We start from the raw sequence: 57,185 nt of genomic DNA, 5'->3' as shown, positions 1-57,185 counted from the left end.
AAAATTTGAGAGTTGGAGATACATATCCTATTAACTTTTTTACGAATTATATGCAATTAAGAGAATTGATTGAGAACTACAATGAGTTGCCTAGCACTAACTTGCCAATAAGCGATGAACCTATAAAATTAAGAGATGCGCTTGCACATGGTCGTGTATCATCACAACTTCCCGATATGAAACTTGAAATAGTGAAATTCAGACCAGAACGTAATGGTCAAGTCAGGGTTGTTTTTTACGAAAAAATAACTGAAGAGTGGTTAAAAAAACAAGTTTCAATGTTAAATGGAGAAATCAAAAAAATCAGTAAAGATTACTCATCTATTCTTTCACTAATTACAAACTAATTGTTTTTCCAATTATTGTGAGATTGTATACGAGGCATTTGAGAAGTATTTCCACATCTTGAGCGAGTGGATTTCGACTTCTTACGTAATTGAGATGTTTGCGTTTGATTACTGAGAAAATATGCTCAACAAGCACTCTTGATGCGTAAATCATGCACTGGTTGCGGAAATTGTACAGTCTGCGCGCCAGGTGCTATCTCGTTAGTGGATTACTTAGAAGCGTGAAAACGCGTTTTCATTTTTCTCTTATTTTTTTTTGACAATTCTTGCTATGCTCACTTTTGCAAGTACTGCTTGAAAAATGAGTACTGGTCAACAAGCTGTTCTATTGAATCTGAGACACGCCACGCTCCCCCATGTCCTTGACCTTGTTTTACGCGTAAAAGAATAGGATTATCCCCCTGATTATGATAACTAACGCGTGCTGCCATTTTCATTGCGCGCATAGGGTCAACACCACGGTCATCGCCAAGACTGGTTTCAAAAAGCGTTGGCGGATACACTGCCTTTTTTACATTGTGGTAGGGGGAGTATGCGCGCAGGAATGACACATGTTCAGGATTATCCGGATTGCCATATTCTTTAGTCCAATATTTTCCGCCTTCAGTAAGGTGAAAACGCAACATGTCAAGAAGCGGCACGCCTGAGTACACTGCACCCCACAAGTCAGGTCGCTGTACGAGTGCCGCTCCGGTGAGCAATCCACCATTGCTTGCACCACTAATACCTAACTGAGACGGGTTAGTATACGCGCGTTTTTTCCACTTAGGATTGGTACTGGTGCACGTTTCCTGTTCACCAATGAGTGCGCGTCCTGCTGAAATGAAGTCATCAAATACGTTTTGTTTTTTCTCAAACAGTGCTTGCTCATGCCATGAATGGTTTGAGAAAAATCGGTTTGTCTCGTCTTTAGTGGCTTTTGTATCATATTGTTTTTCCCCCTGCGTTTTGCTCTTTTATGTTTTCTTGTGTTAAGAGCGCCTTTATTGTTGATTAAGAAACGCACTTGCACGCTTGAGAATCTCATCTTTTTTCTCATAAAACAGGAAGTGATCACAGTCCTTGAGAAATACCGTGCGACTGTTTGCGAGCTGTTTGTGGATGCGCAATACCTCTTCTTTTGGATTCATGTGGTCTGTTTCTGCGCCAATAAGAATGGTGGGAACTCCAAGACCAGTCACGTCATAATAACAGCCCTTTGCTAGAAAAAGCAGCCACACCACGTGCCAGAGGGGTGTTTTAAGTGTTTCTTTGACTTTATCTTCAATCCATTGCTGAGGTGTATTTTTTGAAGAGAATGTTTTTACCCTAAAATACTGCAAGCCCGTGTACGAGATGCGGGGAAAGCTTGTTTTCATGTAGGTGATGAGAATTTTGAAGAATTGCTTTCGAACAAGCGGTGTTCCTGCCATGCCTGGACCTATAAGCACCATTTTTGAGACGCCCCTGTACTTTTTAGCGTAGCCAAGCGCAACTGATGTGCCAAGACTGTACGCGTACAAAACAATATCACTAACGCCAAGCTTGAGCACTACATTTCTTACTGCGCGAACAAGCGCTCTGCTAAAAAGAGCATTCTTTTTTGATTTACCCATCACCGGAAAATCAATAAGGATAGTGCGATAACCCTTTTTGCGGTAGTATGCTGCGTGTGTTTCCATATTTTTATGATTACCGCCAAGACCTGAAAGAAAAATCATAGGTCTTCCCTTTCCCGTGTCTTTATAATACACACCATTCACGTAAGGCATTGTACTACGTGCAATGTGCTCATAATTTTAAAACGTTTTTCCCACGCGCTTAAAACGTACAAATTTATTATAACACGCGTATGAAAGATAATTCCGAGTTGTTCTATGCGATACTTGCGGTTTTGCCTCTTATACTAAGCAGCATTATTGTTTCAGGAGTAATTCTTTTACTCCCCCTTCTCGCATTTTACCCGTTTGATTCTTTTTTTGATGTTGTTTTTCTTGCAGGCGCGTTTATAGCTTACCCAGTGACTTGGGCGTTTTTCGCGCTTGTTATGAGTTGTTTTGTTAAACGCTGTTTGTCAAAACTGGTGGGACCTATTAAACAGGGAAAAAACGTTGCACAAGAACTCTCATTTGGGTTAAAAATGAATATTGTTTTTTCACACTGGATTCTTATGCTTATTGCGTTTTCACCCTTTCTTTCAACATCAAAATCATGGGTGTACCGGCTTGCTGGTATGAACCTGGGAAAAAATGTTCGAATTCACGGTATGATTAGTGATATTGATTTTATTACAATTGGGGATAACTGCGTATTAGGATACGAGTCGCTTGTTGTTGGTCACGCTTTTGATGTGGCACAGCGCGTTTACTCACCAGTTACAATTGGCAATAACTGCTTAATTGGTGCGCGTGCAGTGGTGTTTCCAGGCGCAGTTCTTGACGATGACGTGAAAATCGGCGCAAACGCAGTTGTACCAAAATTTGCACACCTTAAAGCGCGAACAATACAGGTGAACCAACAACGAATAATTGAGAAATAAGTGCAGGAGGCAGGATTACAACGTTAAGTTAAACTCCTATCTTTTTTTATTCTTTTTATTTATGTAAATAATTACCATGTTGGTTAATTACGTTTTTGAATAATAACAGTATAAACTCTTTGTTATTGCCACTATCAGATTGTTCAAGAGTGTTATAATAGGCTCTTCGTTCTGCGTTTTTAATTACAAACATAGGATAACCTGATTTATGAAGAGTAAAATTCATTATCAGTCTTGCAGTCCTGCCATTTCCATCAGAAAAAGGATGAATGCGCACAAATTTTGCGTGAACCAGCCCGGCAAGCTCTAAAGGATGATAATTATTCTTATTATTATTGTACCAAATAAAAAATTTTTTCATGAGGTTGGGAACTTCTTTAACGTTTGGAGGCCTATGTTCAGAACCCTGAATTATGACATTTGTTTGTCTATAATTTCCTGCTGTTTCTAAAATGTTTTTAGTAACTAACTTGTGAATTTTTAATACGAATGTTTTGTTTACTTCCCCCCGGTACTCTTTAATGAATTCCATCGCCCTTTTTCCATTTAGTACTTCCTTATACTCTCGTTCTGTTATATCTGAGGGGATGATATTTTCCTGTAAAATTAGGTTTGTGTCCCTTAAAGAGAGGGAGTTTCCTTCTATTGCATTAGAGTTGTAAGTGAATCTTACTAGGAAATCTGATTCATATTTCTCTTTTGTTTCTTTTGGTAATTTTTTCCACCATTTAGAATAAGCTGTTTTTAAATCTTCAAGGACTTCAGCTTGCTCTTCAGATAAAAAGGCATATCTTGATTCCGGTATTATGATGCCTTTTTCTTTTGCTTTTGTTTCTATCTCTTCTGCCAGTTTCTTAATCTCGTCTTTTGAAGGTTTTTTCTTTCCAGCATATTTTTTAATTCGTTTCCACTTGTTTTTACCTATTCGGAAATTTTTGGAGACGTAAAAGTACTGTTTCCCGTTTTGTTTGATAGTTTCTACGAAAACCATAATAATTATAGTACCACAAATTAATTTAAATCTTTCTAAAATAAAATTAAAACGTGGTACTTAAATGCAGGAGGCAGGATTCGAACCTGCGTAAGCACTAAGCACAGGGGCCTAAACCCTGCTCCTTTGACCACTCGGACACTCCTGCTTGGGTAACGTTCTAAACAGGATTATGCCTTTTAAAACCTTTTCTTACTCTCTGCGGTCAAGGGAGATGATAAGTTCTATTTGACCGGTTTCAAGCATGCGTGTGAGATTTGTGAGATTGAATTGTTTTTCAAGCTCTTTGGTAATAACGTTTACTGTTTCATTACTAACTGAATCCAGTTGCTCAACAAACTCGTCACCAATGCGCAACCTTGCAGTAATCGTGTTTGCTCTGTCATCAAAACGAGGGCCAATATCAAAATTAGCGTAGAACACCAAGGTTAAAAATAAGCCGCTAACAAAAAGCACTTTGAGCGCACGTTTTGCAATCAAGCGATTCATTTTCAAATTATAAACCGCGAGCACGATAATTATGCTCATAATCACCATCACACTAAACAGTTTGTAGGGAAAATAAGCAATAAGCAGGTAACTCATAGCTAGAAATACAAGCAGAGAAACAAGCACTTCTTTTGGGTCCCGGATAATAATACGATTGTCCAAGCCAAAGCGCTTTCCTTTTTGAACAAAGAAATTTACGCGCCCTTTTCCAATAATGTAATACGCGCTTGCGTAGGCTGCAGAAATAAACGCAATTCCTGAAAGCGGCAACCCTTCAAATGAAGGTGTTTGAGAAAACCAACCAAGCAAGACTTTTGACGCTTGCATGATAAGCACTGTACTGGTTGCAAGAAAAACGCCCTTATCACGCCAACGCAGGTACACGCTGCTGTGCACAAAGTTTGCAAGAAATGCAAGAACAAAAAAGAAGCGCGCCCAAAAATTAAGCATGTTTAGTATCATAAAGCCCGCAACGAGCAACAAAAACATGATACTCACTGCTTGCTTTGTTGAAATCGCACCTGTTGCAAGGGGTTTTCTTTTCAATTGTATGGGGTCTTTCTCGTGCTTGTCTTTTTCAGCATCCATAAAATCATTTAACACATACACTGCAGGATAGCCAATTACAAAGGCGACAATGGCAACAAGTAAGTTAAGCGGGTTTAGCGTGTTGGTGTAAATTGCGTAAAATGACGCACCAAACAGGATAAGAATCGCATTACGAAACAACGCTGCGTACACGTAATCAAATTTGAGCGCGTCACGAATCAGGTTCATGAACGATTAAGAAATTCTCATGCCTACAAATAGTTTTTCATTTAGCGCAGGAGTTTAGTACACACCATCTTAACAGAAAACGCGTTTTCCGGCACGCGCGTTACGCTTTGTGCGTTGTGAAGCGCGATTTTTGGAATCAGCGATTTTGGTATGAACCTCATAACCCACGCAAGCACGTAAACCCAATAACTTGAGGGCATGATGCGCGGAAGCAGGTTTCGCAAAAAAGTGGCGCCCCGCACGCTTTGTGCCTGATTAAACCCGATTTTTTCTATTTCAAAACCAGCATTCTCAACTTTTTGCTTAATGTCAGCAAATGAGTAGCGAAAAGTGTGGCCAACTTCTTTATCAAGCACACTCCAAAAACGCATGTTAATTGGAACTGATATGATAAACCTGCCACCTTTTTTGAGAACACGAAACACCTCGCTCAATGCTAAAACATCATCTGAGACGTGTTCAATCACTTCAAATGCGAGCGCAGTGTCAAATGATTCTGGCAAGAAGGGCATGTCAAGCACACTTGCCTGAACCGCGTGCCGTCCTGAGGATTCAAGCATCTCCTTGCCACTTTTAGTTACTTCTAAAAACGTGGTGTCTGCAACATCTGATTTTGGAAACACACCTGGCCCGATTTCAAGCACGCGACCATGAAGAAAAGGTTTGATAGCATAGTGTAAGGGCCATGTTGTTGGTTTGAAAATGCGACCAGCCCGCTTCCAATGTCCTTCATAAAACCTGCGATTATAATATCGTGAGCCGTGTTTGTTTGGCATCAAAAGCACAATGCAGTCATTGCATATAAGTGTTCTCTGAACCCTGCGTTAATGACTTGCAAGATACTACAAAACGAAGTATGCCTCTTGTATTTTTCAGCTGCTATTGCTCAGGCAAACAACTGAGTTGTGTAGAATTATTTTAAAAATAAATTCGGGCTACGCATCCAAAAAGTGTCTACTACTTGCCACGGCGCTGTTTTGCCTTACGCTTTCTTTCTTTCATTCTGCGTCTGCGCGTTTTCCAGCGACAGCGATGACTGCCACGGCGTCCAACGGTTTTTTTCCAGTTTCGTGAGCCTCGCTTCATTACTTCTCACTCAACAATAATACCTTTTATAAAGCTTATGATGTCAGGCGCGTTACTCAAGAACCTTGTTGTGTACCGGCACTACTTTGCGATATGCCTGGTCAAAACTCTTGTTACTGAGCAAATCATCAATGGTAATATCAAACAGGTCCTCATTCTTTTTGAGATAGGGGTAGACAATCTCCCAGTCTTTGCGCGTGACATTAGTAAGTATTCCGCCGTTAAGCTGATCGTCTGAGACTTTTCTGTGCGGGTCTCGCACGTAAATTGCACCGCCTGATGCAAGCGACAACAGGTTCCCGCCGGGATAGGGTGTTTCAAGCTCGCTTAGTCCTTCACACGTTTTTTTGACGCCGTTTAAAATGACAAAACCCCCTCCGTTAAGCGGGTCTCCTGCCATAAATGATTCTGCTAAGTAATCAAGACATGTACCGTTAATCACCACGCGAGGGCTGCCAACTGCATTGATGAGCGGTCTTCCTGCAGCGTTTCCAAGCACATATGCTTCTCCTGCTTTTGCACTGTACATGAATGTTTGGCCAACATCGCCATGAATCACAAGCAAACCTCCATTCATTATTTGGCCTGCCATGTCTTGGGCTGCGCCGTGTACTGTTACACGCGTGTTTTGCACTCCTGAACCGAGATAATTGCCAGAATCGCCAAATATGTCAATACTTACTTTTTCTTTTGGCATACCAAAACCTGTTCCAATGAATTTTTGGCCACGCGCATTAAATACCATAAAATTATCCCAGCCCCGCTCGTGTGCCTGCACAAGATAGGCTGCAAGCGTCTCTTCTCCAAGCATTTCATCACCAGTGGGGAAGTCTTTTGCATCAATTACAAGTAACGCGTCCTGTGTTTCTGGTTTGCTCAGTTTGCCGCGATAATCCCAACCAACACGCACAATATCCCCTGCCTGCTCATTGATGCGCGGGATTTGATACAAGAGGTCAATGAGCGCATTATCAACTTGCGTGAGCACGCTTGCTCTCCTGTGGCGCGTGTTAGTAAGTGCAGCATCATAGATAAAACTGAGAGTGTTGATTTTTTTTCTAAGACTCGTTCCATTGTTTTGTGTTTCTCTAATAAGATAGCCTATCTCACTATCTTTTTCTAACATTCTCTGACATGAATATTCCATTATTCATCCACCCTAACTTTTTCTCCAAACTTGTTTCTGCACTCTAATTCTCGCGTGTCCTTGTTAACAGCAAATGTGAACGCGCCACCATCAGTATAACTTCCTCCCCGCGCATTCCAGTACTTATCAGCAAATTTCACGCTAATTTTTTTGTGTTTATATAACCCGCGCAAAAACGCGTTGATAACTTGGCGTTCTGAAGCAACAAGACCTATTTTCTGGTCTGGCTCGTCAAGCAATGCAAACACTTGCGGGCGCAGCATGGAGGTGTCAGTAATCCCTGTTAACTGATACTCATTTTTTTTATGATTGTTTCCTGCAGTGATAAAAAACCAGGGACCATCAGGAGAGCCCATAATGTGGGCTTTTTGTAATGCTTTGTACTCCTTTTTTTTAGTCTTGTCAAGCATTTCAAAATCCCGTTCTGTTGTTGGTGCCATTGCTTCAATCACGTGTTCTAGGGAGTAATCGTACACGCGATCGTACAAGTCAAACAATAATGCACCAACTTCAGTATCTGTTAAGAAGAGCGGGTGCATGTTTTGCTGTGCAAGATAATTCTTAACTCCCTGATAGTTTGAAAAATCGCCATTATGCACGAGTGCGTGTTGCATACCTACAAATGGATGCGCGCCACCCGGGTGCCATACGGTTCCCTTTGTAGGGTAACGATGATGGCCAATCCACAGGTGGGCTGCTAAATCCTCTAAACAGTAATGGGTGATAACATCTTCAGCATATCCTACTAGCTTTAAGACCATCATGTCTTTGCCGTGCGAGAGCACAAACGCCTTTTTCTCTCCAAGAGAACTATACCACGCATTATTAAGCTGAAACGAGTTTTGGTACACAAGCTCATCTTCAACAGCAGTGCGCAAAAGACCGGGCAACTGTTTTGAAAAATCCTTGACGCGCTCTTCTTTTACGCGCGCAAAATATGACTTAACATGAGGAGGGCGTATGCTAAGACCTTGTGAGGCGTGTTCTTTAGTGTTGTACAAAAATGTGTGGTCAATATCAAAAAGTGGTTTGATGTGTTCTTCTTCCACTTGTTTGTCAACATCATCCAAATACGCGATTTGAAGCAAATAATCCTGTTTCATCACGTTTTCGCTTACACCAAACCAGGTATTATCAAGACCAACAGAAGCAATACCACCTCCTTTGCCATTGCCGCGATTTCTCATTTGTGCTAATGCTTCAAGTAAATACCGCCCGTGGATTGGCGCACTTGAAGCAACGCCAAGCACGCCGCACCCTCCTTCAGCAGGAGACTGCGTATTCGTAGTATAGTGTGGCACTAATTTTTTTCGTGAAGAAATAATTGTATCAGCAGTCATGCAGGCACACCCCGTTTTTTAAGCAGGTCTTTTCTCCCGCGAAGTTCAGTAATGCGTTTCATGCCAAGCTGTGCAAGAATCTCCTTCCACTGAATCTTCCAAGAATCATACATATTGACAATGCGCTTAGCTCCCCACTCATTGTCAATTAATCGGGATAAGTCGGGGTCTGTTGTTGCAATACCTACTTGACACCCCCTTCCACTCTCGCAGTTTCCACACTGCGTGCACGCAAGCGGGATGAGTTCAGCTGAGCCAATCACGCACCCATCCGCACCAAGCGCAATCGCTTTTGCAACATCATACGCAGTTCTTATGCCACCACTTGCCATAAGCACGACTTCATCTCGCACACCTTCTTTTACAAGATATGTATGCGTTTTATTAATCGCGTACTCTAAGGGCATGGCAATGTTTTTCTTTGCGATTTCAGGTGCAGCGCCAGTTGCGCCATACGCGCCATCCAGATTGATGATGTTTGCGCCTGCATAATAGCTTCCTACTGCAACCATATCAATATCCGAGGGCGTGGAAACTTTTACGCTCACCGGCGCGGACGGATTAATTGTTTTAATCCATTCAAGATGAGACTTATGATCCTCAACAGAGTACACACTGTGGAAGGGAAATGGTGAGTATAAACTCACTCCCTTTACTGAGCCGCGCATTTTTGCAACGCTCTCTGTTACTTTTGGTGAAAGCAAGTGACCACCAAGACCTGGCTTTGCGCCCTGGGCATATTTTAACTCAACAATGCGTGAATGCTTAATCGTGTTTTCAGTCACGCCAAACATGCCTGTTGCAACTTGTGTTATAACATGTTCTTTATACGGTAATAACTCCTCAGGATATCCTCCTTCACCCGTGCTTGAAAACGTGCCAAGCTGTTTTGCTGCTTTAACGCGCGAAAGCATTGTGGCAAGACTTACTGAACCATATGACATTCCTGCACCATAGGTTGGAAGAGGGATGCTAATCTTTTGTCCTGTACTTCGTTTGTTCAAATCAATAGACAAATCAATAGAATCCTGTGAAACAACTTCATCTTCAAGTGTGTAGGGAAAAGCAAATTCAATTGCGTCAAAACCTCCGCGAGACAGTCCTGTTTTGTACTCCCAATCTCGAGGGGGTTTACCTTGGCTTGCCTGATACCACGTGCTTACTATAAGTTCAAGACTCCACCTCTTGTTGCCTAAGCCTGCAAAACTTTTTTTTAAACGCTCAAAATCTGAGTCATCACTAAGGTACACGCCAGACTGAATGTTGTTTCTATGTTTTTTTGTGTACGCGTCAAGGTTCATACTATTGTCTCACCTAACCAGTCTTCTGAAATGTACGTATTCTCAATCAAGCGCCCTGTCTCGCCAGACAGTCTTCGCACATCACGCACGCCCATCGCGCTCATTACTTCAATAAGCTGAGAATGCCAGGATGCCATGAGGTTAACTAAGCGTTTTTGCCCCCACATAACATCAAGACTGCGCTGCTGTATGCTGCTTTTTTCTGGCAGCACACAATTTCCTTTAAGTTTGTACTCTAATGCAATAGGAATCGTGGTGTCAAGCCCAACAGCGTCAGCTCCTGATAAAATCGCTTTTGGTACGTGTTCTGCAAGGGTAATCCCCCCGCTTGCAATAATGGAAACCTGACTGCGCAAGCCATTTTTAACAAGCGCGTAATGCAAATCTTTGAGCCCGTCTTTGAAAAACGTGTTAGAATCAAAACTCATGCCATGATAATTTGCATACACGTGTAACCCGTCAACACCATCCTCAACGAGCCGTGTTCCATGTCTAACAACATCTTTGTTAAAGGGGATGCGCGCAAACACCGGCGTGCCAAATGTTTGAGCTGATTCGTACACATCACGGTTTCCAACATACTCTACGGCAGGTGCTGACTCCAAACAGTCAATGAGATTCATATTATGTTTGTCAAGTAAGGGCACAAGAACGTGAGGCGTTGCGAGCAAAAGCACGTTCTCAAGGCGTTCAATAAAAAACGTGCCAATCTCGCTTGCCGCGCGTTTAGTCGCGTTCATAATATCCTGATTTGTCATGTTTTTTGGAAGAGAATCAAACAAAATAGGAAGCGGCGCGTCAAGCGTGTTTACTGGCGCTTTGAAATCAACGTGTGCTGGTTTTCTTCCTAGATTAACTTCAGTTGAAATGTATTCGCGCCCATGCACGCCATCACGCGTTGGGCGCACAATCTCAGACATGTCAGTCCATAATGAATCCCACCCCTGTCCTGCAAAATAACCCGTGTATCCCATGCCCCGCACGAGAATTTTTCCGGTTCGCGCTTCAAAATGAACGCGCGACACAGGCGTTTCACGCACATCACGTTCAGGCATCCAATATGAATCCTCAAGAAAATAGAATTTGGGATTGTGCTCAACAGTAATCATGTCAGGATGCTCTTGCACGCACCGCATGCAGCCAGTACACTTCTCTTTTACCGGCCAAAAACCGCCAACAGGGCGCGAAAACACCCCATAAATGCAGGGACGACTGAGCATGTAATCTCTACCTTCCTTTGTAAGTAATTCTTTGTTCAAATGAAGTGCTTCTTTTGCAAGCATTTTAGCAAGACCTATCTTGCTGACACGAGGATTGAAAGGATGCGTCTCAGATTTTTTCAAGTACGTGGGTTCTGCATCATCATACGTGTTGATGTGAAAGCGTTTGTACATGTAAGTAACAAAGCACGGCTCAATCTCATTTAATACTTGTGTTAACTATTCGGAAAAAAAACGCAAACACTATATATACCGTCTGTAAAAATTAAAGAAGTGAAATTCTCTGCACAGTAGTTCACAATAAGAAGAGAAAAAGTGAGAACTAAGTGCCCTCGTCTGAATTTCACAACACCTTTTCTTTTAGCAAAAGAAAAGCTGTACCAAAAGAAAAAGAAAGTGCCCTCGCCGGGATTTGAACCCGGGTCTTCGGATTGAGAGTCCGAAATCCTTGACCGGACTAGACGACAAGGGCATCTATTTCTGTTTGAGTATTACTATTATAATTAGTTTTTAAAGGTTTACACCATATGTTTGAGCATCTTATTCTTGTACTCATACACAACCGGCTTTGCAAGCGGAACTTCAAGAAACGGAATTTTTTCATCAGGAATGGCGTCAAGATATTTAATAATAGCACGTAAACTATTCCCGTGTGCAGATACCAACACGTTTTTACTCTTTTGTACCTGTGGCATGATTGTTTTCTTAAAGTAGGGAACTGCGCGTTTGTACGTGTCTTTTAGTGACTCCCCGCCAGGAGGTTTGGTATCCCAACTTCTCCGCCATGTGAACACTTGGTTTGCACCCCATCTTTTTCGAGCAGCATCTTTATTCAAACCTTGCAGTTTGCCATAGTAGCGTTCATTTAATGCAGAATGCATGTGCACAGGAATCTCATCTTTTTTTGCGCGAACAGGATGACGCGCCCGTGCGTCTTGTTTTCCTTGATGCAAAAACACGCTCTCACGTTTTTGATAGGCAAGAATAAGCGTAAGCGTTTCATGCGCGCGCTCAAGTGTTGATGTAAACGCTATATCCATATTTAATGGGGAAAGTTCTTTTCCGCACCGCACTGATTGGCGGACGCCTTTTTCACTGAGTGGAACATCAACCCAGCCCGTAAATTGGTTTGTCAAATTCCAGCGAGACTCGCCGTGGCGAACAAGTACTAATTTTCCCATACCATAACAGTATACCTAGCAGATATAAAAAAATTGAGTGGGCCCAGAGGGATTCCACTGCACCTTTTTAGAAAAAAGCTGCACCAAAAAAAATTGAGTGGGCCCAGAGGGATTCCACTGCACCTTTTTAGAAAAAAGCTGCACCAAAAAAAATTGAGTGGGCCCAGTGAGATTTGAACTCACGACCTTTGGTTTTCCTAAACACTCTGTTGTCCCAAAGGATGTCATATAAGACCAACGCGCTTCCAGGCTGCGCCATGGGCCCGATAGTGTAAAACAAGCACACGCCAAACTCTCTTAAAAACGTTACTACAACATAACGGCACGTTTTAATAGCGTGGTGCGCGTGGATACGGTTGTGTTTGAAAAAGAAATCCAGCAACGCTACACCCAATTGTATGGTGCTGATGTGGTGCGCTCATGTTTTATCCCGCTCAAGCGAACCTTGCGCGTGAACACGCTGCGCATCACTGCTCATCAGCTTAGAGAACGTCTTGAAAAACAGCGTTTTGAACTTTCAGCAGGCATGCTCAAAGACAGCTTTGTAATTGAGCGCGAGAGAAAACATCTTGGCGCAACTCTCGAACACTTGCTTGGCTATTTTTACATTCAGGAACTCACATCAATGATTCCGCCTCGCTGGCTTAATCCTCTGCCAACAGATGTGGTGCTTGACATGAGCGCTGCTCCTGGCGGAAAGACAACGTACCTCTCTGAGATTATGAAAAATCAGGGAACTATTGTTGCCATTGATACTGACAAACGAAAAAATGAGGCAATGCTTGCAAACCTTGAGCGCATGGGAACCAGAAATGTAACATTCTTTAATTTTGACGCGCTCCAAATTAAAGATCTTAACATGACTTTTTCTAAAATCCTTCTTGACGCGCCGTGTTCTGCTTCAGGTATTGTGATGAAAGACAAAAACGTTGCACGAAAACTTACACTCTCATACATCAAAAAATATGCTGAAAAACAAAAAAGTCTCCTTTCGCGCGCTGCTGATGTGCTTGGAGAAGGTGGTGTGATAACGTATTCCACTTGCAGTATTGACCCCCTTGAAAATGAAGGCGTTACTGACTATGCACAAAGCGTGCTTGGTCTTACCCTTAAGCGAAAAAAACAATTCCTTCCGAATCCTAATGGACTGGTGGGATTTTATGTAGGTGAGTTGAAAAAATGAACCCTGCACTCACCTATTTCAAAAATAAAGGAACCCTTGCTAACCATGACGGTAACTATTTTCTTACAAACACCACACGCCGAAACTTCCTTTATTCAGAACTCTTTTTGGGAACAAAAGACACACCAAGCATGAATGCATGCTTTGAGCTTGCAAAAACCCCATTCCCCCGAGTCATTATTTCAAATAAAGCAGTAGAAAAGTTCACGCACGGAAATGACATCCACGAGCGCGCTGTTGTCTCAGGAGAGCTGAGCGGAAGCGTTCTCGTCTTCAACCGTGAAGGAGACTGTCTTGGCATGGGAATATGGCAGGGGGATCGCGTTAAAAACGTGGCTGATGTAGGTAAATTCCTGCGCTAACCTACTTTCTTTAGTACTGCTTTTTCAAGTATAACATCATATCCCTGTTTGTTTTGCATCCAACCCTTGCACGAAACGCTCTCAAAGAGAAAACGGCTTGGCAGAACTATCTTACCATCCTCAATAAGAGGCGCGCTTAATTGACCCAAACATTCTGAAAGTTCAGAATGAAGATAGGTTGCAAATTGGGTTTTGTACGCTTCAAATAGTAACTGCGCGTTATCAAACCCATGTGCTTTAATGTCATGGCGCATCATGACAAGTTTGTTTGCTTCAGGTTGGGGGATAAAATCATAGGTCATGCCAGCATCAAGCAACGCTTGGCGTTTTTTATCAAGCACGCCGCCAAGACGCGTAATATGATTTTGCACGCACTCAGACTCGTAGCGTTCAACCAAATTTTTTGCGCTTGTTGCCTTTGAAACAAGGGGTTTAATGTCGCTAAGAAAATAATTCTTAGCAAAAAGACTTACAACCAACTTCCGGTCCTTTTCTTCGTAATCAAATGTGTAGGTGTAATCCCACGTCTTGTCTGCATGGATTAATGCGCTCATCTCTTCAAGACTAGTAATTGGTCTAAAGAGTGCAGAGCCTATGATTCCGCTTATTACCCTTCTGTCAGTGTCAGTTAATACGCTCATTTTGAGTCTATCTCCTTTTGTTTGGGCTTAAAAAGGTTATGAACACAACTTACACATTCATAGGGTTATTTTCTTTGAGAAACGCTTCAAGCTCGGAATTATGGTATATCACGCGCTTGTCTGAACTCCGATATACCTGCGTGATTGCATCAACACGCGTTTTCCCACTAGTTCCAATGTCCCAGTACCAATGAGCGCGTAGTTGCCCGCCACTTTGCTTTGTTAAATACACACCCTCAACATGAGCCTGCACTATCTGATATGTTTCGTTTTTCGGACTATTTTTTAGATTGAACCACACAACACAATACTCAGAAGGGTTTTGATTTATTTGTTCAACAAGCTCTTTGATGGTTTGCAGGTCAATAAGAGGTGTGCCATAATCCCACTGTTTTGGTGCACTAGTTTGTTTTGGCTTCAAAAAAGAAAGCAATCCCATACCACTCAAACAAACAAGAGTCATTAAAAAGAGTTACTAGACGTGTATGAGAAGCGCCTTGGGCAGGACTCGAACCTGCGACCTCACGGTTAACAGCCGTGTGCTCTACCTGCTAAGCTACCAAGGCAAAGTACTCATTGACAAAACCTTCACACTTTTTAAACGTTTATGTTAGCAACAAAAATGCAGAAATTCGCTTAAACACGGTTGCCCACTAAGGTGAACAAACAACAGTATGTTCAAACAGTGTCTTACCGGTTATGAGTGCTGTTTTATTGGCACAAAACGTGTGCCGCGCATCACGGCACAAACAGGCATGAGAAGCGAGCAATTCTCGTGCTTGCCCACGTTTTTGAAAAAACCATTCACTGCTTGAGCACTTAAAAGAAAGCGACTGGGAATGGCACCAATTATTTATGTTTTATAAAAAACTTGCAAAAATCTTACGTTAGGTAATCCTCGTTTTTGATTTTTTGCGGCAAGTAGGTCTCACTTGCAAATGAAATACCCTTATTGCTCAATGCTTCAAGCTCGAGCTTCACGCCTTTTTTGAGCATGTGCTTGATTTCGTCTTGCCAGTCCTTTTTTTGGAACCACTGGTAGGCGAGCATTTCCTTGCTGCGCTTTATATCAATATTGGTTAATTTAATAGACACATTATTTGGCAGTTTGAACTTTTCCTGATCATAACTGCTTAAACCAACAAAACGCGCTTTTGGCACTGCCATGCGCTTGCTCTCATAGGCGAGATTGATACTTCCCTGTTTGATAACTGAATAAATGTAGAGACCCCACGGATCGTTATCTACAAATACTATGATAGGGAGTTTTAATTCTTTGTCAATGCGGTGCAACAGTCGTCGCACTCCGCGCGGTGCCATACCCTGACCATGCATGAGAATACAATTATGCTTTTGCCAGAATTTATCTTCATTAAGTCTGCGCCACATGGCGTCTTTTTCACAAAACAAGACAAAGTCAGCATCACAATTTTTGAAATTAATCACGTCATCTTCAACAATGGAAGGAATATTCCAACCCCCACTGCCCATTCTGCGCGCTTCAATAGTGTCACCACTATCCTCAATAGTGATGTTTCCCACAAGTGAACCACGGTTTGACGCGTACAAGTGTAAATCTTCGCGCAAAATGTCAAGTTCAACTTCCAAATCTTCAATCATTGGATTTGATTCTTCCTGTTCTTCAAACGTGTTTTCTTTTGAATTGCTGATTGTGTGCTTGAGCATGTAATACAAGTCACGAATACTTGTTGTCTTGCCGCTTTCAATCAGTTTTTTTGTCTCAGCAGCAACAAGCATGTTTTGCATGAACTTTCGCGCGTGTGCAAGATTCAAATAGTACCTTTTTTGGGTTTTATTGCCAATTTGAAGAATGCCTTTCTTTTCATCATAATAGGTGTTTGAAAGACTTCGAATAGGAATAGAGAGTGTGGGGTTTTTTCGTACCTCTAGTTGTGCGAGAATTTGCTCGCCTAGCTTTTTCAATTTTGCTAAATCGCGTTTACCCTTCTCTTCTGATTGCTTGTTCACCATACTTATCTACCAATAATGAATTAATCACATTTTGAATGCGTTTTTCGTCTTCTCCGGTGAGTTCAGAAAGAGCATTAGCAATTTCTGGTGCGTATTTGACAAATGTGTTCACGCGTTCCTGCTCTTGACGCATCTTAAACTTTCGTCGCAAATACACATTCATTTTTCGCGCAGCTTCCATAATTCCAAGACGCATTTCTTTGATTACTTCAGGATAGCCTGCAATTGCCTGCTTTCCCTCACTTGTAAACGGAACCCACACGCTGCACATGTGCACAATAACAATGAGCGGACCTTTTGGAAAACCACCCGGCACTTCAATACCATATCGTTTCCAATCTGTTTTTTTTATTGCTTGCGTAATTGCGCATGCATAATCCTCATACACTAGTGGCACCTTGTTTGCAACACGCATAACATTTGCTTTCTTATCGCGCGGCAAATCACCACCATACGCGAGCCCTACTTCAATTTGGAATGGCATTCCCCGATACGCTGTTGGCTTTCGCGTTACTGTGGTATAAAACTCAGCAGTAATCTCGCTCTTAATGCTTTTGAGAAGCGCATCCTCACCAATTGGACTTAAACAATCAAGCGGCGGGGCTTGAATTGCAACATTTTGCATTGCTTTGAGAAGCGCTTCAGCATGGTCGCGATTAAGCATGTTTGGTTTTGTCCGGTCGCTTAATTTTGCTTTTGCAAGAATTTCTTGCGCTGTTTTTGCGCCAATGCTTGAGAACTCAGTTCTCATAAAACTGGTGGGTGTCTTTTTTGTTGTGTCACGAAGCATTTTCATTAAGGTGCCCAGCTCAAGTCCTGCAGGGTGCGGTTTGATTCGCTTTGCAAGTTCAGGCAGTTTTTCTGTTGAGCGTTGAAACAAAATCTTCTCGGTTTCTGGTGTAATAAACATAAGTCGCGCGTGAGGATTCACAATAGAGGTTCGCTTAAGGTACTCGTGAATGCTTTGTTTTCCTGTTGCAAGAAACTCAGCTTCAATCTCAAGCTCAACGCGGGTTCCGCGATGATTGAAACTCTTGTCTCCGCCTTCCTCAACAATGTGCGGCTCATTATTTTTCGTGTCAAGAATAAGCTTTATAAAGTGTGCTGGTTCGTTTTTGTCTGTTTTTGAAATAATAAGCGATGATTTTCCGGTAGTGAGCTGTGAATAGAGAACGCATGACGTGATGCCAATACCTTGCTGACCGCGCCCCTGTTTGTTGCCATGAAATTTTGAACCGTATAAAAGTTTTCCAAATGCTTTTGACAAATTCCGTTTTACAATTCCAGGTCCATTATCTTCAATGCAGACAAGAAAACGGTCTTCTCGTCCTTCTACTTTTCTGATTTCAACAAGGATATCAGGCAAGGTTCTTACTTCTTCGCACGCGTCAAGGCTGTTGTCAACTGCTTCTTTGACGCACGTGATAAGTGCTTGGCGCCTGCTTCCAAAACCAAGCAAGTGCCGGTTTTTTTCAAAAAATTCTGCGACAGATACTGCCTTATGTTCTTTTGCAAGTTCTTCTGCATGTATGCCTTCTGCCATTTTTCACTACCATTTTGAGCGTTATAAAAGTGAATTGTTTAAGGAGGGTCACGTTTTTAAATCTATTTGTGGCATAACCGCTACATTTCAAAACCGCGCACAAACCCTGTCTGAAGCTCGTTTTGAGCTCTTTCAAGGAAGCGTGATACTGTTGAATGCATTGCTCCTTCAAGCAACATAGTCACTGCTTTTCGTGCTATTGCAACCTGTTCTGCTTGGCCGATGATACCTATTGTTTTACCATATACTTCGATGTTTGTTCCTGTTTGGCGTTCAATTTTGCGCTTTGATTTACCTTCCCTGCCAATAACTCTTCCCTTGAGGCGCATCATAGAATTCTTTGATTTTCCTGAAAATTCAGTAATGTCAAGCATGTCAAACACGTATGTGTCATGCTGTGTGAGAAGAAGCGCGGTTCGCGCATCAAAACCGCGTGCGATTGCGCGTACTACTGCTTTTGCGGTAAGAAGATTAATGCTCTCGCCTTCAATAAACACTTCGCCATCCTCACGAATGTCAAGGGCAATGTCGAGCGTGTCTTCTAGTTCTTTCTTGATTGTGCCATTCTCGCCTCGAAGCGCGCTCAAGCGTTCTTTTGGTACGCGTATGATTTCACTAAACATTGCCTATCACGTGTTTAAAAAACTCTTCTTCACTTGTTGGCTTTGCGCCAATACTTTTGAGCCATGCAAACATGTTTTTTATATCTTTTGCTAAGAACTCTTTTGCAAGCGGGTGTTGCACGAGCACGCCTGAACTCCAGTCAATAAAAACAGGTTCGCCATTGTGGTTAAGAATGTTGTACTCACTTAAGTCAGCGTGTACTAATTTTGCGTCATTCCATAATGCGTTAATCATGTGTTCAATGCATTCTTTCCAGTCCTGCTTTTTTTTTGGCACGGAATTTTTTGCAAGCGGTGAAGCAAATCCTTTTTTGCCAATAAATTCCATAATAAGGACGTTGTTTTTGATAGCGTAAGGTGTTGGTACGTGAATACCTGCATCACGCGCGCGTAGCATGTTTTGGTATTCTTTTTTTGCCCATGCGTGTACGAGCGTTCGTTTTTTTCGTTTAAGTCCTTGAAAGCGTGGGTCGCCTTTAATATATTTGTTCATTGTTTTGAAATCTGATGCTTCAACAAGAAAAATCTTGACAACAACAGGTTCATCTCGCTGGTTTGTTGCATAAAACACGTGGCTTTCTTTTCCTTCAGCAATTCGTCCAAATAATTCTTTTAGGTACCCACCATCTGAGAGCTTGTATAATGACGTGAGCGTAGTCTTATCAAACACGTTTTGATACGTCTTAAGCTTGTCTTGCCTCATATCTCGGTCTCAAACGCTTTCAAAAAGCCACGGCCGCGCAAGTTTGCTTCCTGTCCTTTGGTGTATAAATGCACAATATCTCCTTTGGTGTCTTCTTCAAGCTCCCATGGTTTTATGATAACAAGGTCGTTTTCGCGAATCCACATCCTGCGTCGTTTTGCACCAGGGATGCGGCACATGCGAACCTTTCCATCAGCACAGCGGACATACATGCGGTACGCGCCTGCTTTTCGCTCGATGTAGCCGAACACTTCGCCTTTATTCTTGTTTGGAAGAATAACGCGCACATGCTCTTCATCAGGTTCGTTTTTTCGTTTTTTATAATACGCCATTAGTCTATTACGAACACGACATGGCTTTTAAAGCTTTGGAGAACTGCCTTGTTCATATTTTTTTATTGTTTCTCGTACGAGATTAGTAAAAACGCTCCACACCATTTCTCCCCAAATTTCGTTAAAATCCGCATATTTTTGCTCGCCTGTTTTACTGTATCTAATAACGTAATCTGAGTGCAAGAATAGCAGCAAGTAGTTTCATCGGTATCGATACTTGATTGAAAGCCAGTCACGCTTGAGCACGCGCTCCTGTGTGAGTTCATCTTCCAAGTTTTTCTCGCCATCAAGAAGGTTAATCAATGTTTTATAGCTCTGCACATTTTTTGAATCCTCCTTAAGCATTGCAGCGTACGCACGTGCATGTCCTGCATTTACTTCATGTGCTTTTCGAAGCATGTGTCCATAACCAATTGTCTCATTTTGATAGGTGACTTCAAGCGTGTCAAAGAGTGTTTCAATCAGAGACTTTTTTGCATCATAATTGGGTTCGTTCCATGACAGAATGCCAAACAACCATGATTTTTTGGTAGGTTCAGGAGGCAGATTAACTGAAACCAGTTTTTCGTCTTTAAAATACAACGGGCAGTGTATGACTTCTTTGAGTGTGTTATGCAAAACAAGCTTTTGCAGTGCATCTTTTGAAGATTTGTCTATTTTTTCAAAATATTGAGATTTTGTAGTGATCTTCTCAAGATAGTCTAAAACCTCATCAATCGAGGATACGTTTTTGTCCATACTTTCTCTGGCAGTATTTGAAATTTATTAATATTATGCGCAAATCATCTATACATTGCTCTCAAACGCATTTTTTATCTGTTGATAGGTTTTTTTTTCACCAAGAAGTTTTTGCAATTTCATCTGCGCATATGTTGGTGTGAGGTTTGATGCAATAATCACCTGTTTCTTGAGTTTTATTCCCACTTCATACCTGCTTAAATCAAAATCACCTTTTGCAGGCGAGGTTATAATAAGGGGAATTGACTGTGCGGCAAGCACTTCAAGCAGGCTTTCTTGTTCAACACGCACATGACCCGCACCATACCCGACAATAACTGCCCCATCAAGACCTAAAAGCGCGTGTTCAAGACGTTTGGGGTCCATTGCGGGTGTTGGTGTGATAAGGTCGGTGTTAAAATTCCAGTCACTATTGTAGGTCATTGTTTTTTTTGGTGTTTTGAAGTGTTGTGTATACTGTGTTACTCTATTTTTTATGACTCCATAATAGGCGTATTCTGGAGTGTCAAACGCGTCTGCATCCCAAATCTCTGTTTTGAGAAGATTTTTGTAGCCAAGAATTTTGTGTGCAAACACAACAGACACCGCATTAAGGGGTGTAAGACATCCTGCAACATCAATCGCGTTTGTTAAATTTTCAATACCATCACTGCCAGACTGACCAATGGGAATTTGTGAACCGGTGAGAACTAGGGGAATGCTTACGTTTTTAAATGATAATCCAAGGTATTGTGCTGTCCATTGCAGCGTGTCCGTGCCATGCGTGATAACAATGCCTTCAACGCCTTTTTCATACGCGCTCATCACACGCTCTCCAAGCGCCTTCCAATGAGCAGTAGTAATGTTTGAGCTGTCAATACTGCTCATGGTTTCTGAACTAAGCTCAATACTGCGCTTTTTTTTGTTGCAAAGCGCACTAACTTCCGGGACGTTATCAATCAATTCTTGTGCACTCTTTGCAGGGACATACGCGTCCTTCTTGTTTTTAACCATAGCAATAGTTCCGCCAGTTCCAATCAAATGAACGCGTTTAGTGAGAGCCATAACTGCATAATCTCAAACCTGCTAACCGAGTTTAGCAGAGCATACCAGAATATTTTCACTGCGTCTTAAAAATCTTTATGGTGTGTTTTTTTCTAGTTTCATTTACATAACTTTTTAAAGCATTTTAACATGTATTGACGTTATGAGCCGTGTAACAAAGGAAACTGTCAAAAAAGTTGCCAGTATCGCGCGTATCAAGCTCTCTGATGAGGAACTGGTGCGATTCTCAAATGATTTTAGCGACGTTTTGGATGCATTCTCAAAACTCGACGAACTTGATGTAGAAGGAACAGTTGCTTCGTTTCATCCTGTTCGCATTGCAAACGTGTTTCGAGAAGACACTCCCAAAAAGTCTCTTACCCCTGCACAGGCACTTTCAAACACAACTCAAAAAGAAGATAGCATGTTCAAAACAGGGAGTATTGCATGATTCACAGATACGTTACTGATGTTCAAAAAGGCAAAGTTGATGCTAAAGACATAGTAGCACAAGCGGTTGAACATGCAAAAAAGCTCAATGAAAAATATCACTTCATGAACACATTTGTTTCTGAGACTGACCTAAAAAAGCAGCTTAAAACCTTTAACAAAAAAGGAAAACTCGCTGGCGTGCCAATTAGTGTAAAAGATTGTATTTGTGTTGAAGGCACAGAAAGCACTGCTGGAAGCAAAATTCTCAAAGGCTACAAACCCGTTTTTGACGCAACAGTTATTGAACGCGTAAAAGCAGAAGGTGCTATTATTATTGGAAAAACAGCTCAAGATGAATTCGGCTACGGCACGTTTGGCACGAATACGGGTATTGGTTACACCCCTGCACGAAATCCTCATGATGCGCGCAGAGTCTGCGGCGGCTCATCAAGCGGGAGTGCAGCATTTACTGCGCTTGCTGATTTTCCTCACCTTAGTATTGCTGAAAGTACAGGCGGAAGCATTGCTGCGCCTGCAAGTTATTGCGGCGTTGCAGGTCTCACACCAACCTATGGGCGCGTTTCACGGTATGGTCTTATTGATTATGCAAATTCCCTTGACAAGATTGGTTCTATGGCTCAACGTGTGCGCGACGCCGGCCTCCTTCTTGAAGTCATGAGTGGAGTTGATTCAAAAGACCCGACCACACTCAACCAAAAAATGTCCTCCCTTTTAACTCCAAAAACCGTTAAAGGACTTGACATAGCGGTTCCAAAAATAATTCACGCAGAGGGTGTTGACAAACGCATTACTGATACGGTTCTTTCTGCTCTTAATGATGCGCGCATTAACTACACTGAAGTTTCAATGCCCCTTAATGACACGTATGGTGTGTGGGATTATTACATGATTGCTATGAGTGAAACGTCAACAAACCTTGCCAAGTACGCGGGTATGCGTTACGGATTGCACCCAAAAAGTGTTGAAAAAGACTACACTACCTTGTTCTCAGAGGTTCGCGAACAAGGCTTTGGTGATGAAGCAAAACGGCGACTGCTTCTTGGCACGTTTGCGCGCATGAGCGGGTATCGCGGAAAATATTATATTAAAGCAATGAAAGTGCGCACAAAAATTATTGCTGAATACAAAAAAATCCTCAAAAAACATTCATTTATTGTTTCACCAGCAATGCCCATACTCCCCCCCACGTTTGAGGATGTTTCAAAACTCACTCCCGTGCAAGTCTACGCGCTTGACTTTTTTGTTTCAGGTCCAAACCTCACCGGCATGCCTCATGCTTCAGTGAAGGTTGGCGCGCTTGAAGGACTTCCCGTTGGCGCGCTTGTTGTTGGAGACCACTTGCAGGAACAAGGCGTGCTCGGCGTGGCACACACCCTCGAGCGAGGTGCACAAAAATGATACTGATAGGTCTTGAAGTGCACGTACAACTCAATACAAAAACAAAACTATTCTGCGCGTGTTCAACTAATTTCAAAGATGAAGGAAAACCAAATACAAACACCTGCCCCACGTGTCTTGGCATGCCTGGTGCTAAACCTTCATTCAATCGGGGCGTGTTTGAAAAAGCTCTTGCTGTTTCACTTGCACTTAATGGAACTATCAGCTCTGAGATGTTTTTTAGCAGAAAAACCTATTTTTATCCAGACATGCCAAAAAACTTTCAAACAACCCAATACGAACTGCCTATCTCGCAAGGCGGTTACTTAATCATCAAAGTTGATGGCAAAGACAAAAAAATCCGGCTTCGACGCGTGCACATTGAAGAAGACCCCGGAAAACTCGTGCACGTTGGCGGGGACATTACTCACTCAAAATACACACTTGTTGACTACAACCGTTCAGGTCTTCCGCTTGTTGAAATCGTAACCGAACCCGACTTGTCAACACCTGCTCAGGCGCGCGAATTCATGCAAAAATTGCGGAGCATTCTCCAGCATCTTGGCGTGTATGAGGACTCGTTTGTTATGAAAGCTGATGCAAATGTTTCTATTCATGGCGGAAACCGTGTTGAAATCAAAAACATCACTGGCGCAAAAAACATTGAAAAAGCATTGCTTTTTGAAATCAGCCGCCAAAAAATGCTTTACGAGCGAAAAACGCCTATTGAACAGCACACACGCCACTTTAACGCTGCATCAGGCATTACAAAGAGCTTGCGCACAAAAGAAGAAGAAGCAGACTATGGCTACATCTTTGAACCAGACCTTCCCCTCTATGATATCAATAAAAAAGCAGTTGCTGATGCAAAGCGCGCCCTGCCTGAGTTGCCTGACGTGCGCATATCCCGGTTTGTTAAAGACCTTGCACTCAATCGTGATGTTGCTGACGCGCTCGTGCTTGTTGATAAGGCATTAGCAGACTTTTTTGAAGCAACATTTAAACACTACAAGAACGCGCAAAACCTTGCAAACTGGACAGCAACGTTTCTGCTTAAGAGCTTACACTACCAAAAGAAAACAATCGCGCAGGTTAGGATTACTCCTCAAAACTTTGCGAAACTACTCTCAATGCTTGAGACTGGAGAGATTACAAACAAAGTGGCAAAAGAAGTGCTCAAAACAGATGAATTCTTGCACGGTGAGAGTCCAAAAACCATTGTTGAAACAAAAGGGTGGAAAACCCTTTCTGATGAAAAAGCGCTTACCCGTGCTGTTGACAAAGCCATGAAGGCACATCAAAAAGCAGTCGCAGACATTAAAGCAGGTCAAGACAAAGCAGTTAATTTCCTGCTTGGGCAAGTCCTTCGAGAACTGGGCGTGTCAGCAGACCTTGACAAGGTCAGACAACTCATTCTAGAACGGGCACGAAAATAAAAAGGGAATGTGTAGTTTTTTTCTCCACTATTTTTATTAGTTGACTTCTTTGATTTAATCATATGTTGAAAGCACCTCTTTTTGGAAGGAATTATGCAAAACATTATAATACATTTATTCGACCCGCAAAAAATATTGATCAGTTTGCCAGAGATGTTATCTTAGGGGCGCAAAATCCCCTTGTCCCCGATTATTTGCCTGAGGTGCGAAACGCCGTTTTCAAAACGCTTCATACTTTTGGTGAAGTGATTGTACATGATCCACAAAATAAAAAAAGATTCTTCCTTCGTGGTTTTGTTCATTTCCAAAAAACTATTGAATCGTTTCCTACAATTACAGAAACATGGGGGTATGAAGGTAAACTGGATATGTTGCTGATTCAGAACCCAAACCAAGAAAAAGTGAGCAAAAATTATGTGGTGTTCGTTCCTGAAGATGCGGTGAGGATTTTTGGCAAGTTTGGTGTAATTGGACCTTTCGAAGCGATAGAGAACTGTTCTGATATTATAAACGACCATTATATTATATTCTCCCCGTCACCTGTTTTTGAAGAGGAAACTATCACGTCCTTCATTGATGTCGAACCGGGGGTACCCGAAATTATTGATACCCTAAAAGAATTCATTTTTGCTGAGAGCAGTGCTGTGCCTGAGAGATTTGTTTTGCATTCATTAGGATATGAAAGTATAAAGCAGGTGAGAGGATTGAATGGGGTTTCACTAGTAGATACAACAAAATCTGATACTTATGAAATAGAAAGTGTCGCTAAACTTTTAGATAGCGTTTCACCTTATCGTTTACTTCCAATTTCCAATTCATATACAAGCTTTGACCCATTTACTACAAAGACATTACCTCATCAGTTTAATCCTTTATTGAGGGATGTTTCTGTGACACAGTTCAGGAATGAGTATAGTCCGATTTCATATCTTATCATCAACCCATCTAATAAGAAAGAATCTGTTGAATTGAGCACTCACATACTCGCATCGGGTAACGTTGATTTGCTAAATGCTCCTGTTGGTCATGAAAGTCTCTTTCCTTACGAGAAGCGTTTCGATACTTTAACGGGGAATACTATCCGCCTTTCTTTATTGCGCGCGAAACTCTTTGGTGGTGTATATTATACAAAGCGCGATGTGTTAAATGCTAACCCACGAAATTTGCGACTTGCTACCGCGGAAGTGAGAACCCATCATGATGACACTCCGCGCCGTTTGTCCCCCGGTCATCTGCGTGCGGCAAAGTCTATTTTTGATGAAAGTCGATCTAACTTTAGAATGTATGTTCAAGAAGAAGTAACTGAATGAAAATAAAACAAAGAATTGTGAGCGCGTGTACGCTCAAATTTTAATTAATTTTTAAGGAGTAAGCCTGTTTTGGTCTCGGGCAAAAAGCGTTCCTTCACGAATGTTTGACAAGCCCAAAACAGTCATAGTCAAGCGCTCCAAGCCAAAACTCCAACCACTATGTGGCGGACACCCATATCTAAATGCGTCAAGGTAAAACTTGAACTTTGCAGGGTCAAGCCCTTTTGCACGCAATTGCTTTTCAAGAATATCTACTTTATGCACACGAGTCGCGCCAGACAATAATTCCATACCCCCATACAATGCGTCATAGGCAAGACACACGTTTTCATTGCCTTCTTTTGGCATTGAATAAAATGCGCGAACGTTAGTTGGCCACTCTTGAATGAACACAAAGTTTTCTTCACCATGCACCTTGCAAAGCATTCGCTCAGCTTCAGGAGTTAGATCTTGACCCCACTCAATTGTAATGCCCTCGTTTGCAAGTTGCTTGAGTGCTTCAGTGTAGGTAATGCGCACTGCTTTTGGTACTTTCAAATCACGCTTAAGCAATTTCAACTCATTCTTGCACTCTTTTTTAACTGTCTTGATAATATGGATTAACACTTCTTCAAGATAGTCAAGAGCTTCAGTATCATTTGCCCATGCAACTTCAATATCATACTGGCGTGCTTCGTTCAAATGTCGTGGTGTTGCATGCGGTTCTGCGCGCCACACTGGAGTTGTCATAAAGACTTTATCAAAACCTGATGCGAGCACCATTTGCTTGTACAATTGCGGGCTTTGTGCCAGAAACGCTTCTTTATCAAAATAAATGACCGGAAACAATTCCGCACCTCCTTCACTTGCTGCTGCAATCACGCACGGAGGCTGGATTTCAGTAAAACCTTTATTGTAAAAGTGTTGGCGAAACGCGTTACTCATCACGCTTTGAATGCGAAAAATCGCTTGCTGTTCAGGCTTTCGAAGATCTAAAAAGCGCCAGTCAAGTCGCGCGTCAAGACCTGAATTTGCATGACCTGAAATATCTAGCGGAACCGGTTGTTCTGCTTTGTTAACAAGCTCAATTTTTTCTGGGCTTATTTCTTTTCCGCCAGGTGCCTGCGGCACGTTTTTGATAATTCCCGTTACGAGAATAACACTTTCTTTGGTGAGGGTATCAACTGCATTAAACACCTCTTTGTTTGAAGTCTTTTTATTAACGGTAACCTGAATTTTTCCTGTTTTGTCCCGAAGCCAAATAAATTTGAGGCCTCCAAGAATTTTTAGTTCATCAACCCAGCCGCCAAGCGTGACTTTGCCGGATTTTTTGAATGCTTCTGCAGTTGATATTAGTTTCATATGGTATCAATCCTCCACGTTTTGTGGGGTTGTGAGTAGTAAGAGGTGTTTTGCCCTTTTTTAGTCTTTCTTTCGTAGAAGAAAGGTTGGACGATACACTTTCTTGCCATCTTTTCGTTGCGTGACAAGTGAACTCGTTTTTTTAAATGTGCAGTCATGTGTTTTTCTAAACTCGCGCACAAAATCAAATGCTTTGCCTGCATTTGCAAAATGCATGTCAGTACCCTCTTTTTTAGTGATAACTTCCTTTACATACTCTGCGTAGGGTCCAAGTACGCGTTCATTAAAATCAAACCCACGCAATTGCACGTTTGCACGATACTGTTGAGGGTTGCAATACTTGCACACAAACGAGGTGATGTCTGCTTGTGTGTTCTCGCCAAATGTTTGCTTGAGAAAATCTTCAACGCCCATAGTCACTTTTTTATTTGCGTGATAGATAGTGCCACATTTTGAGCATTGGCGCAAGCGAACAATCCTTTGCGGGTGTGCTTCAATAGAGCAATCACTGCAAAATACACTTTCATTAATGGTTTTGCCGCAAAGCGCGCAAAAACGAGTGGTAATACTCATAACTGCTAACAAAAGAGCTTGAGCGCTTTTAAAAGTCTTTGCAAGAACCCCCCTTACCTTATGTGCGGCGCTCTTCAACTACAAATATTTGTGCGTGCATCACGCCATCAATACGCACAGTTTCGTTTTCTTTTACAAACCCGTGTTTGATAAGAAATGACACGCTCTTGTTTCCAATTGCGTTTACCATGGATGCGCCGCGAATCACGTCAAGCGCTCTTTTGTTACGCAGATGTTCGCCTTGATAAAAGCGCGGATTAACAAAAAAATCATCACTAAGAGTCTTGCCTATAAGTTCTGTATCGCATAATGCCACAACTATTTCTTTAAACCCCTGCTGTTCAACCTCATGAATGCGCACTAACATGGTATCCTAAATGTTTTGAACAGGACGCGTTGCACCGCACGCTGCACATTTGAGAAACGTAACGCGGTTCTCTTTTTGCATATGCGTGTCAGGTTTTCCGCACTCAGTGCATATTACAAATTCTTTGAGATATTTCTTGATTTTGTCAGCAATTTGCGTGCCAGAAAATTTTCCTATAAATACTGCCTTACCACTTTCAATAACTGCGCTTGTTGCAAGCTCTTTTGACAAGAACTTTAAGACATGTTCCTTGTCGCGGTTAATGTAGTCAATGATTTTTGCGAAATTTGAAAAAATTGTTTTCTTTCCCTGAATAAAGCTTTCAACACTTGGCACAGTAAAACGTGATTTTTTAAACACTTCCTCAGGCAGTTCTTTTCGCGCTTTTTCCAATAATTGCTTGTATGCAGACTCATCCATAAGTAGAACACGATAAATCCCTGCTTTTTATAGTTTTGCTAAAAAGAATTTACTCCAAAACTTTCAGCTTGTTTGGTTCTGGCTCGTACACGTCACCTTTATCCATCAAGTTTCGCACAATGGCAATGACTTGGTCGCGGGTCTTGCCGCTCTTTTCAATAATCAGGTTAATATCCGCACCATGACCTGCATCAAGCGAGCGAATCACTGATACGAGTTGGCGCGCGCTCACTAACTCTTCTGCTTTGGGCACAGGAGCCGGCGTTTTTTGCTCAGCTTTAGGCTCTTCAAGAGATTTTTGTGCGCTCGCAGGAGTTTTTTGCTCAACCGGTTTTGCCGAACTTGCTTCTTTGGCGCTTACTGGCGTTTGCTCACCTGGCACTTGTTTTTGCTCTTGAATCTGTTGTGGCACTGCTGGTTTTGTTGCAATCGCGTCAGCCTTGGTTTGTGGCAAATCGCTTTCGACCACGTTTGCGCGCGCAAGCACATCCTTTGGTTTGCCACGCAATTTTACTAACTCAAGCCGGCGTGCTACCTCCCAATTGGGGTTTCGAATGTTAGTAATAATTGCCGGTGCAAGATACACTTCCCCCTCATATTCGCGAACGTTTCCAAAAAAGTTCACTAAATCCCCCACGTCCAAACGGCTAAAACGATTAACATCCTCTTTCCACGCTTTTGCGCGGATTGTTGCGCTCCCATCATCAAGTATGATAGCAGCATAATTGTTATCATCAGACACAAACTTTGACACAACCGTTGCAATCGTGTTCACGCGATACACCCTATCAGCCTCAACAGTCAGACAATCCCCGGTGTACGTTCCTAACTTAACTTGGGATAACCAGTATTTTTTAAATACAAATTTTTCCTGCTCGTCCATCAAAATACCCTGACACCTTTGACTGCTTTAAACGTTTAGATAATAGAGAACAAAAATCATGCCAAACTATTTCATGCGTGAGAGCCTGCCATGACGCGGCTCGTACACTTCGCCGTTCTTCTTCATCTTGCTAATAATCTCTTCAGCCTTACCTTCGTCAATGCCCCGCGCAGCAGCTGCTTTAAGCACGTCTTCTATAGGAATTTGCTCGCCATGCTTTGATTCAAGCTCTTTGAAAATATCTTTTAGCACAAGTATCTTATTGCGCTGCGACTGCGAGATACCCGTAACAATTCGGTCAATATCAAGCTCGCCCGTCTCCGGGTCAATACCCACTTGATTCATGCTATACTGCAATAACTCAATTGACCTTCGTGCATCACTCTTCTCAACTTTGTTGTGCAGGCGAATGCGCGCGTTTGCTTCAGCAAGACGAACTAATGCTTCTAATTGGCGCGCACTAATCGGTATAGCGCTCAATTCTTTTTCATCCATGCCTTTGCGCGTTCGAAGCTTCACATAAAAGTTTGAAATCTCTTCAATGGCTTCATCAGTAAGCGCAGGTTTGCACGTTTTTTTGGCAAACGCCACGTATTTTCGAAACAGACTCGCTTCATAGGGTGCGTCAAATTCCTTAGGATTTTTATGAATTTGCAACACATGCTTTGCAATCTTTTCGTCACGCTGCTGGTCAGGAATGTCTTGTACCGTAAAAATAAGGTCAAAACGATTAATCAGGGTTGGTTGCAAATTAATCTGCTCAGTAATCACCGTATACGGGTCAAAACGGCCGAGTTTTGGGTTTGCAGCAGCAAGCACGCTTGCTTGCGCATTGAGCGTTGCATGAATGTTTGCTTTGTTAATAGTTACGGTTTGCTGAGCCATAGCCTCGTGCATGGCAACACGGTCTTCATGATCCATCTTGTCAAACTCGTCAACAACGGCAACACCCTTGTTTGCAAGCACCAATGCGCCAGCTTCTAAAATCCAATCCTTTGAAATCTCATCTTTGATAACCGTGGCTGTCAGTCCTGCCGCGCTCGTGCCCTTACCCGTTACATACACGCTTTTTGGCGCTAAACGATGCATGTACGTGAGCATTTGCGACTTACCGGTTCCTGGATCGCCAACAAGCAAGATGTGCACATCTCCGCGTGAACTCGTGCCATCTTTTCTCATTTTTCGCACGCCTCCAAAGATTTGAAGCACGAGCGCATCCTTAATCTCATCATACCCTAAGATGTTTGGTGCAATGGACTTTCGCAATTTCAAGTATAAATCTGGTTCTTTGCTAATTTCTTTAATCTTTTCTTCATCTTCCTTGCTGATATCAAGGGATTCAAACTCTTTTTGAATCGGTTCAACATTATTTGTTTCCAAGATAAACTCGTAGCGCGTACTCTGACCGCCTGTTCTGAGCACCACGGGGTATTCTTTGAGAACACCGATTAGTCGAACTTTATTTCCAGGAAGGATTTCTTTTTCGCGTGTTGGAGAAACCAAATCATCCTCTAAAAACGCGAACAAACGCTTTGGCTGCTCACCGCCATCAAGGGTTTCAGGACTCTCTTCAATGGTCACGTTTACCGTGTCAATTAACAACTGTTTTTTGAGCTTAAAGCGTGCTCGCACGCAATTATTTACGCAATGTGTTGGCTCAGTGAACTTAGTTTCGCGCTGCTTTACAATATTGTCTGCACCGCACGTAGAACACTCAAAAACTGCTGCTTTTGAAACGGGCCTGACTTCGCTTGCATTACGAATTGTTCCTTCAATTGCAAAAAACTTGCCAATGTGTTCGCTGCGAATATTTCGAATCGGCACAATCATGCCTGCAGGCACGTTCACAAAACGCAGATTAATATCTGTGCGTGGCAAATCAATGTTTTGCAAAGCTTTTTTGAAACTATCAATCGTCTTTTTTGGATGTTTTTCAATCGCGTCAGCAAGCTCAGCATTGGTAATAGAAAGCACGGCATAATCAATAAATAAGCTCTTGCTGTCACTTTCAGTAGCGTCAACAAGCTCGCGATAATACGTATCGCGCAAGAATTCTTCGAATAGCTGAATTATCTTTGTTTCCTTAAGCTCCTGTTCTTGTTCCATCACTGAGACCCTTTAATGTGGATACCAGTGTATCTACGGCTTCGTTTATCTCTTTAATGTTTACTGCTCCCGTACATACAATTTTACCCGTGCCAAATAACAAGAAGGTGATGTGGCTGTGAGGCAATTTGTACACAAGACCGGGAAACTGTTCAGGCTCGTATTCAGCGTATTTAAGGTCAAACACAAGCTGGTTGAGGTTTAAGCGCATGTGAATGTCGCCACTTGCAACAATATTTTGGACTTTGATGTCTGGTTCTTTGGTGACTTCAACGCCAATTGTTTTGAGCGCTTCAATAATCTTTTGAACAGCTAAGTTAATGTCTTCACGTTCTTTTGCGCCTGTGCACACGACTTTTCCGCTGCTAAACAAAAGCGCGCTCACTTTTGGGTCGCGAATACGAAACACCAATCCTGGAAACTGTTCGGGATCGTATTCCGTGTTTTTGATTTCAGTGCTGACTTTTTCTAGAGGTATTTCAACGTGCAAGGAAACAGATGCAACAATATTTTGAACCGTGATATCTCCTTTAAGAGAGTCTTCATGTATTTCATCAACCATTTTTAATCACCCTTTTTATACCCTATTTAAAGGAACTAGGGTATTTAAATGGTTTGATAACACGACCTATAGTTAAAACCACTGGGAATCGCGTGGATAAAAGGCAAAAAGCACACTCTTTTTGCCGCTTTTGTAATCAAAAATTGCTTCTTTTGAAAACCCTTTACCTGCTTGAAAAAAACACCAGGAACCATTTACATTCACGCTCACAAGCGTGCTTACTGGTTCTTTCTTTTCATAGGCAACGCCAAGAATTGCAGGAAGCGCGCTTTCTCGTGCACGATACACTCCAAGAAGAGCACAATCAAGCGGGTCCCACTCGTTTTTCTCAAGAATTCCTTGCAATTCATACCCGCGTGCAAACTCTGTTATTGGCTGATTCCACTCTTTTAGTTTCTTAAAAGAAACACGTTCTTTTGTTTCTAACTTTTTGGTATGGTCTGCTAACAGCGTGTCTACACTGCATTGCTCATACGCGTCAAGTGAACCTGCAACAAAAAATGGTACGTCTTCAAAGCGCCAATACAACAAGTCCCCCATGCTTCGTGCACGGACTTTTTTATGATTACGCATGTTTTGCACGTCATAGCACAAAAAATCAATCATGTCAAGCACTTCACCCCATAAAATCGCTGAAACGTACGTGTTTTGCACGTCTGGGGCTACATTGTTACTAACAACAAGAGGCATCATGTTTGGCATACTGCTCACTACTCTTCTTTAAAGAGTATATAACCTTTGCTAAACTGGATTTTTGTAAAACCTTCAGGCGCTTCAACGCGTTCTTCAATCCAAGAGGATTCAAGTGCGTACTCCTTACCATTGAGCGTGAGCATGATAATGCCCTCTTTTGTATTTTTTTTCACACTCTCAGCACTCAATGTCGCAATCTTTCCTATAATAATTGGCGTATCCTTGCCATATTGTTCTTCAACCTTTTCATAATCAACGCGCAAACCCCTGCGCACACCTTCAGGGTCAAATGCTTGAGCGCGCAAATGCGTGATTCCGGTGTGTTTTGCAATAAGACTTCCCTGCTCTTCGAGCATGCTCAGCACGCCCTCATCTTTTGTGACAAGCGTTACCTGCTTAGGCGTTTTAGAAAGAAGCACGCTCAACTCTATGATAACTGGAATCATACTCTGTTTTGTGTTGGTTTCTGTTTTTAATCATTCTTGTAATGGGTTTGCACAATACTCTTTTATACTCCCCTGCTCTTGTGGTGTGACATGGATCTTTGGAGTGAGAAATATCGCCCAAAACGCTTTCAAGACCTTGCAGGACAAGCGCACGTAGCCACACGCCTGCAAAGCTTCATTGACTCAGGAACACTTCCTCATCTCTTGTTTGCAGGGCCGGCAGGAACCGGTAAAACCACGTCAGCGCTTATTATTGCAAAATCATTTTTTGGTGACAACTGGTCGAAAAACTTTCTTGAACTCAACGCAAGCGATGAACGCGGCATAGATGTGATTCGCGTGAAAGTAAAGGATTTTGCGCGAACAAAAGCTCTTAGTGAGGTACCATTTAAAGTCATCCTGCTCGACGAAGCAGATAACCTCACTACTGACGCGCAGCAGGCGCTGCGGCGAACCATGGAAAAATACACCGGAACGTGCCGATTTATTCTTGATTGCAACTACCCGTCAAAAATTATTGACCCTATCAAAAGCCGGTGCGCGGTTTTCTCGTTTAAACCGGTTGATGCAGAATCCCTTATATCTGCGCTTTCACGCGTTTCAAATGAAGAAGGATTACGCGTTGGCGAGGACGCGTTCAAAGCCCTTGCAATTGTGAGCGAAGGAGATTTGCGAAAAGCAACAAACCTGCTTCAAGCATCAGCAACAACTTCAAAAAACATCAAAAGCGATGCAATCTACACGCTTGCCAATTACGCGCGGCCCTCAGAAATAGTGACTGTACTTACGTTATGTAGGGATGGAGATTTTATTCGCGCGCGAAACATGCTTTTTGACGTGATGACTAAGTATGGACTTTCAGGTATTGACGTTGCAAAACAATTACAGCGAAGAATTCTTGACCTTAAGCTTGAACAAGCAAAAAAACTTGCTATTATAAGTGATATTGGCGAAACCGAATTCCGCATGGTTGAAGGCTCAGACCCCTTTGTCCAGCTTGAAGCATTGCTTGCCAAAATCGTTATTACTGCTGCATCATGACCATTCTTGAACGCTACAGCCCAAAACACTTATCCCAGGTGCTTGGAAACTCTTCACAAAAAGAGCGTGTGCTCTCATTTGTCAAAAACCATGGCAAACAAAAAAAGCGCGCATTACTCCTATGGGGCGATGTTCGAACTGGCAAAACCTTGCTTGCACACCTTGTGGCAAAAGAACTTGATATGCCGCTTGTTGAAATTACTGCTTCAGACAAACGCTCAAAAAAAAGCGTTAATGAACTGCTTTTTCCTGCACTTACGAGTGCAAGCATTTTTGGGGGGAAAAAACTTATTCTTATTGATGACATTGACTGCATGAGCGCGCAAGACCGTGGCGGCGTCACTGAAGTTGCAAAACTTATTAGCCAAAGCCCCCATCCAGTCATACTTACGGCACAAGATTATTGGAATCGAAAACTCACACCCCTACGAAAACAGGTATCACACCTTGAACTTGAACCAATACCCCTGCTTGAACTTGTAGCCTATCTAGACATGATTTGCAAACATGAAGGTGTGCTTGCGGCAAAAGATGCACTCGTGTATCTTGCTAAAGAACGCACTCATGACGTTCGCGCGGCACTTATTGACCTTGATGTGCTCTTACAAGAAAAACGACCGCTTACTATTGAGCGGGCAAAGCTCATTAATCCGCGCGATGAAAAAACAAACCTGCAAAACACGCTTACTCTCATGATGCGCGCAAAAAGCTTTGAAGATGCGCATCACGCGCTTTTTAATTCGCAGGAATCTTATGATACTGTTATGCCTTGGATTGATGAAAACATTGCGCACGCGGCAAAAACGCGTCGCGAAACACTCAACGCGCACGACTACCTTTCGCGTGCAGACGTGTTTCGAGGGCGCATACTAAAACGGCAATACTGGCGACTTCTTGCTTATGTGACCACCTTTATGGCAGCTGCAAGCTATGACTTGCATCCAAAAAAAATTGAGTACCCGCGCAAGTTTCGAAAACTCTTCCAATTCAAAAACCAAACTGCAAAAGCCCGCGCGCTCGCGCGCAAGCTTGCGCCAATTCTTCATGCGTCACCAAAAACAGTACAACAACACTACTTTCCGCTTCTCAAAAAAATAGTGGAAGCAAACAAGCATGGCGTGTCCTCCTATGGGCTTGATAATGAAGATGCCGCCTTTCTTTTGAAATATTATTAGCGTACGTCAAGCTCTGGGCTTGTGTAGCGCCAATCATACTCAATACGTGATTCATCACTTTGCAGACCAGTAATCTCTGCAATGAAATCAGTTACGCGCTCCCATGAAAAATCATCACGCGCAAACACGTAGAAGAACACATCTTCACGCGCGCGTGAAAGTTGCACGCTGAGTGTCTGGTTGGTGATAACAAACACATCTTCTTTTGCAGGCAAAAACGCGCATGGAACAACAAACGCAAAAATGTGTTGGATGTCTTTTTTACCTGCGTACGCGTACCCATTTTGGCACGTTATGTTTTCCTTGCTTACATTAATGGTTCGAAAAATCTCTGACTCGCCAATTCCACTGTAGCGATAAAAACGATTTGTCTGATTGTTTGCATTCACACTCAATGAGACGCGAAGCGGCTTTGAAGAAATAGTGTAGTTTGTGATGTACACACGCATTGCATTGCTTTTTGCGCTTGTGCTAAAATAGTAGCTAATGCTTTTGTTTCCCACACTTGTTTGCGCGCTCACGGTTTTTTGAAGCAAGCCTGCATCCACTACGCTCACGTTCTCAAAGCTTTGACTCACATTTGTGCTGATACTTGTATTCCACGCGCCTATCCAATTGTTTGACGTTTTATAGTCAAAATCAATTGGGCTTGGACTAAACTCAAGGTTACCATTATCAAGCACGCCTGAGCTCCATGTCACGTTTTCTGTGGTATCATGCACAAACACATCATCACTCGAATACCCCATAAGGTCGTATGTGTTTTCATTAACAATCGAGACAAACGTTACGTAGCGGATAGTGGGGCTGAATCGGTTAATCCATTCTTTTTCGCGCGAGCCCACACACGAAACCGCGCCCGCGTCGAGACGAATCGTTGCAAAACTGATTTGGCCTGGTGCTTGGTCATCAAGAAGCGAGACCCACACATACTTTCCTTGGGGGTGGGGTGCGAGATTAATACTTACACTTGTCTCCCTTCCCTGCAAAAACGTGTTATTTGCAATCACGCTTCCACTCACGTCACGCACCACGTAGCGATGGGTTGCTCCTGAACCCGTGCTGTTGAGCGTAAACGCAAGCACGTTTTCTTGTTCTGGAATAAATAAGAAGAATTCCTGATTTCCGGTAAACGCGAATGCAGATGAGCCAAGACACAGTTGTGTGAGCGTGGTGTTAATGTTGAGTGTTGAGCGCTCAGCAGTGCCACCGCTTGATTGCATAATCACACGATAAAAACCACTTACATTACCGGTGAGGTGTTCTGTTGTTGTGCTTGTTATGATATCTGTTGCAACCACTTCATTTGCAGGGTTAACAATAGAATAGTTAAGTTCAACACCTGCGCCGGCAAAATCAATCGTAACATTAAATGCCCGCGCAGTTGGATTATACAGGTAGTACTCAACAGGCGTTGTTTCATTATAGTTTTTTACGCCCTTATTGAAGTGCGCGTTTGCATAACGGTTAAGCACAACTTGTGTTGGCAGTGCTGTTGTTGCGCGAAGCACACTAAATGAGGAGACCGTTCCATTTCCAAGCACGTGTGTTCCTTCAAATGCATAATTGTCATAGCCTAACACGTTTGGGTTGTGCAACCTGATTTGTGAACGATATCCATAATACGAATCATCTTGCGACGTGTTATAATTAGCCCACGCAACCGCATACACGTTCCTGTCCCCAATAAGCGGTGATGTTTTGGTACTGGTAAACGCGGGCAGCGCAATCGTGGAAACACCTTCAAGTGCTATAATTGCGCGCGTTGCGCTTCTAAACGAGTTAACGCGCGCCGTAAGCGAATCTTGTGTTTTTGTAACAGTGAGACTGTTGTTGAGTGCTGCTTCTTTTTGCAACAACGGTGTTTGGTTTGCATTATTAAATGAGAGCAGAACAAACGCGTTAAATAAGGCGTGGTCAGCGTCTTTTAAAAACGCATGCGTGAACTCAACACCACCCCCGCTTGCACGAATAATCTGAGAATGAGTTGTTGACGTGTTGTATGCACTGCTTGATACATTCTCATAATACACCTGCGATGCTGGTGAAAATAAAGCAAGTGTGTCATTTTGTGCGCTCGTAAAAATAATGTGCTCACGCGTGTTATTAAACGTGAACCCTGTTGCGTTTGCACAATAATTAGTTACATTTGAGTCATTAGCATACAACGTCCACGCGTGCGAACAAGAAATGCTTGACTGAATGCCAACCGAGCGAAACGTGTTCGTGAAATCCCGCACATCATAAAATACGCGAATCATGTCTAAGAAAAAATCATAGCGAACCCGCACATCAATATTAAACCCGTTTGTTACGCGCGCGTTTAGCACCACTCCTAAATCCGTTGTGGTATGATTCCATTCAAGTACGCTCAACGTGGTGTTTGTTTGCAACGTGTTGCTGTACACAAGATTGAAAAGTGCGCTTGCATTGGATGCATTTACAAGCTCAAGACCGCTTCGAGCACTAATAAGACTGTATAATTCGCCATTGCCAGTGAGATTGACTTTTGCCGTGTAGTGAGGTGTGATAACGCTGTAATCTGTTTTATTAAAAAACCAGACGCCAGAAACGTTACGCGCAGGATACCCCTGGCTCGTGTTATCCGTATAATACACATAGTATGTTTTTGATGAGGATGCATTAAGTGCAACAGGAAACAGGAGTTCAATACTCTTACTCGTGTTTGTTTCATTTATCACACGCGCGCTCGCGTTAAGTTGCAAGCGCGATGCGTCATACACGTGAAATGACTGCAGTGTTGCGTTTTCATTTGTTTCAAGTACGTGCACATACAACCCGTTTACGGGTGTTGATTTATTGTTTTCAAGTAAAAACTCCACGCGCCTATTTGCGTAGGGTTGTGTCCAGTCTGCAAGCAATTGTTCGCTCTCGCGCAAGGTTTCAAAAAAACTTTCTGCGCTCAACAAGCGCGTGTTTGCGCGCTCAAGGGCTGTTGGTGTGATGCCAAACGGGACTACTAAGAACTCAAGCACGGATACAATTGCAAGCAGTATAATAATTACTGAAATCATGAAAAATTGGCCTTTCTTGTCTCTCATGTGTAGGGGTACCATAATTCTAATTCTATAATTGATGACTGATGGTCATCATACAAGCTTTTTCTAATTGCATAAAAGCGTGCAAGCGGTGAGCGCTCAAAGGAAACTGATGTGCATGGTTTTCGCTTATCACGATAAATCGTAAAATTCACATTTGTGTTATTTGGTTCTTCAGTAATGGGAAAATAGGGTGTGTTACTTACTGTTCCAAGAGAGTACGACACATACAAACGCTGAGTTTGGGTAATGTTTAATGCACGGAACCGAATATCCCCGCGCGTTTGCTCAATTGTGCCCATTACCGTGTAATTAAATCCGCTTGCGCTTCCCGTAAAATTTTCGTATATTTGTGTGTAGGTTGTGTTATTTACTGCAAAAAGCACGTACGCGGTGCCTGACTCGCCTGCTTCAAGAAAGGGGATGCGCGCGTTCACGTTTACGGTTGCATAATTTCCCTGGTCATCAAATCCTGAAATATTAGTTGGCACAAGCGAATTATTCCAAAAAAACATAATACTCGTGTTAATCACGTTCTGTTTGGTGAGTGTCACATTTTTAAATAATGCTTCAAACGAGACTTTTTCAGCTTGGTCATTAAATACTATGAGGGGTGTTGCAAACCACACCCAATCCACGTTTGTCAGGAACTCTTCAGTTTGAGAATAGATATACACAGAATTCTTGTCAACATAATCAGGAAAATTATAACTAAACGTAAGCACTTTACTTGCAAAACTTTCATTCGTGTTCAAATCAACCTCGCCAACCTGTTCAATAAGGATTTTGCTCTCCATTGTTGGTGGGCGAAGTGTATGAAACAAGTATTGCACGCGACGCAAATCACACACTGCCACACTTCGCTGCAACTCGCTTTCAAGCACGTCAAGCAGTGAATCGCCAAAAATACTCGCATCCTGTTCAAGTGTTAGAATAGGCGCGTACACGCGTTCGCTAATAAAATACAATCCAGCAAACACCAGTAGTGCGGCAATAATTGCTTCAGGTGTCTTGATAAATCCTTTACTCAAGCTCCCACCACGCGCTTGCTTCTAGGTATGATAAGTAATCTTCAATTGTGTTTCCAAGATTTTCATAGTGGCTAAAAGTCGTTTTCAAGTCAGTTTGCGCGCCTGCCTCACATGAATCTTGTGCTTTCACGTCGCCAATATAGAGAAGGTTATACTGGTTTTGACCTGTTTGCCGGTCGAACAAGCCAATAATAATAATAAACGTTGGTTGGGTGATAGTCGTGAGAATACGGTACGCTGAGAACGGGTCTGATTGGGTTACGCTTAGATTTACATAAAAAACCAAGTTATTTGACGAATCAAACACGTATGAAATTCCGTCTCCTGCGCTGGTATTAAGCTCGTCAATGCCCACCACTGCTTCAGGAATCGAGAAAATCAGTGTTGTGTTAATCGCAGTGAAATTAGTTCCCGCCATTACCAGTATGTCTCCTTTTTCACGCGCAATCACAACACGCCCGCTAGTTTCGTTAGGGAATACGGCAAAATCATCTTTTCCAAGAATGTTGAGCGCGTTGATTTGATAACTAATATTTGAGCCTGCAAGATTTGGAACGGTCTTGTTGCACGCTGCCCCTATGGTTTTGAGATTCAAATTAGTGATAACTTCATTTCGAAACAATATGTTGTTTTTTTCCGTTGCAATAACGCGCGAATAATCAATAAATGGGTTGAATAAGTCAAGCACAAAACCTGAGAAGTACGCGACAAAAATGATAAACACCACGTACCCAAACAATAAGTCAATATTGATTTGACCGTTCCTGCTTCCCATTAGTATTACCTTCTTCTCTACGAGAATAAAAAGTCTTAGGGGCTTGTTACAAATATCTCTCTTTCAATTGTTTTTTCTGTATTCTCGTAAATCGCTGTCACGCTTAATGTGTACACTCCTGAAATGGTTGGGGCAGTAATGCTTGTTGTATACTCACCATTTTCGTCAGTAACGGTTATCACCTCCTCGTCAAGCAAGCTCACAATAATTGATGCTTCAGCAACGCGCGTGTTCTCCTCATCAACATTGCCAAACAATTCAACTCTTCCTCCTGGAAACACTTGGTTGTTTCTGATATTGGCGGTTACGTTCACGCTGGTTGGCAAGATAAATGTGGTGTACCCAAAAATGGCTACTGAAAGCATGATAAGCGTGTGTTTAAGCCCCGCGCTAAGACTTCCCTCTTTTGCTTCACCCGCAACAAGTCCATTTGCAACGGATTGAATAGTCAGTGTGAGAAAAAACAGGATTTTAAAATAATCTGTTGAAGGCGCGCTTGCAACACTGCTAAACAAGCCCGCACCGCTCGTGCCTTGCACTGCAATAAGGGGCAGCATGATTTTGTACATAGCAATAATGATTGCAACAAAAATAAAATGAATCGAGTAAATAATTAGAACCTGCTCACTTAGAATCGAATTACGTTCTTTTTCAACCTCCTTTAAATCGCCAACACTGTTTGCAATGGCTTCCATGGTTGCTGCAATATCTCCACCCCCATAATAGCTTTCAAGCACGATTGCCATTGAGCGATTAACATACTGGCTTTTTTCGGTGCGCTTTTGAAACATTTTAAGCACTTTTGGCAAAGGCACACCCCATGATAGCTGATTTCCCATTTTGCGTACTTCTTCAGTTAATGCGCCATAATCAATGCGCGCAGCATTCATAATTGAGTTTGGCAGGTTAACGCCTGCCCGTTTTGACTCGGATAGTTCACGCAAAAACGCAGGAAAATGTATTTCCATATCATCAATTCTTCGCTGCTCCAAATACGTGTACGCTGTGATAGGACCTACACTGATACCTACTACGAGTAAGAGCACGTAACCCATGAGAATGTAGTTTGGCCAAATAATGATGATAAGAGGAACACCCATGAGAATGGCTGCTGCAATGCTCACGATAAGAATCGTAACGGTATCTTTCATTGTGCTAAACCTCAGTTGGATTGATTGTTTTTAAGATAATAATAAAGATCACACTCACCGCGGGCAGTCCAATAGTGACAAGAATCATCTGAATAGTTTGCACCTGTTCTGTTGAGCCACCAAGAATACTCATAATCGTGGTGAGCACAAGCACGAACACGCTTCCTACAATAACCACGGTAATGTAAATTTCTAAAAAAAGCGAGAGGGTTTTTACATATCCTTCAAGGCGTCTGCGATACTGATTGGTAAGCGCTTTTGCGCGCTGACTCAAATACCGTGATAAATTACCACCAGTCATAATAGTTGCGCGCATGCCCCATAACAAGTCTTTTAAATCCTTGCTTGGCGCATTTTGCGCTTCACGCTCGAGCGCATCATTTAAATCAAGACCAAACACGTCCATGTCGCGCGCAATGTTTTGAGCGATTTTGCTGATTTCTCCAAATTCCTCAAACTTTCCAAGCACGTTAAAAATTTTGTAGGGCGGAATGCCCGTTCCAGCAAGTGTTGCCATGTAGATTGCAGCAAAATGAAGCGAGTTATCAATCTTTTTTTTGCGCCCTGCAATAAGCTGAGAGGGGTATTGAAAGAGCGCAAATGCGATAACGCCTCCGCCAATTGAGCCAACAAGTAGTGAGAAGGGAATGGCAACCAAAAAACTGGTTGTTCCCAAAAAGAAGAAGAATGCAATAACACAAATACCTGCACCGCCAATAATTGCGCTTAGTGCCAGAATTGAGAGCCATTCGTCAACTGTATAATTAAGGTTTGCACGCTTAAGATTGGTGTTGAGCTCGCCCATTTGTTCTGCACGGTCACGCACGTATTTCCCAAATACCCGATATGCGAGAATGTCAAAACTCATCATTATTGTGCTATCCTCGTTCAATTTCTTGTAAGAGTGATTTCTTGTCGGCGTAATACTTTTGAATGTAACGCGCAAAGTTTTCAAAATCCTTTAATCCTTTCTTGTGCAGCCAGCGAATAACGCGCACGCGATCACTGAGTTCATGCAATACTTCTTGCGTTCCAAGACCCATTTTTTCTTTCATTTTCTCAAGAAGCACGCTTTTTTGACTAACAAACTGGTCAGTAAGCGGGTCCCAGCGAAACGCAATGTTTGTCTTAAGCTTATTCGTGTCAAGGTCGTACTCAATCACTTCAACCACTTCTTTTACTTTACGCAGGTACGCGCCACCCCTTCGCGTGATTGAGAGAAAAACAATGAGGTCAAGGTTTTCAAGCATGCTTGAAGGCAAGTTAATCGGCCGTGTGGTAAGACGGTCATACACTGCATTAAAGCTGTCCGCGTGCAGTGTTCCAAGAGAGGCGTGTCCTGTTGCCATTCCCTGAAACATCACGTTTGCTTCTTTACCACGAACTTCACCTACAATAACGTAGTCAGGGCGCTGGCGTAAACTTGCTTTAAGCAAGTCAAACATGCTCACTTCCCCGTAGGCTTCACGGCCAAAACCACTTCGCGCAACCTGGGGAACCCAGTTGGGCTGAGGCAAACGCAGCTCAGGCGTGTCCTCAATTGACACGATTTTTGCTTCTCCTTTAATAAACAAGCTAATTGCGTTAAGCAGGCTGGTTTTTCCTGTTGCAGTTGCACCGGAAATAAGTATGCTCAATCCGTTTTCCATAGCAAGCCACAAATACGCAAGGATTTCTGGATTAATCGTGCCAAACTCAATTTCCTTAATTGGTGTTATTGGTTCGCTTGTAAACTTACGAATCGTGAAGTTTGAGCCGCGCCGCGCAATGTCGCTGCCATACGTTGCCTGCACACGAGAACCATCGGGCAAGGCGCCGTCAAGAAGCGGTTCTGCAATGCTAATTGAGCGACCCACTTTTTGTGCGAGCTTAAGCACGAAAGAATCAATATCATCGCTTGTCTTAAACATGACATTAGTCTCAATTCCTGCATATTTTGGGTTTCGGTGATAAATGAAAATAGGAATGTTTGAGCCGTCACATGAAATATCTTCAATATCTTGGTCGTGCATGAGGGGTTCAATCTCGCTAAGACCAATAAAATCACGATACAAAAAGTACTCAAATTTCATTTTCTGATTTTCAGTGAGTTTAAGACCAATCTTTTTTTGAATTGTTTCAGCCTGCTTTCGCAAATAATCAAATGCACTTTCGCTCTTAACGGTCTTGAATTGCACGTCAAGTTTTCGCTCAAGAATGTTTTTGATTTCAGTAAGAACTTTTGTTTCCTTATCACTTAAGGGAGGTTCTTTGACAAGGTAGCGAAGTGCGTTTACTTGAGTAACCCAGCGGATATTTCCCCACACATAGGTTTGTTCTTTGCCGTCTTTTCGCAACTTTATAAGAGGAAATACCTCATTAACCTTTTGCAATTCCATAAGATCAGGCTTTTCTTGTTCTGCTCCTTCTTTTATTTCAGCACCACTCGCGTCCAAATGGGTTTCTTTTTCACTTGGGTCAAGCGTAATGCCTTCAGATTTTGGGCTCTCATCCACTTCAACAGCGAGTTCTTCTTTTTTATCTTCTTCTTTTTTCTCTTCTTTTTTTTCTTTGATTTTTGCAAGCCGTTCATTGAGCTTTTCTTCAATAAGCTGTTCAATTTCGTCGTCACTCAAATGTTTTTTTTCAACCGTTTCATCGCGCGCAAGCGAGATTGGTTCAATAGGTTGTTTAATTTTTTTTCTCGTGCCTTTCTTTTCCTTGTGTGCTGTACGCAAGCGTTCAAAAACACCCGACATGCTTGGAGAAAAATCTTCATCAGACGCTGCGCTACGGGGTTCTTGTTGTTGTTTTGCAAGTGCAAGTCTTCGCAGCGGTGCATTCCCTCCTTTAGACATGTCTATTGCTACACTACACAAATTCCACATTGATATAAGTATCTATAGAATTAGGATTGCGCTGCACATCAGTTCGCAGGATGCGCACATCCCGCGCACCTTCGCCTGCAATGCAGTTTGTGACACATGAGATAGTAATGCGGTGAATAATTCCCTGGTCATCGCTTAGCCCGCGATATTGCATTTTAATGTCAGTGATTAATCCTTGTGTTTCTCCAAGCACCGTGCTTTTTGCCATAATAATTCCTGGAACATCGCGCGTGATAAGTCCGGTGTTTTCAATGAGGTCTCCTGCAAGATACGCAATGTCTCCTGAATTGTTTATGCGAATAACTGAATAATCTCCTCCGTCTGTTTCAATTGATTCACCTGGTTTTCCGCACTGAGCAGTCTGGCTTGGATTGTCAAATGAACTTCCAAGTGCGATGCACAAGTAATCATAGTTTTCGCTGATAGTCCTGTACACAAGCGCGTTCCAGTTTCCTTCGCCTAAACTCGTGTTGTAAATTGTGCTTCCTGGAACGCTTCCTCCTGCAATCAGGTTTGGGTACGCATTTCTGTCAAGTGTTTCATTAAGGTTAAGAAAGTAGAGTTGGCGCTCTTCAGGGAGTTCAAATGAGTTAAGCGGCGTGTAATCACGCGATGTGATAAGCGGTACTTTCATAGGTATTTGCATGCGAAGCTCACCGTTGTTTGTGATTTCAAATTGCTCACCTCCACGCAAATTAAGCTTGACAACTCTGCTGCTCCCGGTTGAGCCAACATTCTTGATTGCAGCATCAATCTCATCAAATTTAAGCAATATCGTGTCAAATTTTGATTTGTCTCCTGACTTATCAATAAGAGGTTTTCCCCACACAAACGCTCCGCCAACAACAACGAGCAGTATTGCTGAAATAAGAACAGTTCCAAGAATTTCAGCTTGTGCGCGCTTCATTTTTGTATGTTCAAGCGCGTTGATGATACGGGCATGTGAGGTGTTTGTTCCTTTTTCAACGCGCTCATGATGAACACCCTCCGATACATTTTCTTTACGTATGCTTCAATTGATACGAGGTTCTTATTCATGTTTGTTAAACCGTCATTAAGCGTGTTCAAGCCCTTAATTTCTGTTGGTGCTGATTCAAGCTCTGTTGCAATTTGCAAGAGCTCGACCATGTCTTTAACCTCTTTTATGAGGTCATCCATTTTAATCATTGATTCTGTAATCTTGGACTGTGCGTTGATGTTTGTGGTGACAAGCTTATTGAGAATTAAATTAAGGTCGTTTAGTTCTCGCCGCAATTCGTCAACCTCATCTCTAATATTCCCTCTAGCCATGTATTATTACTATCCGCAGGGAATATAAAAAGGTTATTAAAAAGAAGAATTAAAGAGAATGCACGCAGTCTCTTATGAGTTTTTTACTACATCATGCCGGGCATGCCGCCCATGCCTTGCATTCCTTGTGGCGGCATAGCAGATTCAGCATCACGATTGAGTCGTCCTGCAGCAATCACATCATCAATGCGCAAAATCATCATGGCAACTTCTGTTGCTGATTTGATTGCCTGCCTTTTAACGCGTGCGGGTTCAACAACGCCTGCTTTTTTCATGTCAGCGGGTTTACCGCTAAACACATCAATGCCAAACGTTTTTTTGCCTGCATCATGTAAGCTTCGAAGCTCAGTTAATACATCAATTGGGTCAAGCCCTGCGTTTTCTGCAAGCGTTTTTGGAATGATTTCAAGTGCTTCAGCAAATTTCTTAACTGCCAATTGTTCTCGTCCTTTAAGAGTTTCAGCATATTTAAGCAGTCCTCGTGAAAGCTCGATTTCTGGCGCGCCAGCACCGTACACAATGTCTCCTTCTTCAATAACCGCGCGAAGGTCGCCAAGCGCATCAATAACTGCGCGTTCAATCTCGTCAATTACGTGTTCAGTTCCACCACGAATAAGGAGTGTGACGGCTTTTGGATTCTTGCAGTTCTTAACAAAGAGCATGTCTTCGCCTGAAATCTTTTCTTCATACACGCTTCCTGCAAAACCAAGGTCTTGGACGGTTGCGTCAATAAGATTGGTTATGATTCGTGCGCCTGTTGCTTTGCTTAATTTTTCCATATCACTTTTCTTGACACGTCGTGCTGCAAACACGCCTTGTTTTGCAAGCAAGTATTGTGCAACATCGTCAATGCCTTTTTGGCAGAAAACTACGTTTGCGCCAAGCGTTTTTATTTGCTTTACGAGTTCGCGAATGTAGTTTTCTTCCTGATCAAGAAATGCTTTAAGCTGGTCGGGACTGTTTACCCTGATTTCAGTGCTTCGCTCTGTTTCTTTGACTTCCAAAGCGCTTGCAAGAAGCAACACTTTTGCATTAGTTACGTTTGATGGCATCTCAGAGTGAACGCGCTCTTTATCAATAACAATGCCGTCAATTAATTCTGATTCGCTGATGCTTCCTCCTGTTTTTTTCTCAATTTTAATATTGCTTGCGTCAAGAGTAAACCCCTTGCCTTTTGGTGAGGTTACGCGCGTTGCTGCGTCAACAATGAATTTGGCAAGAGCATCTTTATCGCTTTCAGCGCTTTTTCCTGTCATTGCTGTTGTTGCAACGTCTTGAAGCGTTTTTTTGTCAGTAAGATCCACGTTTTCAATGATGGTTTTGAGCAACTCATGTGCTTTTTCCCCAGCAAGCCGGTATCCTCGTGAAATCACGGTTGCGTGGATGTTTTGGTCAAGTAATTCTTCTGCTTTTTTGAGTAATTCTCCGGCAATTACCACTGCAGTGGTTGTTCCATCGCCTACTTGTTCTTCTTGGGTTTTTGCGATTTCAACAATCATCTTTGCTGCGGGGTTTTCAATTTCCATCTCTTCTAGAATGGTGACGCCATCGTTTGTAACAACAATATCGCCAATTGAGTCCACAAGCATTTTATCCATACCTTTTGGTCCGAGTGTTGTTCGGACAGTTTCTGCTACTGCTTTTGCTGCAGCAATGTTTGCTCCCTGAGCGCCTCGTCCCATCATGCGTTGGTAGCCCTCGGGTAGAATAATTACTTGTTGTTGTTCATTTGCCATTATGTATTCACCAGTTTATTTTAGTAGTACGTACGCAAAAAATGAATACCTATTTTATAAATCTTGTGTAGCTGTGACCGTGTTTTATCAGATAAATTTGTAAAACCAAATCCAATCCCATCCAAACGCGTCTTTTTTCTGCACAAACTCTTGTGTGTAGCCAAACTTTTCATACATTTCAAGTGCAGTATGGTGTTGTGTTGTGCGCGCAGTAAGCTTGTGGCATTTTTCGTCTTTGCAAAAATTTTCAAATGCGCGCAATAAATCAGTGCCTATGCCTTTACTTCGATGGGTTTGTTTGACAATCAAATCTTTGATATGCGCGCGACCGCTGAGAATTTCAAATACAAGACGCCCGACAAGTTCGCCAGAATCGTACGCGCCAAGCACGTGGTGTTGCTTAACATAGGATACTTTGTTTTTTGTTTCGTGAAACTGCTCCCACTCAAAATCAAGTTCGCTTGCGTCTGCTTCGTTTGTGAAATTAATATCAGCTCGTTTCATGTGTACATGAGAATATACTGCTACGCGGTTTATTAGGGATTCGGTAGCATGTCCGTTCTCTTTAACTGATTTTTAACTACTTCTTTTTTAAAACAAAAAACATGTGGTCTTTTTCATGCGGTTCTAATCGTACTTTGAAGGTGATGTCAAAATAGGTTTTCAAGTCTTTTTCTGCTTGCATAAACACGTCTTTTGGGTCTTTGCTTACATCAACACTGCGTGCTTTGAGTGCAAGAAGCGCAACGCCTCCTTTTTTCAAAAATACGCGCGCGTTTTTGATAAGAATATGTACCTGGTCGCGCTGTGCAACATCCTGAAAAATAACGTCAACATCTTCAATAAAGTGTGCATACTCATCGGGGAGGTGCGCATCAAAAAGTAGGGGGTACAGGTTGTCGCGTTTGTGTGCAACATTGATAAGCTGAATCATAACACGCGGTGCAAACTCAACTGCGTATATGCGGCCTCGTGTGAGCATGTCGCTCATGTGTGAAACCGTTGTGCCGCTTGCTGCACCAAGATAGAGCACTTTTGACGTGTCTTTAAGACCCAGATTTCGCGCGCCATTGTGGATTGCTGCGCCAAGCTTGCTTCGTTTTGCATCCCACATGCGATACTCGTCTTTTCCCACGCGTTTTTTTGATTCACCATACACGCGCTGTCCTCGCACGCGATTTTTTGTTGCAAGCTTATTGTTGAGCCAATACACACCGGGAAGTTGTTTGTCCTGTTGTAATTTCATTTTTTCTTACCTCCGCTTACGCTCTTGCTGCGGTCTTTTAGTTGCTTGAGAATCTTTTTTGAGATATCAGTTGTTCCCTTATTGTAGTAATCTTCTTTTGCTGCAATGCTGATTTTTGAAGCTAAGCTTCGTGCAAGCTTGCCTCTATGCTGAAAGGGCGCGTTCATGACAAGGGGGTGCTGGAGTATGATACCATGCTTTGGCGGTTTTGTTTTTGATTTTAAATGCATAAAAAGCGCTTTTTCTGCGCCAATAACCTGAATTGTTGATGAAGGCATGCGGGCAAGACTGCGAAGACTTCCTGCGCTTTCAATGAGTTTTGCACCAAGAAGTGGTGTTGCAATTGCGCTAAGATTTGGCGCAACTTGTCTTATTTTTGCTTCAACATATTTTTTTGTGTCTTCTTGCGCGCTAATAAGTGCAGAGTACTCGCGTATCCTGCGTTCAATAATAGCAAGGTCCTCTCCTTTGAGATTTGCGCCCATGCTGTCTTTTCGAACCCCTAACTTTTTTGCAATTACGTTTCGCTCAAGCGAGACCTTTTCTAGTGCGCGGCCAAATTTTTTGGTGCTTTCAATTTTGAGCGCTGCTTCAGGATAGTACACGCTAAACCACTCAAAAAGTTGCTCAAATAAGCGGTTAATAACTGTATCCAATTCTTGTGCGTACTTGACTGCCTGCACAATAAGTGTGTCTTCTGACGCGCTTTGTTTTATTTGTGCGCGCGCAAGTTCTTCGAAAAATGCGTTAAGTTGCTCATTTGCTTTTGTGTGATTTGGTTCAACCTCATCAAAATTTGCAACGCGCTCGTAGTGCGCGCGTTCTTTTGAGGTTAATAGTTTGAGTGCACTTGCAGGGTCAAGCTTTTTTTTGCTGTTTGCCGTTATGATGCCAAGAGGGCATGCCTTGTCAGCGCTCATAGCTAAACATGATTCTAAGTGTATTTAAAACGGTTTTGCTTGGTGTATTAACTGGTGTAGTGTGAGAAATGCGCTCTTAACCCTGTGTTGGCAACGTGAAGTATTTCACGCGTTCAGGATAGTTTGAGGTTATGGCGTCCACACCCTGCGCAATGGCTTGCTTGATGTCTGCAGGCTCGTTTACTGTCCATGCATGAACAATAAGTGAATACTCGTGTGCGTGGCGAATCAGACTATCAGAAATAATGCTAAAATGGGGTGCAAGAATCTCTGCTTTGCGCACTAAGGCTTGCTTGAGCAAACGTCCTTCCTTGCGAGCCCGATATTGTTGTTTTTTGATGCTGTGCTCGCGCAGTATTTCAACTGAGGGGCTGTAAATCAGGTCAATGGTTTTTTTGTCACCAGCAAGATAAACTGTTCGCCCGCATGCGTATTCTTCTAAGAACTGAGACACTGATTTTGCTGAAACATAGAGTTTGATATCCAGCTTGAGGATCTTTTGCGCGCCAACACGTTTAAACACGTCTTTGAGAAAATAGGGCTGCTGTCCGTTTCTGAGAATTACTTGGCTTAGGTGTTTTGACAACAGCAAGGGAATGGGAACCATGCTTGCAAGCACGCTTTGCGCGTTTTTTGGCACGCCAATGAGACGGGTAAGTGTGAGGTCGTGGCTCAGCACTAATTGGTGGTCAAGGGTTTCGCGAACATCTACTTCAATAATGTCAGCATTAAGTGCAAGCGCGCCTTCAAGCGATGCACGCGTGTTTTCAAGAAAATACCCTGACGCGCCTCGGTGCGCAATACTCAAAACCATAGCAACACCAAACCAGATGCGCTCACCATTTAAATCATGCTCGCACCACGCGCTCCAAAAGCTTTTTAAACGCTTTAGTTGTAGACAAAAAACATGGAATTCAAAATTGAGAGCAAGTCAAAAAACTCGCTTAAAGCAACTATTGTTAATGGCACGCATAAAAGTCTTAACTTGCTTCAATCAGAGCTTCTTACTGACAAAGGCGTAACCTTTGCTGCATATCGTCATGAGCACCCTCTTACTGAGGATTTTACGTTTATTGTTAAAACCCAAACAAAGGACGCGCAAACATCAGTTGGGTCTGCAGCGAATTCTGCTATCAAAAAAGTAACCGAGTTCAAAAAGGAACTTCTTAGTGCTATAAAATAGAGGAAACCCTATTTATCGTGTTAAAAGAAATTCTTGGGGGGATTAAAAAAACATGGCGATTTCTCTGGTATGGAGATTCGCTTTTGTCCTATGTTGCATTCTTTCTTTTTGCCATTATCGCGCTTAACCTGCTCTACCCACTCTTCTTTTTTGGCCTCTCACATACTATTGGCGTTAATGATGTTGTTGCTGTTGTGAGTGGAAGCATGGTACATGATAAAACAATTAATACTACATTTTATCAATATTTTGACAAGGTTGGGCTCAACGAATCGCACCGTAATAGCTTCCCCTTTCTTAATGGTCTTAACCCCGGAGACCTTATGATTGTGTGGAATGCAGATGCAGAACATATCACGGTGGGGGATGTTATTGTTTTTGATTCGCTTGGCGTGCTTATTATCCACCGCGTTGTTGCAAAAACACTGCAGGATGGCACGTGGTATTTTACGACAAAAGGAGACCATAACGTGGCAAGCATGGCTGCAGAAACTAATCTTACTATTACTGACATCCGCGGCGTTGCAAAACAACGCGTACCGCTTCTTGGCGTTCCAAAACTCATTCTCACTAGTTTTGCCGGAGTGGTGAACAATGTTTTGTGAGAAATGCGGCTCAATTCTTTCTCCGTCACAAGGAAAGCTTGTGTGCAGTTCGTGCGGCAATGAGGTTCTCTCTGAATTCAGGCTTGAAGCAAAAACAAAAGCAAAAAATAAGCTCTTAGAAGAAGCAAAACATGACGTTAACCCGATAGTGAGCGCAAAATGCAGAAAGTGCGGAAACAAGAATGCCTATTTTGCAATCAAGCAAACGCGCGCAAGCGATGAAGCTGCAACCAAATTCTTTCGCTGCACTGAATGCGGCTACACTTGGCGAAGCTATGACTAAGCTACACATAATTTTATAATAATTCCATCTATTAACAATGCAGGGCTATGGCTGAACAAAAATTTGAGCGCGCACCGGCAAAAGACCGAAAAATAAAACACATCACGAGCAATGACACGCGCGTGCGCGTTGTTGGCGTAGTTGTAAAAAAAGAACAATCCTCATCATCAATTGTGCTCAACGATGGCGAAGAAAACATTGTAGTTGTTCTGCCTGAAGATGCAATGTTTTCAAAAGCAAACGTGGGCGCGATGGTAAGTGTGTTTGCAACAGTGCTCCCCTATGAGGGCGGTGTTGAACTCAAAGCAGAAGCAATTCAAGACGCAAGCGGCCTAGACAAAGATTTATATACAAAAATGTACACTATTCTAACATCATGAGCATGCGTGGGGGATTTTACGCATTTTTACTCTTTCTAGCCTCTACACTTCCCTTCAGCGCAGCATATGCGCAACGAACAACAACTACTGCAAGCGGAGGAATTGTCAGCACGCTTATTGATCTTATTTCGTCTGCGTTTAGTGCAAATCCAATCTATCCTATTGTTGCCCTTGTTGTTGGTTTTGGCATTGGCTGGCTTGCTCACAAAATGATATTTGGATGGTAATTAATAATGGTATATCTTGCTAAAAGTCTTGCATTCAAACTCGCAACAGGAATTACTGGCTTGCAGGCGCGCACGAGTGCGAGCACCACCTCAGGGGTTATGGGCTATGTTACGCAAAATTGGATTGCGCTTCTTATCTTTCTTATTGCAGGACTTGCTCTTGGTTTTGGATTTCGCTTTATCAAATGGGGCGTCTAGACTATTTGACTGCGTTTCTTGTTAGTATAGTTTTAACAAGAGAATCATTTATTAATCGCGACTCTGTGTTTTTTACTACCTATGTTTAAAGCAGTCATTGATAATTCTAAACTGTTTAAAGATAGTATTAATCTCATTAATGAGCTCGTTGGTGAAGGCATTTTTGAAATCTCAACAGACGGTATCAAACTCGTTGCTATGGATCCTGCAAGCGTTGCTATGATTGTATTCCACCTTTTGCCCAGTGCTTTTTCAACGTATACAGTTGATGAGAGCAAAAAAATTGGTCTAAGCATTGACAAGCTCAAAGACGTGCTCAGGCGCGTTACCGGAACTGAACGCATTATTATTAGCTTAGTTGATGCAAACCTGCTTGTAGAAATCCAAGATACGTATCACCGAAAATTTTCACTGCCCCTTCTTGACCTTGACCCACAAGATTTGCGCGTACCTGCTCTTGAATTCAATGCAGTTGTTGAACTCAAATCAGACGTGCTCAAAAATGGTGTTGAAGATGCAGGTGTGCTTAGTGACAGTATTATTCTTCACGCGTTTCCCGAAAAGTTTGTGATGAGCGGTCGGGGGGACAACAGCGATGTTACTATTGAACTTGACCCAACAACAAGTGATGCGCTGGTCAATTTGGACGTGAAAGAAGAGAGTTCTGCAAAATATTCAATTGAGTACCTCAACAAAATGATTAAAGCGTCAAAGCTTGCAGAAAACTTAACACTCAACTTTAAAAAAGACTATCCGCTTCGCCTTGACTACACATCAGTGAACCAGCTTAAAGTCAGCTTTATTCTTGCGCCGCGCGTAGAAACTGATTAACCTTAGACAAGCTCTTCAAGCGGTCTGCTTGCAGAATCATTTTCAAGTATAGCAGCAATACTGTCTTGTTTTGCTTTCTTTTTTTTCCTGAAAAAGAAAATTATACTTAAGAATACAAATCTGTTTAAGTAATTGTTAGATTACAAAATCATGGTTCAAACTGCACATACTCTAGAAACTTTAGGAAGTCTAGGACTACTCGAAAGATTAGATGAAAGAACTAAGAATGACGGTCTTTTCAATCATCAACTTTTGGTTAATTTAGTAAGAGATAAAGAATATAAACGAATTCAGGGGATTGGGGATGATTTTATTCCTGATTCTGATTTATATAATGCAATTGGTTCAGTTTATCCTCTCTTAGATAGAAAACAAAGAGATGAAGTTATCAGGGCTCACCTGAATCAATTTGATGGATTAAATTATTTAGCAGTTAATTCAAATCACACCCCAAACATTAGGGAGCCGTTACTTTTAACAGACATAACAATTGCAAGACCATTATATTGGCCTGGGTTGAGGGATGAAAATGGATTATGGGATGGAAAAGAAAGTTTTGCAGAATTACAAGGAGAAATTATGACTGAAGATGGCTTGTTTGATTCTACTAAAGTAAAAAGTGATTTCTTAGTCGCTTATGCTTTAATGAGAAATGATTTTACTTCTTTTGGAGAAGATTATGTAAAATCGGCAAATCCCGAATTTTTAAACAGGGTTCTAAAAGGAATCGTGGCTTTAAGATTTGCGGGAAGAACTGAAGATTCAGAGATTGAACAAGGTAAAAATAGGCTTTATGAATTGTTGCCTGAATCAGTTCATGGAAAAATTGAACCTCTAAGACAGGAAGCCGATTGGACATATGCAAATCAGTCTAGATAAAGATATTTGCAAAATATAATTCTTCTTGACGAAGTCAAGACAAAATGTTGCGTAGCAACTGCGCGCGTCTCTCCTATTAGGTGGGTTAAAAAAAATATTATTTCCTATTTCTTTGTTTTAACTCTAACTTACAGGCATTCTCAAAAATTGAAACTAACGTATGCGATTAAGAGAAGTTCGCCGTAGGCGGATTTGGGGAATTTTCGCAGGAATTTTCCTCTTAATCGCTATTATGTGGTGAGCCTGTAAGGCGAACGACTGAAGGGATAGTTCAAAAAACTTTTTTATCAAATTCGAAGAGTCTTCTATACTAGGAAGCGAGCCCCAGAAAATAAAAAGATTTAAATACTATATTATGTTATAGCAGACTATATGACAACCACAATACAAATTAGTTCAAATCTTCAACAAGAACTATCTAAGAGAAAGATTTCGGATAGGGATACTTATGAAGAAATTATCTGGGATGCTTTAGAAGACACAATGGAACTTAGTGAACAAACAAAGAAGGACATTGAAGAAGCCAGAAAAGAGATTGCTGCAGGGAAAGGAATTCCACTTGAAGAAGTCAAAAGGAAGCTGAATCTATAATGTACGAAATTATTTTTTCACCTAAAGCTCTAAAATTTCTAAATAAATTACCTGTAGAGATTCAGAAGAGAATTATGGGGGGCTTAGAAAGATCAAGAATTAGGCCCCAATCACATTTTATTCGCTTGGTTGCCACTAAAGGATATAAAATGAGGATTGGAGATTATAGGATTCTGGCCGATATAAATCAAGAAAGGCTTGAAATTTTGATTATAAAAATCGGACATAGGAAGAATGTGTACAAATAGGTTTTCTGGAGCTTATCAATTTTCTAAAAGCCCGCAGGGCGTGGCAAAATTACGAAGTAATTTTAAGTTCAGAATTCGGCGGTGGCGGAACACCACAAAGTTATCAATAGTCTTACTCTAACAAATATGAAAGTAAAGCCATTCTTATATAAAGTCCGTTTTTAGCCTGTCTAAAATATGCCACTCTCTTGTCAGTTTGTTCAATTTCTACAGGTAAATCTATTTCCTCAACATGCGGTAGTGGATGTAATAATCTAGCACTATCCTTTAGTAAATTCAAATTTTCTTTTGTAATTTTATAAGCCATTTTTGCATTTTTATACTCTTCATCAGACATACGTTCTTTTTGAATTCGTGTCATGTATACGACATCCACCTGCGGTAAATGCTGATTTAGGTCAGTTTGTTCTTCAAACTTAGTGTCATGTCTTCTCAAATATTCTTTTATATCATCTTTGATCGAGAAATATCTATGAGCTATAAAGATAATTTTTACATTTTTGAATTTTCCAAGTAGATAACAAAGTGACCTAACAGTTCTCCCATATTTTAAATCTCCGACCATGGCGATAGTGATATTATCTATGTTACCGATTTCTTTCCAAATGGTATACAAATCTAAAAGAGCCTGTGTTGGGTGTTGTCCAGACCCATCTCCGCCATTGATTATAGGAATAGAACTAACCGAAGTAGAAATTTTAGATGCTCCTTCTTCAGAATGTCTTAACACAATAATATCCGCGTATGATGAAACAATTCTTATAGTGTCCTGTAATGATTCTCCTTTCATAGCGGATGAAAATTCTTTTGCATTCTCAGTGCCAATAATATTCCCACCCAATCTCAACATTGCTGATTCAAAACTAAGTCGTGTTCTGGTGCTTGGCTCATAAAAAAGAGTGGCTAAAATTTTTCCATCAAGAGGTTTTACAATTGAGTTTCTTAATTCATCTGCTTTTCTGAAAATAGTGAAAATAGTTTCAACATCTAATTGCTGGGATTCTATTAAGTGTTTTAGTTTCATATTATCAATAAAGATATTGGAATTATATTATTACGTTTATGCTTATCTTAGAGGGGCGGGTGGTCGGCGGACTGCCTAATTCTGAATTACGCCTAACGTCAGGATTTAGAGAAGTTTTTCTGGAATGAAGTGGAAGAAAAATTTGGGTGAAGCCCGAGCCGAGGGCTGAACTGTATATCCCTTGTTATACGCCCCGACGACTGAAAGGAGGAGAGTGCAACGTGGCACGGCGCGAAGCGGAGTGAGTCAGGAGGGCACATTAGTATGATTTAATTTTTCTTTTTCTTATCGGATAATAAACAATGCCAAGAGTAACAAACAATACCCCTATTAAAACGGCAATCCATCCTGCATATAGAAAAAAGCCATCGTTTTCAAATAATTTAATAGCAGCAATTCCTAAAACAAATGCTGAAAATCCCGTTCTTATATAAGCAAGCGTATTCCGCTCATTGGCAAGAATTGTTCTTTCTTGGGCTAACTTCTTATGGCTAATTAACTTTTTTCTTAGATTAATTCCGTTTTCCATTTTTCCTCTTTTCTTAAACAAAAAGTTTTTCATCATTTATAAGTTTATTTATTTCAAAACTCCGAACAATATTGTGAAGCAAAACTATCTGTCCGAAGGACTAAGGAAATCCCTCTATAAATCCAAAAACGAAGTTTTTGCTATCTAGTTTTCGAGAATTAGAAAACTGCGCGCGTCTCTCCTATTGGGTGGGAGAAAAAATATTATTTCCTATTTCTTTGTTTGAACTCTACATCTTAGGCATTCTCAAAAATTGAAACTAACATCGCGATTAAGGAAAGTTTTTTCTTCCTCGTGGAGCCGAAGGCGGAACAGAGCTGAAGAAAAAATTTGGGTGAAGAAGTCTGCAAGACTTCGGAACTCTTTAATCGCTGTTATATTCCCCGTAGGGCTAAAATTTAGTGCAACGATG

63 protein-coding genes and 4 tRNA genes are annotated in these 57,185 nt (G+C 42.0%); 20 read left to right on the top strand and 47 right to left on the bottom strand.

Features of this window, described 5'->3' with window-relative positions:
* The first annotated feature begins 50 nt into the window (after nt 1-50).
* Nucleotides 51-347: a hypothetical protein gene (locus COT72_02845; GenBank protein PIO00079.1), complete on the top strand. Its 297-nt coding sequence runs from the start codon at nt 51-53 to the stop codon at nt 345-347.
* Between the two features lie 275 nt (nt 348-622).
* Here COT72_02845 and COT72_02840 read toward each other — a convergent pair whose 3' ends face one another.
* A complete protein-coding gene (locus tag COT72_02840; protein ID PIO00078.1) occupies nt 623-1,207 on the bottom strand; it encodes a hypothetical protein in 585 nt (194 codons plus the stop codon).
* 123 nt (nt 1,208-1,330) lie between these two features.
* Nucleotides 1,331-2,098, bottom strand: coding sequence for a hypothetical protein (locus COT72_02835; protein ID PIO00077.1), 768 nt, complete (start codon nt 2,096-2,098; stop codon nt 1,331-1,333).
* 80 nt (nt 2,099-2,178) lie between these two features.
* Here COT72_02835 and COT72_02830 point away from each other — a divergent pair, with 80 nt between their 5' ends.
* Nucleotides 2,179-2,865, top strand: a complete 687-nt coding sequence (locus COT72_02830; protein ID PIO00076.1) for a hypothetical protein — start codon at nt 2,179-2,181, stop codon at nt 2,863-2,865.
* Between the two features lie 55 nt (nt 2,866-2,920).
* Here the strand turns inward: COT72_02830 and COT72_02825 are convergent, their stop codons facing one another.
* The 11 genes from COT72_02825 to COT72_02775 all read right to left on the bottom strand — a co-directional run bounded on the left by COT72_02825 (nt 2,921) and on the right by COT72_02775 (nt 12,662).
* Nucleotides 2,921-3,856, bottom strand: coding sequence for a Fic family protein (locus COT72_02825; GenBank protein PIO00075.1), 936 nt, complete (start codon nt 3,854-3,856; stop codon nt 2,921-2,923).
* 65 nt (nt 3,857-3,921) lie between these two features.
* Nucleotides 3,922-4,004: transfer RNA gene (locus tag COT72_02820), tRNA-Leu, on the bottom strand.
* 44 nt (nt 4,005-4,048) lie between these two features.
* Nucleotides 4,049-5,122: a hypothetical protein gene (locus tag COT72_02815; protein PIO00074.1), complete on the bottom strand. Its 1,074-nt coding sequence runs from the start codon at nt 5,120-5,122 to the stop codon at nt 4,049-4,051.
* 41 nt (nt 5,123-5,163) lie between these two features.
* A complete protein-coding gene (locus COT72_02810) occupies nt 5,164-5,898 on the bottom strand; it encodes a hypothetical protein (protein ID PIO00073.1) in 735 nt (244 codons plus the stop codon).
* Between the two features lie 362 nt (nt 5,899-6,260).
* Nucleotides 6,261-7,355 carry a hypothetical protein gene (locus tag COT72_02805; protein PIO00072.1) on the bottom strand — a complete coding sequence of 365 codons (1,095 nt, stop codon included), beginning with the start codon at nt 7,353-7,355 and terminating at the stop codon, nt 6,261-6,263.
* The gene (locus COT72_02800; protein PIO00071.1) at nt 7,355-8,695 is read right to left on the bottom strand and encodes a hypothetical protein; all 1,341 of its coding nucleotides are present in this window, start codon (nt 8,693-8,695) and stop codon (nt 7,355-7,357) included. The genes COT72_02805 and COT72_02800 overlap by 1 nt, the downstream gene beginning before the upstream one ends.
* Complete coding sequence (locus COT72_02795) at nt 8,692-9,996, bottom strand: FMN-binding glutamate synthase family protein (protein ID PIO00070.1); 1,305 nt, start codon at nt 9,994-9,996, stop codon at nt 8,692-8,694. Before COT72_02795 ends, COT72_02800 begins: the two co-directional genes overlap by 4 nt.
* A complete protein-coding gene (locus COT72_02790; GenBank protein PIO00069.1) occupies nt 9,993-11,390 on the bottom strand; it encodes a hypothetical protein in 1,398 nt (465 codons plus the stop codon). Before COT72_02790 ends, COT72_02795 begins: the two co-directional genes overlap by 4 nt.
* Nucleotides 11,391-11,613: 223 nt before the next feature.
* Nucleotides 11,614-11,688, bottom strand: a tRNA-Glu gene (locus tag COT72_02785).
* A 46-nt stretch (nt 11,689-11,734) separates the two neighbouring features.
* Nucleotides 11,735-12,397, bottom strand: coding sequence for a phosphoglycerate mutase (locus COT72_02780; GenBank protein PIO00068.1), 663 nt, complete (start codon nt 12,395-12,397; stop codon nt 11,735-11,737).
* A 158-nt stretch (nt 12,398-12,555) separates the two neighbouring features.
* Nucleotides 12,556-12,662, bottom strand: a tRNA-Ile gene (locus COT72_02775).
* Nucleotides 12,663-12,713: 51 nt separating this feature from the next.
* Between COT72_02775 and COT72_02770 the strand changes: the two genes are divergently transcribed.
* Together COT72_02770 and COT72_02765 are read left to right on the top strand one after the other, a co-directional pair.
* Nucleotides 12,714-13,580, top strand: coding sequence for an SAM-dependent tRNA/rRNA cytosine-C5 methylase (locus COT72_02770; protein ID PIO00067.1), 867 nt, complete (start codon nt 12,714-12,716; stop codon nt 13,578-13,580).
* Nucleotides 13,577-13,942, top strand: a complete 366-nt coding sequence (locus tag COT72_02765) for a hypothetical protein (GenBank protein ID PIO00066.1) — start codon at nt 13,577-13,579, stop codon at nt 13,940-13,942. The genes COT72_02770 and COT72_02765 overlap by 4 nt, the downstream gene beginning before the upstream one ends.
* Here the strand turns inward: COT72_02765 and COT72_02760 are convergent.
* The 10 genes from COT72_02760 to COT72_02715 all read right to left on the bottom strand — a co-directional run bounded on the left by COT72_02760 (nt 13,939) and on the right by COT72_02715 (nt 21,558).
* Complete coding sequence (locus tag COT72_02760) at nt 13,939-14,583, bottom strand: hypothetical protein (GenBank protein ID PIO00065.1); 645 nt, start codon at nt 14,581-14,583, stop codon at nt 13,939-13,941. The two genes, COT72_02765 and COT72_02760, sit on opposite strands and share 4 nt — an antisense overlap.
* A gap of 49 nt (nt 14,584-14,632) precedes the next feature.
* The gene (locus COT72_02755) at nt 14,633-15,022 is read right to left on the bottom strand and encodes a hypothetical protein (GenBank protein ID PIO00064.1); all 390 of its coding nucleotides are present in this window, start codon (nt 15,020-15,022) and stop codon (nt 14,633-14,635) included.
* 54 nt (nt 15,023-15,076) lie between these two features.
* A tRNA-Asn gene (locus COT72_02750) sits at nt 15,077-15,149 on the bottom strand.
* Nucleotides 15,150-15,465: 316 nt separating this feature from the next.
* On the bottom strand, nt 15,466-16,575 hold the full coding sequence (locus tag COT72_02745; GenBank protein PIO00063.1) for a DNA topoisomerase VI: 1,110 nt from the start codon (nt 16,573-16,575) through the stop codon (nt 15,466-15,468).
* Nucleotides 16,544-18,118 (bottom strand): DNA topoisomerase VI subunit B, encoded by a 1,575-nt coding sequence (locus COT72_02740; GenBank protein ID PIO00062.1) that lies wholly within the window; start codon nt 18,116-18,118, stop codon nt 16,544-16,546. The genes COT72_02745 and COT72_02740 overlap by 32 nt, the downstream gene beginning before the upstream one ends.
* Nucleotides 18,119-18,198: 80 nt before the next feature.
* Nucleotides 18,199-18,741 (bottom strand): RNA-processing protein, encoded by a 543-nt coding sequence (locus tag COT72_02735; protein ID PIO00061.1) that lies wholly within the window; start codon nt 18,739-18,741, stop codon nt 18,199-18,201.
* Nucleotides 18,734-19,444 (bottom strand): serine/threonine protein kinase, encoded by a 711-nt coding sequence (locus COT72_02730; protein PIO00060.1) that lies wholly within the window; start codon nt 19,442-19,444, stop codon nt 18,734-18,736. Before COT72_02730 ends, COT72_02735 begins: the two co-directional genes overlap by 8 nt.
* Nucleotides 19,441-19,776 (bottom strand): translation initiation factor 1A, encoded by a 336-nt coding sequence (locus tag COT72_02725; protein ID PIO00059.1) that lies wholly within the window; start codon nt 19,774-19,776, stop codon nt 19,441-19,443. The genes COT72_02730 and COT72_02725 overlap by 4 nt, the downstream gene beginning before the upstream one ends.
* A 201-nt stretch (nt 19,777-19,977) precedes the next feature.
* Complete coding sequence (locus COT72_02720) at nt 19,978-20,514, bottom strand: hypothetical protein (protein PIO00058.1); 537 nt, start codon at nt 20,512-20,514, stop codon at nt 19,978-19,980.
* Nucleotides 20,515-20,562: 48 nt separating this feature from the next.
* A complete protein-coding gene (locus COT72_02715; GenBank protein PIO00057.1) occupies nt 20,563-21,558 on the bottom strand; it encodes a hypothetical protein in 996 nt (331 codons plus the stop codon).
* 142 nt (nt 21,559-21,700) lie between these two features.
* Here COT72_02715 and COT72_02710 point away from each other — a divergent pair, with 142 nt between their 5' ends.
* From COT72_02710 to COT72_02695, 4 genes are all read left to right on the top strand, one after another.
* On the top strand, nt 21,701-21,988 hold the full coding sequence (locus COT72_02710; GenBank protein ID PIO00056.1) for an Asp-tRNA(Asn)/Glu-tRNA(Gln) amidotransferase GatCAB subunit C: 288 nt from the start codon (nt 21,701-21,703) through the stop codon (nt 21,986-21,988).
* Nucleotides 21,985-23,388: an Asp-tRNA(Asn)/Glu-tRNA(Gln) amidotransferase subunit GatA gene (locus COT72_02705; protein ID PIO00055.1), complete on the top strand. Its 1,404-nt coding sequence runs from the start codon at nt 21,985-21,987 to the stop codon at nt 23,386-23,388. The genes COT72_02710 and COT72_02705 overlap by 4 nt, the downstream gene beginning before the upstream one ends.
* On the top strand, nt 23,385-24,803 hold the full coding sequence (locus COT72_02700; GenBank protein ID PIO00054.1) for an Asp-tRNA(Asn)/Glu-tRNA(Gln) amidotransferase GatCAB subunit B: 1,419 nt from the start codon (nt 23,385-23,387) through the stop codon (nt 24,801-24,803). Before COT72_02705 ends, COT72_02700 begins: the two co-directional genes overlap by 4 nt.
* 62 nt (nt 24,804-24,865) lie before the next feature.
* A complete protein-coding gene (locus COT72_02695; GenBank protein ID PIO00053.1) occupies nt 24,866-26,113 on the top strand; it encodes a hypothetical protein in 1,248 nt (415 codons plus the stop codon).
* Between the two features lie 51 nt (nt 26,114-26,164).
* Here COT72_02695 and COT72_02690 read toward each other — a convergent pair whose 3' ends face one another.
* The 9 genes from COT72_02690 to COT72_02650 form a co-directional block, all read right to left on the bottom strand.
* Nucleotides 26,165-27,454, bottom strand: coding sequence for an aspartate--tRNA(Asn) ligase (locus COT72_02690; GenBank protein PIO00052.1), 1,290 nt, complete (start codon nt 27,452-27,454; stop codon nt 26,165-26,167).
* A 60-nt stretch (nt 27,455-27,514) separates the two neighbouring features.
* Nucleotides 27,515-28,027 (bottom strand): hypothetical protein, encoded by a 513-nt coding sequence (locus COT72_02685; GenBank protein ID PIO00051.1) that lies wholly within the window; start codon nt 28,025-28,027, stop codon nt 27,515-27,517.
* Between the two features lie 58 nt (nt 28,028-28,085).
* Entirely contained in the window at nt 28,086-28,394 is a 309-nt protein-coding gene (locus COT72_02680) for a hypothetical protein (protein ID PIO00050.1), read from the bottom strand.
* 6 nt (nt 28,395-28,400) lie between these two features.
* A complete protein-coding gene (locus COT72_02675; GenBank protein PIO00049.1) occupies nt 28,401-28,814 on the bottom strand; it encodes a translation initiation factor IF-2 subunit beta in 414 nt (137 codons plus the stop codon).
* Between the two features lie 49 nt (nt 28,815-28,863).
* The gene (locus COT72_02670; GenBank protein ID PIO00048.1) at nt 28,864-29,697 is read right to left on the bottom strand and encodes a hypothetical protein; all 834 of its coding nucleotides are present in this window, start codon (nt 29,695-29,697) and stop codon (nt 28,864-28,866) included.
* 66 nt (nt 29,698-29,763) lie between these two features.
* Nucleotides 29,764-31,803, bottom strand: a complete 2,040-nt coding sequence (locus tag COT72_02665) for an AAA family ATPase (protein PIO00047.1) — start codon at nt 31,801-31,803, stop codon at nt 29,764-29,766.
* Nucleotides 31,781-32,365: a TATA-box-binding protein gene (locus COT72_02660; GenBank protein ID PIO00046.1), complete on the bottom strand. Its 585-nt coding sequence runs from the start codon at nt 32,363-32,365 to the stop codon at nt 31,781-31,783. The genes COT72_02665 and COT72_02660 overlap by 23 nt, the downstream gene beginning before the upstream one ends.
* 72 nt (nt 32,366-32,437) lie before the next feature.
* Nucleotides 32,438-33,058, bottom strand: coding sequence for a hypothetical protein (locus COT72_02655; GenBank protein ID PIO00045.1), 621 nt, complete (start codon nt 33,056-33,058; stop codon nt 32,438-32,440).
* A 17-nt stretch (nt 33,059-33,075) separates the two neighbouring features.
* The gene (locus COT72_02650; protein PIO00044.1) at nt 33,076-33,504 is read right to left on the bottom strand and encodes a hypothetical protein; all 429 of its coding nucleotides are present in this window, start codon (nt 33,502-33,504) and stop codon (nt 33,076-33,078) included.
* Nucleotides 33,505-33,594: 90 nt separating this feature from the next.
* On the opposite strand from COT72_02650, the gene COT72_02645 reads away from it, so the two are divergent.
* Nucleotides 33,595-34,545 (top strand): replication factor C small subunit, encoded by a 951-nt coding sequence (locus COT72_02645; protein ID PIO00043.1) that lies wholly within the window; start codon nt 33,595-33,597, stop codon nt 34,543-34,545.
* A complete protein-coding gene (locus COT72_02640) occupies nt 34,542-35,720 on the top strand; it encodes a hypothetical protein (protein PIO00042.1) in 1,179 nt (392 codons plus the stop codon). Before COT72_02645 ends, COT72_02640 begins: the two co-directional genes overlap by 4 nt.
* Here COT72_02640 and COT72_02635 read toward each other — a convergent pair.
* The 13 genes from COT72_02635 to COT72_02575 form a co-directional block, all read right to left on the bottom strand.
* Nucleotides 35,717-38,782, bottom strand: coding sequence for a hypothetical protein (locus COT72_02635; protein PIO00041.1), 3,066 nt, complete (start codon nt 38,780-38,782; stop codon nt 35,717-35,719). The genes COT72_02640 and COT72_02635 overlap by 4 nt on opposite strands.
* Entirely contained in the window at nt 38,779-39,810 is a 1,032-nt protein-coding gene (locus COT72_02630; GenBank protein PIO00040.1) for a hypothetical protein, read from the bottom strand. Before COT72_02630 ends, COT72_02635 begins: the two co-directional genes overlap by 4 nt.
* Nucleotides 39,803-40,585 (bottom strand): hypothetical protein, encoded by a 783-nt coding sequence (locus tag COT72_02625; GenBank protein PIO00039.1) that lies wholly within the window; start codon nt 40,583-40,585, stop codon nt 39,803-39,805. Before COT72_02625 ends, COT72_02630 begins: the two co-directional genes overlap by 8 nt.
* Before the next feature lie 35 nt (nt 40,586-40,620).
* Entirely contained in the window at nt 40,621-41,736 is a 1,116-nt protein-coding gene (locus COT72_02620) for a hypothetical protein (protein ID PIO00038.1), read from the bottom strand.
* A 4-nt stretch (nt 41,737-41,740) separates the two neighbouring features.
* Nucleotides 41,741-42,607 carry a hypothetical protein gene (locus COT72_02615; GenBank protein PIO00037.1) on the bottom strand — a complete coding sequence of 289 codons (867 nt, stop codon included), beginning with the start codon at nt 42,605-42,607 and terminating at the stop codon, nt 41,741-41,743.
* A gap of 7 nt (nt 42,608-42,614) precedes the next feature.
* Nucleotides 42,615-44,603, bottom strand: a complete 1,989-nt coding sequence (locus COT72_02610; GenBank protein PIO00036.1) for a type IV secretion system protein VirB11 — start codon at nt 44,601-44,603, stop codon at nt 42,615-42,617.
* A complete protein-coding gene (locus tag COT72_02605) occupies nt 44,587-45,510 on the bottom strand; it encodes a hypothetical protein (protein PIO00035.1) in 924 nt (307 codons plus the stop codon). The genes COT72_02610 and COT72_02605 overlap by 17 nt, the downstream gene beginning before the upstream one ends.
* Entirely contained in the window at nt 45,507-45,893 is a 387-nt protein-coding gene (locus COT72_02600; GenBank protein PIO00034.1) for a hypothetical protein, read from the bottom strand. Before COT72_02600 ends, COT72_02605 begins: the two co-directional genes overlap by 4 nt.
* An 86-nt stretch (nt 45,894-45,979) precedes the next feature.
* A complete protein-coding gene (locus COT72_02595; protein PIO00033.1) occupies nt 45,980-47,629 on the bottom strand; it encodes a thermosome subunit in 1,650 nt (549 codons plus the stop codon).
* A gap of 87 nt (nt 47,630-47,716) precedes the next feature.
* Entirely contained in the window at nt 47,717-48,133 is a 417-nt protein-coding gene (locus COT72_02590) for a hypothetical protein (GenBank protein ID PIO00032.1), read from the bottom strand.
* 76 nt (nt 48,134-48,209) lie between these two features.
* Nucleotides 48,210-48,875 carry a fibrillin gene (locus COT72_02585; GenBank protein ID PIO00031.1) on the bottom strand — a complete coding sequence of 222 codons (666 nt, stop codon included), beginning with the start codon at nt 48,873-48,875 and terminating at the stop codon, nt 48,210-48,212.
* Complete coding sequence (locus COT72_02580; GenBank protein PIO00030.1) at nt 48,872-49,795, bottom strand: hypothetical protein; 924 nt, start codon at nt 49,793-49,795, stop codon at nt 48,872-48,874. The genes COT72_02585 and COT72_02580 overlap by 4 nt, the downstream gene beginning before the upstream one ends.
* A gap of 76 nt (nt 49,796-49,871) precedes the next feature.
* A complete protein-coding gene (locus COT72_02575; GenBank protein PIO00029.1) occupies nt 49,872-50,609 on the bottom strand; it encodes a hypothetical protein in 738 nt (245 codons plus the stop codon).
* 93 nt (nt 50,610-50,702) lie between these two features.
* Between COT72_02575 and COT72_02570 the strand changes: the two genes are divergently transcribed.
* From COT72_02570 to COT72_02525, 10 genes are all read left to right on the top strand, one after another.
* Nucleotides 50,703-50,978 (top strand): hypothetical protein, encoded by a 276-nt coding sequence (locus COT72_02570; GenBank protein PIO00028.1) that lies wholly within the window; start codon nt 50,703-50,705, stop codon nt 50,976-50,978.
* Nucleotides 50,979-50,995: 17 nt separating this feature from the next.
* Nucleotides 50,996-51,583, top strand: coding sequence for a hypothetical protein (locus COT72_02565; GenBank protein PIO00027.1), 588 nt, complete (start codon nt 50,996-50,998; stop codon nt 51,581-51,583).
* Entirely contained in the window at nt 51,573-51,866 is a 294-nt protein-coding gene (locus COT72_02560; protein PIO00026.1) for a transcription factor S, read from the top strand. The genes COT72_02565 and COT72_02560 overlap by 11 nt, the downstream gene beginning before the upstream one ends.
* 47 nt (nt 51,867-51,913) lie before the next feature.
* A complete protein-coding gene (locus COT72_02555) occupies nt 51,914-52,246 on the top strand; it encodes a hypothetical protein (GenBank protein ID PIO00025.1) in 333 nt (110 codons plus the stop codon).
* On the top strand, nt 52,243-52,473 hold the full coding sequence (locus COT72_02550; protein PIO00024.1) for a hypothetical protein: 231 nt from the start codon (nt 52,243-52,245) through the stop codon (nt 52,471-52,473). The genes COT72_02555 and COT72_02550 overlap by 4 nt, the downstream gene beginning before the upstream one ends.
* A 6-nt stretch (nt 52,474-52,479) precedes the next feature.
* Nucleotides 52,480-52,671 (top strand): hypothetical protein, encoded by a 192-nt coding sequence (locus COT72_02545; protein PIO00023.1) that lies wholly within the window; start codon nt 52,480-52,482, stop codon nt 52,669-52,671.
* An 81-nt stretch (nt 52,672-52,752) separates the two neighbouring features.
* A complete protein-coding gene (gene pcn / locus COT72_02540; GenBank protein PIO00022.1) occupies nt 52,753-53,502 on the top strand; it encodes a proliferating cell nuclear antigen (pcna) in 750 nt (249 codons plus the stop codon).
* Between the two features lie 150 nt (nt 53,503-53,652).
* On the top strand, nt 53,653-54,381 hold the full coding sequence (locus COT72_02535) for a hypothetical protein (GenBank protein ID PIO00021.1): 729 nt from the start codon (nt 53,653-53,655) through the stop codon (nt 54,379-54,381).
* A gap of 372 nt (nt 54,382-54,753) precedes the next feature.
* Entirely contained in the window at nt 54,754-54,972 is a 219-nt protein-coding gene (locus COT72_02530; protein ID PIO00020.1) for a hypothetical protein, read from the top strand.
* Nucleotides 54,972-55,220, top strand: a complete 249-nt coding sequence (locus tag COT72_02525; protein PIO00019.1) for a cytotoxic translational repressor of toxin-antitoxin stability system — start codon at nt 54,972-54,974, stop codon at nt 55,218-55,220. The genes COT72_02530 and COT72_02525 overlap by 1 nt, the downstream gene beginning before the upstream one ends.
* Before the next feature lie 112 nt (nt 55,221-55,332).
* On the opposite strand, the gene COT72_02520 is transcribed toward COT72_02525, so the two are convergent.
* Nucleotides 55,333-56,244 (bottom strand): aspartate carbamoyltransferase, encoded by a 912-nt coding sequence (locus COT72_02520; protein PIO00018.1) that lies wholly within the window; start codon nt 56,242-56,244, stop codon nt 55,333-55,335.
* A gap of 259 nt (nt 56,245-56,503) precedes the next feature.
* The gene (locus COT72_02515) at nt 56,504-56,773 is read right to left on the bottom strand and encodes a hypothetical protein (GenBank protein ID PIO00189.1); all 270 of its coding nucleotides are present in this window, start codon (nt 56,771-56,773) and stop codon (nt 56,504-56,506) included.
* Nucleotides 56,774-57,185 lie beyond the last annotated feature (412 nt).

This window comes from archaeon CG10_big_fil_rev_8_21_14_0_10_43_11, from assembly GCA_002763265.1.
In the GTDB taxonomy this organism is placed as follows: domain Archaea; phylum Nanobdellota; class Nanobdellia; order PEZQ01; family PEZQ01; genus PEZQ01.
The sequence above is the reverse complement of the archived record's forward strand: the minus strand, read 5'-3'. Positions and strand labels throughout refer to the sequence as shown.

Coding starts and splice junctions, on each gene's coding strand:
- COT72_02845 (PIO00079.1), top strand. CDS start 51: ATGCAATTAAGAGAATTGATTGAGAACTACAATGAGTTGCCTAGCACT.
- COT72_02835 (PIO00077.1), bottom strand. CDS start 2,098: ATGCCTTACGTGAATGGTGTGTATTATAAAGACACGGGAAAGGGAAGA.
- COT72_02830 (PIO00076.1), top strand. CDS start 2,179: ATGAAAGATAATTCCGAGTTGTTCTATGCGATACTTGCGGTTTTGCCT.
- COT72_02825 (PIO00075.1), bottom strand. CDS start 3,856: ATGGTTTTCGTAGAAACTATCAAACAAAACGGGAAACAGTACTTTTAC.
- COT72_02815 (PIO00074.1), bottom strand. CDS start 5,122: ATGAACCTGATTCGTGACGCGCTCAAATTTGATTACGTGTACGCAGCG.
- COT72_02810 (PIO00073.1), bottom strand. CDS start 5,898: ATGCCAAACAAACACGGCTCACGATATTATAATCGCAGGTTTTATGAA.
- COT72_02805 (PIO00072.1), bottom strand. CDS start 7,355: ATGGAATATTCATGTCAGAGAATGTTAGAAAAAGATAGTGAGATAGGC.
- COT72_02800 (PIO00071.1), bottom strand. CDS start 8,695: ATGACTGCTGATACAATTATTTCTTCACGAAAAAAATTAGTGCCACAC.
- COT72_02795 (PIO00070.1), bottom strand. CDS start 9,996: ATGAACCTTGACGCGTACACAAAAAAACATAGAAACAACATTCAGTCT.
- COT72_02790 (PIO00069.1), bottom strand. CDS start 11,390: ATGTACAAACGCTTTCACATCAACACGTATGATGATGCAGAACCCACG.
- COT72_02780 (PIO00068.1), bottom strand. CDS start 12,397: ATGGGAAAATTAGTACTTGTTCGCCACGGCGAGTCTCGCTGGAATTTG.
- COT72_02765 (PIO00066.1), top strand. CDS start 13,577: ATGAACCCTGCACTCACCTATTTCAAAAATAAAGGAACCCTTGCTAAC.
- COT72_02760 (PIO00065.1), bottom strand. CDS start 14,583: ATGAGCGTATTAACTGACACTGACAGAAGGGTAATAAGCGGAATCATA.
- COT72_02755 (PIO00064.1), bottom strand. CDS start 15,022: ATGGGATTGCTTTCTTTTTTGAAGCCAAAACAAACTAGTGCACCAAAA.
- COT72_02745 (PIO00063.1), bottom strand. CDS start 16,575: ATGGTGAACAAGCAATCAGAAGAGAAGGGTAAACGCGATTTAGCAAAA.
- COT72_02740 (PIO00062.1), bottom strand. CDS start 18,118: ATGGCAGAAGGCATACATGCAGAAGAACTTGCAAAAGAACATAAGGCA.
- COT72_02735 (PIO00061.1), bottom strand. CDS start 18,741: ATGTTTAGTGAAATCATACGCGTACCAAAAGAACGCTTGAGCGCGCTT.
- COT72_02730 (PIO00060.1), bottom strand. CDS start 19,444: ATGAGGCAAGACAAGCTTAAGACGTATCAAAACGTGTTTGATAAGACT.
- COT72_02725 (PIO00059.1), bottom strand. CDS start 19,776: ATGGCGTATTATAAAAAACGAAAAAACGAACCTGATGAAGAGCATGTG.
- COT72_02720 (PIO00058.1), bottom strand. CDS start 20,514: ATGGACAAAAACGTATCCTCGATTGATGAGGTTTTAGACTATCTTGAG.
- COT72_02715 (PIO00057.1), bottom strand. CDS start 21,558: ATGGCTCTCACTAAACGCGTTCATTTGATTGGAACTGGCGGAACTATT.
- COT72_02710 (PIO00056.1), top strand. CDS start 21,701: ATGAGCCGTGTAACAAAGGAAACTGTCAAAAAAGTTGCCAGTATCGCG.
- COT72_02705 (PIO00055.1), top strand. CDS start 21,985: ATGATTCACAGATACGTTACTGATGTTCAAAAAGGCAAAGTTGATGCT.
- COT72_02700 (PIO00054.1), top strand. CDS start 23,385: ATGATACTGATAGGTCTTGAAGTGCACGTACAACTCAATACAAAAACA.
- COT72_02695 (PIO00053.1), top strand. CDS start 24,866: ATGTTGAAAGCACCTCTTTTTGGAAGGAATTATGCAAAACATTATAAT.
- COT72_02690 (PIO00052.1), bottom strand. CDS start 27,454: ATGAAACTAATATCAACTGCAGAAGCATTCAAAAAATCCGGCAAAGTC.
- COT72_02685 (PIO00051.1), bottom strand. CDS start 28,027: ATGAGTATTACCACTCGTTTTTGCGCGCTTTGCGGCAAAACCATTAAT.
- COT72_02680 (PIO00050.1), bottom strand. CDS start 28,394: ATGTTAGTGCGCATTCATGAGGTTGAACAGCAGGGGTTTAAAGAAATA.
- COT72_02675 (PIO00049.1), bottom strand. CDS start 28,814: ATGGATGAGTCTGCATACAAGCAATTATTGGAAAAAGCGCGAAAAGAA.
- COT72_02670 (PIO00048.1), bottom strand. CDS start 29,697: ATGGACGAGCAGGAAAAATTTGTATTTAAAAAATACTGGTTATCCCAA.
- COT72_02665 (PIO00047.1), bottom strand. CDS start 31,803: ATGGAACAAGAACAGGAGCTTAAGGAAACAAAGATAATTCAGCTATTC.
- COT72_02660 (PIO00046.1), bottom strand. CDS start 32,365: ATGGTTGATGAAATACATGAAGACTCTCTTAAAGGAGATATCACGGTT.
- COT72_02655 (PIO00045.1), bottom strand. CDS start 33,058: ATGATGCCTCTTGTTGTTAGTAACAATGTAGCCCCAGACGTGCAAAAC.
- COT72_02650 (PIO00044.1), bottom strand. CDS start 33,504: ATGATTCCAGTTATCATAGAGTTGAGCGTGCTTCTTTCTAAAACGCCT.
- COT72_02645 (PIO00043.1), top strand. CDS start 33,595: ATGGATCTTTGGAGTGAGAAATATCGCCCAAAACGCTTTCAAGACCTT.
- COT72_02640 (PIO00042.1), top strand. CDS start 34,542: ATGACCATTCTTGAACGCTACAGCCCAAAACACTTATCCCAGGTGCTT.
- COT72_02635 (PIO00041.1), bottom strand. CDS start 38,782: ATGAGAGACAAGAAAGGCCAATTTTTCATGATTTCAGTAATTATTATA.
- COT72_02625 (PIO00039.1), bottom strand. CDS start 40,585: ATGGGAAGCAGGAACGGTCAAATCAATATTGACTTATTGTTTGGGTAC.
- COT72_02620 (PIO00038.1), bottom strand. CDS start 41,736: ATGAAAGATACCGTTACGATTCTTATCGTGAGCATTGCAGCAGCCATT.
- COT72_02615 (PIO00037.1), bottom strand. CDS start 42,607: ATGATGAGTTTTGACATTCTCGCATATCGGGTATTTGGGAAATACGTG.
- COT72_02610 (PIO00036.1), bottom strand. CDS start 44,603: ATGTGGAATTTGTGTAGTGTAGCAATAGACATGTCTAAAGGAGGGAAT.
- COT72_02605 (PIO00035.1), bottom strand. CDS start 45,510: ATGAAGCGCGCACAAGCTGAAATTCTTGGAACTGTTCTTATTTCAGCA.
- COT72_02600 (PIO00034.1), bottom strand. CDS start 45,893: ATGGCTAGAGGGAATATTAGAGATGAGGTTGACGAATTGCGGCGAGAA.
- COT72_02595 (PIO00033.1), bottom strand. CDS start 47,629: ATGGCAAATGAACAACAACAAGTAATTATTCTACCCGAGGGCTACCAA.
- COT72_02590 (PIO00032.1), bottom strand. CDS start 48,133: ATGAAACGAGCTGATATTAATTTCACAAACGAAGCAGACGCAAGCGAA.
- COT72_02585 (PIO00031.1), bottom strand. CDS start 48,875: ATGAAATTACAACAGGACAAACAACTTCCCGGTGTGTATTGGCTCAAC.
- COT72_02580 (PIO00030.1), bottom strand. CDS start 49,795: ATGAGCGCTGACAAGGCATGCCCTCTTGGCATCATAACGGCAAACAGC.
- COT72_02575 (PIO00029.1), bottom strand. CDS start 50,609: ATGGTTTTGAGTATTGCGCACCGAGGCGCGTCAGGGTATTTTCTTGAA.
- COT72_02570 (PIO00028.1), top strand. CDS start 50,703: ATGGAATTCAAAATTGAGAGCAAGTCAAAAAACTCGCTTAAAGCAACT.
- COT72_02560 (PIO00026.1), top strand. CDS start 51,573: ATGTTTTGTGAGAAATGCGGCTCAATTCTTTCTCCGTCACAAGGAAAG.
- COT72_02555 (PIO00025.1), top strand. CDS start 51,914: ATGGCTGAACAAAAATTTGAGCGCGCACCGGCAAAAGACCGAAAAATA.
- COT72_02550 (PIO00024.1), top strand. CDS start 52,243: ATGAGCATGCGTGGGGGATTTTACGCATTTTTACTCTTTCTAGCCTCT.
- COT72_02545 (PIO00023.1), top strand. CDS start 52,480: ATGGTATATCTTGCTAAAAGTCTTGCATTCAAACTCGCAACAGGAATT.
- pcn (PIO00022.1), top strand. CDS start 52,753: ATGTTTAAAGCAGTCATTGATAATTCTAAACTGTTTAAAGATAGTATT.
- COT72_02535 (PIO00021.1), top strand. CDS start 53,653: ATGGTTCAAACTGCACATACTCTAGAAACTTTAGGAAGTCTAGGACTA.
- COT72_02530 (PIO00020.1), top strand. CDS start 54,754: ATGACAACCACAATACAAATTAGTTCAAATCTTCAACAAGAACTATCT.
- COT72_02525 (PIO00019.1), top strand. CDS start 54,972: ATGTACGAAATTATTTTTTCACCTAAAGCTCTAAAATTTCTAAATAAA.
- COT72_02520 (PIO00018.1), bottom strand. CDS start 56,244: ATGAAACTAAAACACTTAATAGAATCCCAGCAATTAGATGTTGAAACT.
- COT72_02515 (PIO00189.1), bottom strand. CDS start 56,773: ATGGAAAACGGAATTAATCTAAGAAAAAAGTTAATTAGCCATAAGAAG.